Consider the following 57,671-nt stretch of genomic DNA (forward strand, 5'->3'; position numbering starts at 1 on the left):
TGCCCGTGAAGGCCGTGACCTGGCCATTGGCATCGATACGGATCCAGGAATCCAGATTGGGCGTTTTGGCCAGGCTGCCCGGCAACGCCGGGCCCTGCGCAGCCTTCTGCTCCTGCGCCACCGCATGGCGCAGCGAGAAGCTGACAATCAGCGCACCGCCGCCGGCCAGCACGCTGCGGCGATCGAGAATTACCGGCGCGGTCATCGGACGCTCCTGTCGCTTGCGGCGTCGGCCGTATCCATCAACCTGGCGGCGCGGTGCACCGCGCGCAGGATGCGCATATGGGTGCCGCAGCGGCAGAGATTGGGCTCCAGCTCGGCGCGGATCTGCGCATCCGATGGCTTCGGGTTGCGCATCAGCAGCGCCTGCGCGCGCATCATCATCCCGGCGATGCAGTAGCCACACTGCGCCGCCTGCTCCTCCATGAAGGCGCGCTGGATCGGCGCCGGCGCGGCCACGGTGCCGAGCCCTTCGAGCGTCGTCACCTGCTTGCCCTCGACCAGGACCAGCGGCGTGACGCAGGACAGCACCGCCTTGCCGTCGACGATCACCGTGCAGGAGCCACATTGCCCGAGCCCGCAGCCGAACTTGGCGGCATTGAGCGCCAGATCATTGCGCAGCACATAGAGCAACGGCGTATCCGGCTCCGCATCGACCTGATGATCCCTGCCATTGACCTTCAATGTCATCATGGCTTGCCTCGCTGTCTGGATTCCGCTGGCGTGTCGCGCGCCGCAAGCGACGTGGCCTGCACCGCCCGCGCATCGCGCACCGCCTTGTCGAGATTGGCCCACGCCGGCCGCTTGCCGAACCGTTCGCGCAGATAGGCCGTGAGCGCGACCATCTGCGTATCATCGATGCTGCTGGCGAAGCCCGGCATGATCGGGCTGCGCTCGCCTTCGACGGCGCCGACGCCCGACAGCACGATATTGAGGAGATTGCGCGGGTCGGGGCTTGCGATCGCCGTGCTGAGCGCGAGATTGACGCCGCCATAGGGCAGCGTCCGGCTACCCTCATGACAGGAGCCGCACGCCGCGGCATAGATCGCCGCGCCGGCCGCATGGGTCTGTGCCGCATCATCGGAAGACGATTGTGCGACGACGTCGGCCGGCCGCTTGCGATCCGGCGCCGGCGTGCCCGAGATATCGGCCATGTACACGGCGATGGCCCGCACGTCGCTGTCGGGCACCGTCGCCAGATTGCCGACCACTTCAGCCATCGGCCCGCGCGCGGTGCCATGATCGGCCTGCCAGCCGTGGCGCAAATAGGCGTAGAGCGCGTCGGCGGTCCACCGCACCGGGGCGTGCGAGGTGTCGTTCAGCGCGTAGGCGTGCCAATTGTCGACCTCGCCGCCGGCGAACTGCGCATTCAGCCGCTCGGCGCCGAGCGCGTTGCGCGGCGTGTGGCAGGCGCCGCAATGCGCGAGCCCCTCCACCAGATAGGCGCCGCGGTTCCATTCCGCGCCCTTCGCCGAGTCCTGAGGGGCATCGCCGCTGCGCAGATACAGCAGCTTCCACCCTGCAATCAGCGGTCGATAGTTGAGCGGGAACGAAAGCTGATTCGCCGGCGGCGACGCGTGGACCGGCTGCCGCGTCATCAGGAACGCATACAGTGCCCGGTCGTCCGCATCCGAGACGTTGGTGAAATGGTCATAAGGAAAGGTCGGGTAGAGATGCTGGCCATCGCGCGCCACGCCCGAGCGCATCGCGCGGACGAACGCCTCCTCCGGCCAGCGCCCGATGCCGGTTTCGGCATCCGGCGTGATGTTGGATGAGAAGACGATGCCGAACGGCGTTGGAACCGGGAGCCCGCCGGCATAAGTCGCGCCGCCCTGCACGGTGTGGCAGGTGTTGCAATTGCCGATCGCGGCGAGTTCGCGGCCGCGTTTGACCACATCAGGGTCGAAGGTATCGGCCCGCGGCGGCGCAATCGCGGCAATCTGCGGCCGCCAGGCGACGGCAAAGGCTGCCGCCGCGCCCGCGACCAGCACGATCGCGGCAATGCCTGTGATGATCCGCAGCTGACCAGTCATGCTGAATTGAGTTTGTTGTTGGGACGTGTATTAACACCTTTCATTCCGGTATCGTTCGGCCAGAAGACCTCGATCACCGCCTGTTGACCTCAAGGAATCCTGGAAAATCCCAAAGGGATCGCGCAAGGGATCATGACCGCCCAGCCCGCCCTCGATCGCGCCTCCGCCCCGTCTCGCGATGCGCTGTCCGTGCTCAGTTCCGTGTTCGGCCTGTCGGGCTTCCGCGGCGCGCAGGAAAACATCATCCGTCACGTCACCGATGGCGGCAATTGCCTGGTGCTGATGCCGACCGGCGGCGGCAAGTCGCTGTGCTACCAATTGCCGTCGCTGCTGCGCGACGGCTGCGGCATCGTGGTATCACCTTTGATTGCGCTGATGCGCGACCAGGTCGCGGGCCTCACTGAAGCCGGCGTCAACGCCGCGGTGCTGAACTCGACGCTGTCCTATGAGGAAGCCTCCGAGGTCGAGCGGCGGCTGCTCGCCGGCGATCTCGACCTGCTCTATGTGGCGCCGGAGCGGCTGCTGACGCCGCGCTGCCTCAATCTGCTCGGCCAGGCGCAGATCGCGCTGTTTGCGATCGACGAGGCGCATTGCGTCTCGCAATGGGGCCATGACTTCCGCCCGGAATATATCGGCCTGTCCGCACTCGCCGAGCGCTTCCCCAAGGTGCCGCGCATCGCGCTGACCGCGACCGCGGACGCGCTGACCCGAAGGGAGATCGCCGAGCGGCTGCAGCTTACCGACGCGCCGCAATTCGTCGCGAGCTTCGACCGGCCCAATATCCGCTACGAGATCGTCGACAAGCAGAATGCGACCACGCAGCTGAAGAATTTCATCAAGGAGCGGCATGCCGGCGACGCCGGCGTGGTCTATTGCCTGTCCCGCGCCAAGGTCGAGGACGTCGCGGCGGCGCTCAGCGAGGCCGGCATTCCGGCACTGCCCTATCATGCCGGGCTCGATGCCGGCGTGCGCGCCCGGCACCAGGACCGCTTCCTCAACGAGGACGGGCTCGTGATCGTCGCCACGATCGCCTTCGGCATGGGGATCGACAAGCCCGATGTGCGCTTCGTCGCGCATCTCGATCTGCCGAAGAGCATCGAAGCCTACTACCAGGAGACCGGGCGTGCCGGCCGCGACGGCAAGCCGTCGGCGGCATGGATGGCCTACGGCCTGTCCGACATCGTGCAGCAGCGCCGCATGATCGATGAATCGACCGGCTCCGACGCCTTCAAGCGCGTCTCGGTCGGCAAGCTCGACGCGCTGGTTGCGCTGGCTGAAACGGTGCATTGCCGCCGGCAGCGCTTGCTCGGCTATTTCGGCGAGACCCGCGCGGAGGATAGCTGCGGCAATTGCGACAACTGCCTGACGCCGCCGCGCGTCCGCGACGGCAAGGTGCTTGCACAAAAGCTGCTGTCCTGCGTCTACCGCACCGGCCAACGTTTCGGCGCCATGCACCTGATCGACGTGCTGGTCGGGCGGCTGACCGAACGGGTCAAGCAGTTCAACCACGACCAGCTGTCGGTGTTCGGCATCGGCCGCGAGCTCAACGAGAAGCAATGGCGCGCGGTGCTGCGCCAGCTGGTGGCGATGGGCCATCTGCGCGCCGACAGCGATGCCTTCGGCGCGCTTGTTCTGACCGACAGCGCCCGCGGCGTGCTGAAGGGCGAGACCGCGGTGATGCTGCGTGAGCAGCCGGAGGGCGCGCGCAACCGCGCGGTCCGCGGCAAGTCGCGCCGCGGCGAGCTTGTGCCCGCGGCCGACAGCCCGGGTGGCGCCGCAAATCCCGCGTTGCATGCGGCGTTGCGCGCCTGGCGCTCGGATGTCGCGCGCCAGCGCGGCGTGCCGGCCTATGTCGTGCTGCACGATTCCACCATCGACGGCATCGCCGCGATGCGGCCGGACACGCTCAGCGAGCTGCGCAAACATCGCAGGGATCGGCGACAAGAAGCTCGAGCACTACGGCGACGAGCTGATCCGGATCGTGAAGACGACAGGAGCGTGACCGGTCCTCTCTACGCCGAAGCGACGACAGTCGCTTTGGCCGGCGCTGAGACCGAGGGAGCCGCAGCTCAACGCTGGTCAGCGAGACAGCATTTCTTGTATTTCTTGCCGCTGCCGCACGGGCATGGGTCGTTGCGCCCGACATGGCGCAAGGGATTCCTCACGGGTTCGGTGTGGCTCCACAATGTATCGAGATCGTCGCCAAAGGGGGCATCCAGATCGTCGAAGGTCTCGTTGTAGCCGTAGTCGGTCCCTTCCATTTCCTGGACCGCATCCTTGATATAGCCGAGGCCAACTTCCTCGAATCGTGCGATTTCCTCGGGTCGCTGCTCGGCATCGACGAGCATTTCGTCGAACTCGCGGCGTTCTGTCATCCAATCGGGTATACGCCCGTCATCGAAAGCGCGATACGCCAAGGGCGCCAGCTCGCGCAACCCCAGGAGGGCAATTGCCTGCTGCCACGCGTACCAGGCATGGTTCTCGTCATCCGCCAGGTTTTGCTCGTGGAATGCTTTGAGCAGGCGCTGCATGCGCTCCCGCCCGATCATCCCATTCCATGTGAGGAAGGTGGCCGCGGCGAGAACCTGCTCGCGCGCAAATTGATCGACGGACTGATCCACGACCAGACTCAACAAGGTGTCGACATCCCCGTCAAAGACACCCGCGACAATGCGCGCCATGCTTTCGGTCAGGCAGTCACCCAACAGGTCATCAAGTTCGCTTTCGGGTCTGCGCAGCAGTCGCAGCAGGTCGCGGCAAACATCCGTGTCACGAGCTCCACCGAGGATGTAGACACCTCGGAACAGCAGCCTGGCCTCATCGTCGGACAGTTCCTCGCCGTTCCCTGCCCGGGCGACGATGGCGCGCAGCGCGGGGGCCGCTTCTTCCATTCTGATCAGGCACATTCCGACTGCGGCCGCAGGCAATTGTTTCTCGGTCGCGACGGCCTCAAGATAGTCTTCGATCGGCCCCAAATCGCCCCGCTCGAAGATAGCTTCTACTTCTTCCTTCTTCATGGGACCTCGATCTTTGCCGGCAGATGAACGGTCACGACAGAACAACTACCCGATCACCGCTTACCCTCATCCTCTCCCAGAGACAGCATAGGAGCTATTCGCTGGACGGCAATACGCTTGCTTGCGGGCCGCGCCGCCCTCGCCCTAATCTTTGCCTACCGCGTCCAACGAGGCGCGGACAAGACATAACGATATAGGGAAGAGACGGCCCATGGCTCAGGAGAGCACCGCGCGCAAAACTGTGCGCCCTGCCGAGACCGGAACGTTCGATGCCGTGGTGATCGGCGCTGGGTTCGCCGGCATGTACATGCTGCATCGGCTGCGCGGACTCGGCTTCACCGCGCGGGTCTATGAGGCCGGCGGCGGCGTCGGCGGCACCTGGTACTGGAATCGCTATCCCGGCGCGCGTTGCGACGTCGAGAGCCTGCAATATTCGTTCTCGTTCTCCGAGGAACTCGATCAGGACTGGAGCTGGTCGGAGAAATATTCTCCGCAGCCCGAAATTCTCGCTTACGCCAATCACGTCGCCGATCGCTTCGATCTGCGCAGCCAGATCGTGTTCGACACCCGCGTCACCGCGGCGACCTTCGACGAGCAGGCAGGCACCTGGCTGATCGAGACCGACCGCGGCGACAGGGTTACCGCAAAGTTCTGCATCATGGCGGTCGGCTGCCTGTCGGCGCCGAACCGGCCGGCTTTCCCGGGCATGGCGGATTTCCGCGGGCCGATCTATCACACCGGCGAATGGCCGCATGAGGGTGTCGACTTCAGCGGCCTGCGCGTCGGCGTGATCGGCACCGGCTCGTCGGCGATCCAGTCGATCCCGATCATCGCGCAGCAGGCCTCCGAGCTCACGGTGTTTCAGCGCACCGCGACCTGGTCGGTGCCGGCGTGGAACGAGCGGCTGTCGGCGGAATATCTGAGGGAAGCGAAGGCGCATTATCCGGAGCTGCGCGCCAAGGCCCGTGCGCGCCCGACCGGCTTCTATTTCCAGTTCAACGCCCAGCCCGCCTTGCAGGCGAGCGAGCGGGAGCGCGAGCAGCAATACGAAGAAGCGTGGCAGCGCGGCGGCCTGCCCTTCCTCGGCGCGTTCGGCGATCTCCTGTTCGAGAAGGCCGCCAACGACACCATCGCCGATTTCGCGCGCGAGAAGATCCGCGGCATCGTCAAGGATCCCGCCACCGCCGAATTGCTGTGCCCGCGAAACGTGTTCGGCTGCAAGCGGCTCTGCGTCGATACCAATTATTTCGAGACCTACAATCTGCCGCATGTGAAGCTGGTCGACGTGTCGACGACGCCGATCGATCGCTTCACGACGGAAGGCATTGTCGTCGACGGCACCGAATACAAGTTCGACGCGATCGTCTCCGCCACCGGCTTTGCCGCCATGACCGGCTCGTTCGACAAGATCGCGATCACCGGCCGCGGCGGGCAGACGCTGGCCGAGAAATGGCGGGCGGGCCCGCGTGCCTATCTCGGCCTTGCCTCCGAGGGCTTTCCGAACCTGTTCATGATCACCGGGCCCGGCAGCCCGTCGGTGCTCGCCAGCATGATCCAGGCGATCGAGCAGCATGTCGATTGGCTGGCGGATTGCATCAGTCATATGCGCGACATCGGCGCCGGCACGATCGAGGCGGTCCGCGACGACGAGGACGCCTGGGTCACCCATGTCAACGACGTATCAACGGTTTCGCTGCGCTCGACCTGCAGTTCCTGGTATGTCGGCGCCAACATCCCGGGCCGTCCCCGCGTGTTCATGCCCTATATCGGCGGCTTCCCGATCTATGTGCAGAAGTGCAATGAGGTGATGAACTCGGGTTACGACGGCTTCGTGCTGCAGGGTGGGCGCAACGGCAATGCACCGCCGCAGGTGCGCTTCACCGAGCGCTGGCAGGTACCGCTCGACATCGAGGTGATCTCGCCGGCCGCGGTCGCCGCGAAGCGGGTTCCCGTGGTCTGAGTGCCGGCGGTATCCCCGCCGGGATTGCGCATGATAGTGTCGCGCCGGTCCGCGCTTGGCATCGCGGAGCGCACGGGGGACGATGGCCGACACGGCATTGCAGGGACTGGTCGAGCGGATCGGCGCGGATCACGTCGTGCGCCGGCTTGGGATCGAGGCCGCGCATGAGAAGCAGGTGTTCGGCCAGGGCACGCTGCTGTTCAACGTCGAGAACTGGAAACTGGCGCCGCGGATCATCGAGACCGCGCTCAAGGTGACCGGCCTGCACGGCCGCGCGCGGCGTAATGCCGATAGGGTCGAAGTGCGGCACAATCTGGTGACGTCGGCGCGCCTGCCGGCGGCCTTCGACGGCTTCGCCATGCTTCAGCTCAGCGATCTCCACGCCGACATCAGCCAACGCGCGATGCGGCATCTGATGGACATCGTGAGCGATATCGCCTGCGATATCTGCGTTCTCACGGGCGACTACCGCGGCAAGACGTATGGGCCGTTTGAAACGAGCCTCGCGTTGATGCGGGATCTGTGCGCGCGGATCAAGCTGCCGCTCTACGGCATCCTCGGCAATCATGACAGCATCCGCATGACGCCGGCGCTGGAGGCGATGGGCATCAGGATGCTGTTCAATGAGCAGGAGTCGATCACGCGCGATGGCGCGACGATCCACCTCGCCGGGATCGACGACGCGCACTTCTACCGCACCGACGACATTGCAAGGGCTGCCACGGCGATCCCGCGCGATGCATTCTCGATCCTGCTGGCACATACGCCGGAATCCTACCGCGCGGCGGCGGCAGCCGGCTTCGACCTGATGCTGAGCGGCCATACCCATGGCGGCCAGCTCTGCCTGCCCGGCGGCATCGCGATCAAGCTCGAGGCGCGGCTGCCGCGCCGGATGGGCCGAGGCGTATGGCGGTTCGGTGAACTTGCCGGCTACACATCGGCCGGCGCCGGCACCAGCCTCGCGCCGGTGCGGCTGAACTGCCCGGCCGAGATCACGGTGCATACGCTGCGGCGGCTCGGTTGAGCATACTCCGCTCGTACGTCGCAGGCGCCCATTGCCAAAATATCGAAAACAACCCCATGCAAAGGAGTCGGCGGCTGCCCGGACGTCGCAAGGAAAGACGTGTGGCCGGTAGCCAGATGCAGTCGCCCTGCCGCAAGGACGGGAAGAGGGCGTAGCGGAGGTCTCAATTGCCCTTCTTCGCACTCGCGCTCTGCTCGTTCACCGTGCAGGTGATCAGCAGCGTGTAGCCGCGCGCATTCTTGGCAATCTCGGCGGTTTCCTTCTTCATCTCCTCGCGCCACTCGGCGGTCCGGTACGCCACCGCGCTGTTGTCGAGAAAGTCGCGCAGCGCGCCGGTCTTGATCGCGAAATTGATGTTCTCCGGGATGGTCCCCGTCGCCCGCGCCATCCTGACCGCGTCGAGCTTGGCAGCCACCACGCCGACCACCGCGCCGGTAAGGTCGAACAGCGGACCGCCGCTGTTGCCCGGCTGCACGGCGGCGCTGATCTGCAGATGACGGGTATCGTTGAGGATGCCACTCAGCGAAGAGACAATGCCCGTGGTGACCGTGAAATCGGATGTCAGCAATCTGTGATAGGGATAACCGATCGCCACTACGCCGTTGCCGACCAGGATGGGGTTTTGCCTGAGGCTGACGACATCCTTGAAAGGGGTCGGCGCCTGCAGCAACGCGAGATCATTGGTCTCGTCATCGGACACCAGGCGCAGCTTGACCGGCGCCTCGCCGCTCAGGTTGCCCGTGATCTCGCTGCAGCCGCCGACGACATGGTGATTGGTGACGACGTGGCCGCTGCTGCTGACCACAAAGCCGGTGCCGGTCCCCGATCTCGCCTGCTTCGCCGGCGCGGCGCGCTGGGTGCTGCAGCCTGCTGCGGCGGCGCCGCCGCAGGCTTTGTCGCGACCGCGAACTCGCCGGCATTGGAGACGCCGTTCTTCTTCACCGAGACGACGCAGTTGAGCAGAGCCGGCAACAGCTGCGCGGTCTGATTGAGGTTGAACTGAAACAATTGTCCCTGCGCGAATGCCGTCATCTGGCGCGCCTTGCGGAACTGGTTGATTAGACTGGAATTCACCGGCATCTCGACATTCACGAGCTGGGTGCCGAGCGGCATGCCGTAGACGTTGAACGCCGGCTGGCCGTCAAAGGTCAGCGCCAGCGGAAAGGCCTCGCCCGGCGTCAGACGCCAGCTGTCATGGGCAAAGCCGAGCCGCCAGCTGCCATTCTCGGCGATCGACACCATGAAGAAGATGCCGCTTTGATAGGTGGTGCCCGCCGAGCAATGGGTGAAGGCGCCATTCTTGTCGTTGGTGAAAGCGCCGCCCTTCCAGTTGCCGACCGTGATCGAGCCGTAGGGACCGCGGGCGCTCGACGGAGTTGCAGACGCAAACAGCCACGCGGCCGCAACGGCCGCCCAGATCGCAACTCTCATGACGCGCACTCCCCCCAGCCACAACCCATCATAGGAGGCGTCGAAATTCATCCGCAAGTGGTGCGCGGCTTGGTCTTTGGTCCTGCGGCCACGCAAGTCCGCCGCGGATGAGGCGATCGCCACGCCCTCAGGTTACAGAACCTATGTTCCTATTATGTTCCTATGTCAACCGAGGTACTGGCCGCATTTAAGCCCCGTGTCCCAAGTTGAATCTTGGAGTGTCTTAATTCCGATTAAGCGAACGAAAACCGTAACTTGGCCGATGTTCTCGGCAAGACTACTGAGTCGCACGCCAGATGTTCTGGCTTTTGCAATCCGCCAAGTGTTCTCGCTCCACAGGGCAGAAGTGTTACCGGGGTTCTCCGTGGGTGAACGGAGTTCCAGCCTCCGCTACCGTCCCCCTTAGCATTCCGATGGAATAAGCCCGCCATCGCAGGGGTTGGAAGCTGAGGGAGGTCGACCAAGCCATGGAAAGCGAAAGTGCGCCTTCAGGGCCGGGTGAAGCCGCGTGGGAAGCGTTGACATTCGATGAGCCCGTCATCGTCGCGCTTGCTATTTGGGCCGCGCTATTGGTGGCCCACGTCATCGCGGCGTCGGTGTATTGGCGGGAGCAGCGCAGCCCGGAATGGTTGGCCGTTCTTGCGATCTTGGCCTACTGGCCAATCCTGGTGTCGATCATAGGTCTCGGCCTTGTTCTAAAATATCTGATCCGACCGCTGATCGGACAAATAAAACTGTTCCGGCGAAGGTCCGATATCAAAGGCGTCGTTGAGTAACGCCGCCTCAGTTGGCGGCCTCTCCGTTTATGATCTCGATCCATCGGCGCAAGCTCGATTCAAATCGCTCGCGCACTTCTGCTTCCGAGTTAGCCGTCACGCCAAATGAGAGCGGCGCCTCCCTTCCTGTGGTTGCGATCCATCCTCCGCAAGCTCGCGGCTGAATCTCCGGCACAATCCCCGGCTTGGGGCTGAAACATAGGCAAATGCAGGCCCGGTCGAAGCGCCCTCTAATACGACACCATGACGTCGGAAGAGATGCGAGCGATGGCAGCACAGTGCGATGATGTGGCCGTGAAGCTACTCGCTCCCGAGCGCGCCATCGTCCGGAACGTCGCAGCCCAATCGCGTATGCTGGCACACCAATCCGAGATGCTACGTAGAGAGTGGCGATCAATCAGGCCTTCCAGCGAGACTGTTCCCCGTGACGCCCTCAAGGAAACGGCCCCAGCGCGTTGGAACGAACGCTGAAGCCGCCTTGCCGCGCCGCTGAGAATAAGGCGGCCCCGGCACGTAGCTAGCGCCGGGGCCAGAGGGATTGTCATTCCCATGAGAACTCGACCCTGCGCCCAATAGGTCTGTTCCCGCATTTGCATAGGAAAGTCAGCATGCGTTTCATCGCAGATGCGATGCGGCACTCAAGCAAACGGCCCCAGCACTCGGGCAAGGAGGCTGAGGCCGAGGAGCGCCCGTGGGGTAGGGAAAGATTATGGACACCCCCGCGTGAGCTAGAACCTCGATGGTACGGAAGGGCATTTGCATATGTGAATGAGTGTCCTGATTTCCCCAAGCGAATGTCCTAACTGGGACAGCATCTCAACCGGGGTGCTGTCCGCATTTAGGCCCCCGTGTCCCAAGTTGACTTTGGAAGTGTCCTGATTAGAAAACGGCCCCAGCGCCGGGAGAGCGCTAAGGCCAAGTTGACGTTTCCAATGAGCTACGGCAGTTCAGCCGATCAGAAGCCAGCCTAAGCTGATGATGAACGCGACGAGCGATATCCCCGCCAAGCCTATGAGGCTGAACTCGACGCCATCTAAATCGGTCCTGAACATAATGTTCAAAGCATTACACGTCGGATCGGCGGGCGCTTTAGCGTATGTCAGTCAGCGGCTGTGTCCAATTTCCAGATTCCACCGGGCATCAGATGTCCTAATTCCCCTGTACGAGTGCCCTAACCAGGACAGCACCTCAACCGGAGCATTGCCGCCAAGGCGGACGCTACTGCGGCTCCCCGACCGAGGAGCGCGCCGGCGGATTTGGATCGCTGAACCAGTACCAGGATGCGAGGGCATGGACGCCGACGCCGATCAGGAAGATGCCGGCGTAGAGCTCGACCGCATGATTCATCGCCAGCAGGCGGGGATGCGGCGCGGCACCCTGGCCCTGGTAGGTCCAGACCCAGTGCCCCACGGCGACGATGCCAACGCCGAGCGCGGCGATGGCTCGGCCGGCCGCATTCATCATCCTCACGCGATGGTCTCCCAACTCGCCCGGCCAGGCAAAAATACCGGGCGAAGCTGACGCGGACCTGACGTGGGACATCGAACGTAGCCCGGATGGAGCCAACGGGTCGCGCGAACGCGTGCCCGACGACAGGCTCCGCGAAATCCGGGACTTTCTATCCGCGCTGCTGAAGCCTGCCGGACTACGCTTTGCTTCATCCGGGCTTCTGTAACGGGCCTTGGTTAGTCAATCCCTTTTCGCGTCATCCACTCGCCGGGCACTTGCTTCTGTACGGGATCGGCGCGAAGGCCGTCGCCTGATGGGGTGCATTGAGGAGCCGGCCGGCCAATCTACGGATTGCGTGGTCGTGAGCCACTTCCCGGATGGCGGCCTGACCGGATCCATCGTCCCAGCGGAGGGACTTCGCTCGGGGAGAGCCTGGTGTCGTGGCCCGCCCGGAACCGATTGCTGCTCCTGGCTAGATGGCCTTGGTCATCGGGTTGAACGGTTTGGTGTCGGCGAGCATGCGATGCAGGATCACGGCGAGCTTGCGAGCCAGCGCTACCTTGGCCTTGCGCATGCCTGCGCGCCGGGCGATCCGCATCGCCCAGCTCTTCAATGCCGAGCAATTCTTGACCGGCTTGGTCAGCATGACGTGAGCTGCCTGGTAGAGTGCCTCGCGCACGGAGGCATCCCCGATCTTGCTGATGCGGCCGGTGTAGTCGGTCTCACCGGACTGGTACTTCTTCGGGGTGAGCCCAAAGTGGGCTCCCGTGGCCTTCGAGGAGCGGAAGCGCTTCGGGTCGTCGATCGCCGCGGCATAGGTGAGCGCCACGATCGGACCAACGGACGGCGTTGTCATCAGGAGCTTGGCGGATGGATGCGTCCTGGCGAGCTTCTGGGTGTGCTTGTCCAGGCTCTTGAACTCCCGCAGCAGCACCGCATGGGCTTGGAGCAGCGCCGCCGCGACCAACTCCAGTCCGGGATGGCCGGTCACGAGCTCGCGGATGCGTCCGGCGAACGTGCGCTCGGTGGTCGCACCGACCTTCAGGCCAAAACCGCGAAGTATGCCGCGCAGGCTGTTCTCGACATCGCGAAGCTTGGATTGCAGCAGCTTGCGCGCCGTCAGGATGGCGCGGGTCTCCTGCGCCGCGACCGACTTGCAGTGCACCGGCCGGAACCAGCCGAGCCGCATCAACTGCGCGATCCGGCGGGCATCGTTGCGGTCCGTCTTCACCGGCATCGACTTGAAGGCTTCGCGAACGTGCCGCGTTTCCAGCAGCTCGACCGCAAGCCCTGCGTCTCGCAGACCCGCATACAGCCATTGCGACAAGGGGCCTGCCTCCAGCCCGATCCGTTCCAGTACCAGACCCAGCGACCGGAACCAGGCGATCAGCGCCGCCGGCTCGCTCGCAACCTTCGTCTCGCGCAAAATCTTGCCTGTCCCATCGACAAGGCAAACGCTCGAGCATTCCAAAGACACGTCAATTCCTGCATAGTGGTACATGGTCGTCCCTTAATGATGCTTGGAGCGGGCTTGCCCGACTCCGTTGAACACCATCAGTTTGAGGGACGACCGCCTTCCAACCAACAGGCCGCTCGCGAGCGCGCTTCCAAATTGCGCCGTAGCGAGCGGGCGGCCGGCCCGTTACCCCATCTACGGACTTCTCTTCCCCTTCCCCCTGAAAGGGGGAAGGTCGGGATGGGGGTCAGCTACAGGCGACGCTGCAAGCGGAGAGAGCAGATCCCCACCCGCTTTGCTCTGCGAGCAAAGCGACTTCCCCTTTTCAAGGGGAGGTAAGAATGCATAGCCCGGATGGAGCCAACGGGTCGCGCGAACGCGCGCCCGATGACAGGCTCCGCGAAATCCGGGGATCGTGCCGCCGAGAGACCTTACCGGATTGCGCTTCGCTTCATTCGGGCTACGAAGCCACGAAATTAGAAGCCCGCTCGCCTCAGCCGTTCCTGAACGCGTAGGCGTAGCCGTTGAGCGCCGGTGCGCCGCCGAGATGGGCGTAGAGCACCTTCGATCCGGCCGGGAAATAGCCCTTCTGCACCAGATCGATCATGCCCTGCATCGACTTGCCCTCGTAGACGGGGTCGGTGATCATGCCTTCCAGCCGCGCGCTGAGCCGGATCGCCTCCTTGGTCTCCTCCGACGGCACGCCGTAGGCGGGATAGGCGTAGTCCTCGATCAGCACGACATCATCCTCGACGATGTCGCGGCCGAGCTCGACGAGCTTTGCGGTGTTCTGCGCGATCGACAGCACCTGCGCCTTGGTCTGCGCGGGCGTGAACGAACCGTCGATGCCGATCACGTTGCGCGCGCGCCCATCGGCGGCGAAGCCGACCAGCATGCCGGCATGGGTCGAGCCGGTCACCGTGCAGACGATGATGTAGTCGAACTTGACGCCGAGCTGGCGCTCCTGCGCGCGCACCTCCTCGGCGAACCCGACATAGCCGAGCCCGCCAAATTTGTGCACGGAGGCGCCGGCCGGAATCGCGTAGGGCTTGCCGCCCGCCGCCTTCACTTCCTCGATCGCCTGCTCCCAGCTCTTGCGGATACCGATGTCGAAGCCTTCGTCGACCAGCCGCACATCGGCGCCCATGACGCGCGAAAGCAGGATGTTGCCGACGCGATCATAGACCGCGTCCTCATGCGGCACCCAGCTTTCCTGCACCAGCCGGCACTTCATGCCGATCTTGGCCGCGACCGCCGCGACCATGCGGGTGTGATTCGACTGCACGCCGCCGATCGAGACCAGCGTGTCGGCATTGGAGGCGATCGCATCGGGGATGATGTATTCGAGCTTGCGCAGCTTGTTGCCGCCATAGGCGAGCCCGGAATTGCAATCCTCGCGCTTGGCATAGAGCTCGACCTTGCCGCCGAGATGCTTTGACAGCCGATCGAGCTTCTCGATGGCAGTCGGCCCGAATGTGAGTGGATAGCGCGCGAACTTCTCCAGCATGCTGGCATCCTCTTTGGTGGTCTGAAACGGCGGCCACAGCTATCACCCCTGGCGCGAAAGGTGCTCTCTAACTCAGCCCGCACAATTGCCGAAGATTGCCGGATCTGGCCCTGATGGTATATTTTCTCTCATGAAATCGACCAATAGTGAGAGATTCTTCCATGTCCGCCCGACTCGACCGCATCGACCTCAAGATGTTGAGATTGCTGCAAAAGAACGGCCGGCTCAGCAATGCCGAGCTGGCCGATCAGGTCGGCGTCAGCCCCGCCACCTGCCATCGCCGGACGCAAGCGCTGTTCGACGAGGGTTATCTCAGCGGCGTCCGCGCCATGGTGGCGCCGCGCAAGCTCGGCAAGGGCACGCTGGTGATGGTCGGCGTCGTGCTCGACCGCTCGACACCGGAAAGCTTTGCGAGCTTCGAGCAGGCGGTGGCGAAGCTCAAATGCGTGCTCGACTGCCACCTCGTCGCCGGCGATTTCGATTACTTCCTCAAGATCCGCGCCGGCGACGTCGACGACTTCAAGCGCATCCATGGCGACCAGCTGATCGCGCTGCCCGGCGTGCGGCAGACCCGCACCTTCTTCGTCATGAAGGAGGTGGTGGACAATGCGGCGCTGGAGTTTTGAACCTGACGTCATCCCGGCACGGGCCGGGCGCCGCGAGCCGCCAGATCGGCCGGCCTGCCCGAGAGAAGTAATCCCTTCATCCGACTTGATGGCCGGCGCAAACCGGCGCAGTCTCTCACTAAATCCCCGCGGGGGGCGGGGGTCGCGCGCGGATGCGCGGGGGACATCATCCGCGGATGACAATCATGAACGCCACGGCGATCCGACTGGTCATTCCGTTGCTGGCACTTGCCGCCGGCGGCACGGCGGCGCTCGTCTTCGGCATCCGCCAAACCCAGCAAATCCTGGGCGGGAGCACGCCTTTGACGGCGACAGCACCATCCGCGCCAGCGGCTCCGGCGCGAGACCAAAACAAGACCGCGCTGGCAAAGGCGCAAACCGAGACCGCGGCCTTGGCCGACGTGCTGGCGGGACCGGCGCCGGCACCAGGCGGCGACGCGGTGCCGGAGTTCGACGTCGTCAACATCGAGCCGACCGGCGAGACCGTTGTTGCCGGCCGGGCGCTACCGGGCACGACGGTGGAACTGCTGCGCAATGGCGAGGTGCACGATCGCGTCGTGGCGGACAAGTCCGGCCAGTTCGTCATGGTCCCGCGCCCGCTTCCGCCGGGAAACTATGACCTCACCCTGCGCATGACGCGCGACGGCAAGCAGGTGACCTCCAAGCAAAGCGTGGCGGTGGCGCTCGAGGCTGCGACGCGGGAGCGGCCGATGGTGGCGCTGATGACACCGGACAAACCGGTCCGCGTGCTGTCGCAACCTGCGGCCACGGCGCCGGCGGCTGGGAAAGTGGCCATCGAGGCCGTCGAGACCGAACCGGACGGCAAGCTCCATGTGAGCGGTCAGGCAGCTCCCGGCGCGACCGTCAGGCTCTATCTCAACGGCAGCTTGATCACGTCCGCGACGGCCGACGAGGCGGGGCACCTCTCGGTCACGATCAACAAGGGCGTGACGGCCGGCAACTATCAGGTGCGGCTTGACGACGTCGACCCCACTTCCGGCAAGGTCCGCGCGCGTGCCGAGGTGCCATTCAACGTTCCGGACACGATGACGACCGCATCGATCCCGGCATCGCCAACCTCGTCCGGCCGTGCGGATATCGCCAAACCACAGCTCGCCGCGGCGGCAACCGCCACCGCATCCGATGTGAAGTCCGCCTCCGCTGTGATCGTGCCGAAGATCACCACGACCACCGTCGCCCGCGGCGACAGCCTGTGGCGGATCAGCCAGCGCGCATTCGGCGCCGGACAGCGCTACGCCGTGATCTATCGGGCCAATTCGCAGCAGATCCGCAATCCCAATTTGATCTATCCCGGCCAGGTCTTCGTCGTGCCGGCAAAGTGAGACCGGCCTACCGCCAACGGTCACTTGCCGGGGGATTTCAGGAACGCCACGATCCTGGCGCGATCCTCCGCCGAGCGCACGCCGGTATACGGCTTCATGCCGTTGCCCGACACCACGGCCTCGGGATCTTCGATGAAGCGCAGCAGCGTGCTCTCATCCCAGACGATGTCGGATGATTTCATCGCCTCCGAATAAGGAAAGTTCGCAACCGATCCGGCCTTGCGGCCGACTACATTGTGCAGGTTCGGGCCAACGCGGTTGTCGCCGTCCTTGACCGTGTGGCAGGTGCGGCAGGAATTGTTGAACGCCTGCTCGCCGGACACGCCCGCATCCTGACCATGGGACGGCGATGACGCCAACGACATCAGCCCGCAAACGACGACGATGAATCCCGGCCGCATCGATCACTCCGTCGGCAATTGCGCCAGGCAAACAGGCGCGCGCAGCACCACGCCTCGGGTGCCATGCCGTCAACGCAGAGGCGGCGTGAAAGGTCCGCTCGCGGCAGGCCCCACATCTGGCGCAGATACGCACGCCGCACTAGATGTGCTGCCATGCCACACCCCGCCCTCGAGGATTTCGTCGCCGGCCACCAGCGCCTGTTTGTCCTGACCGGGGCCGGCTGCAGCACCAATTCCGGCATTCCTGACTATCGCGACAGCGACGGCAACTGGAAGCGGACCCGCCCGGTCACCATCCAGGCGTTCTTGGGCGAGGCGGCGACGCGGCAGCGCTACTGGGCGCGCAGCATGGTGGGCTGGCGACGGTTCGGCCGCGCCGCGCCGAACGGCGCGCATCGCGCGCTGGCCAAGCTCGAACAGCAGGGGCGCTGCGAGCTGCTGCTGACCCAGAATGTCGACCGCCTGCACCAGGCCGCCGGCAGCCGGCGGGTGATCGACCTGCACGGCCGATTAGACGTGGTGCGCTGCCTCGGCTGCGGCGCGACGATGCCGCGCGAACAATTCCAGCACGAGCTCGCGCAACGAAACCCCGCCTGGCTCACGCTCGATGCCGCCGACGCTCCCGACGGCGACGCCGATCTCGAGCAAGATTTTTCGTCGTTCGTGGTGCCGGCCTGCGAAGCCTGCGGCGGCGTGCTGAAACCCGATGTGGTGTTCTTCGGCGAGAACGTGCCGCGCGATACGGTCGCGTCGGCGCAGGCGCATCTCGAGCAGGCCGACGCCGTGCTGGTGGTCGGCTCCTCGCTGATGGTCTATTCCGGCTTTCGCTTCGTCCGGATGGCAGAGCAGCACGGCCTGCCGATTGCCGCCGTCAATCTCGGCCGCACCCGCGCCGACGAACTGCTCACCCTCAAAGTCGAGGATAGTTGCGAGAGCGCGCTGGCGTTCTTGCTGTAGGTCGCCTGTCTCTTCCCGTCATTGCGAGGAGCGATAGCGACGAAGCAATCCATCGAGCCGCCTATGCGGAAAAATGGATTGCTTCGCGGAGCCTGTCATCCGGCGGCGCCTTGCGCCGACCGGGTGGCTCGCAATGACGATGGGAGAATCATCGCACTACGCGCGGTGGCGCGGCGCCTTGGCCATCGGCATGTTGGCGTTCCAGTGCGTCCAGCTGACGCTGGCGAGGCTGCCGAGGTCCGTCGCCAGTGGGCGACGGGTCCGGCGCTCGTACTCCGCGATGCAGCGGCCCGACTCGCCGATCTTGCGCTGCAATTCGTCGATCGTCATCTGCGTCGCACGGCCGCAATTGGCCTTGCCGAGCTGATCGGCCTCGATCGCCCTCAACGCCGCCCGCAGCTTCTTGAGCTGCGCGCGCTGCCAGGCAATGTGACTATCGCTGTCTGCCGTCATGTGGCCGCCACCATCTTCGATCGTTGCACGCCATTGGGAACCTCGATGTCGACCTCGAGCATCGAGACGAACTTGCCACGGTCCATCCGGACCACGACCTTGTCGGGGTCGACGTCGATATGCTTGGAAACCACGCTCAGGATTTCCGAGCGAAGTGTCTCCAGGAGATCTGGCGCGCCGGTCCGGCCACGCTCATGCGAAAGCAGGATCTGCAACCGCTCCCGCGCGACGGGCGCCGATGCGGCGCGGCCGCCGAACAGCCGCATTACGTTCATCATGCCGCCCTCCGTCGCAGTAGCCGATCCATCAACCCCTTGCGTTGAACCGGCACGGTCATCTCCACCGCCTCGCCCATCAGGCGGCGTACCGCGTCGGTATAGGCCCGCGCCGGCGCGCTGCTTGCTGCGTTCAGCGTGACCGGACAGCCGACATTGGAGGCGCGCAGCACGTCCTGGCTTTCCGGGACGATGCCGAGCAAGGGGGTCGCAAGGATTTCCAGGATATCGTCGATCGACAGCATCTCGCCGCGCGCCGCGCGGCCGGCATCATAGCGGGTGACCAGAAGATGCTTCTCGACGCGCTCGCCGCGCTCGGCGCGGACCGTCTTGGAATCGAGCATGCCGATGATGCGGTCGGAGTCGCGAACCGACGACACTTCCGGATTGGTGACGATAACGGCCTCGTCGGCGTAGCGCATCGCGAGCGTCGCGCCGCGCTCGATGCCGGCCGGGCTGTCGCACAGGATCCAGTCGAACTTGGTCTTGAGGTCGGCGATCACGTGCTTAACGCCCTCTTCGCTCAGCGCGTCCTTGTCGCGGGTCTGCGACGCCGGCAGCAGCCAGAGATTCTCCAGCCGCTTGTCGCGGATCAGCGCCTGCGGCAGCTTAGCGACGCCCTGCACCACGTTGATGAGGTCGAACACCACCCGACGCTCCGCGCCCATCACCAGATCGAGGTTACGCAGGCCGACGTCGAAATCGATGACGACGACGTTCTGACCCATTTGCGCGAGCGCCGCGCCGAGCGCGGCGGTTGAGGTCGTTTTGCCGACCCCGCCCTTCCCAGACGTCACGACCAATACCTTGGCCATTCTCTCTCTCCTTGTGGTCGGTCAGTTCAATGGTGTAATGCGCAGCATTTCGCCCTCGAGCCACGCCTGGGCGGGCCGGTTGCGCAAGCTGTCGGCGATTTCTTCCGCAGTCTGGTAGTAGCCATCGATCGCGAGCAGCTCGGCCTCGATCCTCTGGCAGAAGATGCGGGCCGCCGAATTGCCGTTGATGCCGGCCATCGCCCGGCCGCGCAGCGTGCCGTAGACATGGATCGAGCCGCCGGCGACGATCTCGGCGCCGGAGCCGACCGAGCCGAGCACGGTGACGTCGCCCTCGGCAAACACGATCGACTGGCCGGAACGGACCGGGCTCTCCAGCAGCAGCGACGGCAGCTTGGTCTTGTCCTTGTCCTTGTTTTTTTCCTGCACCTGCGGCTTCTGCGGCTCGACATGGGTGATCGCGCAGGCCCGGCCGCCGGTCAGAAGCGGCGGCATGTTGGCGCCGAGCTTCGATTCGTCGACGCCCTCGATGCCGAGGATGCGGATGTTGCGCTCACCGAGGCTGCCGATCAGATGCGCGATCGCGGTCTGGCTGAGATCGACCGCCGAGAGGTCGAGCACGATGGGCTTGCCGGTGAAGAAGCCCGGCGACTTCGCCAGCGTCGCGTCGATCTCGGCCAGCCAGGACACGACAGGCACGACCGGCGAGAAAACGAACGCAACGTAGGAACGGCCGCGCATGCGGACCTGCTGACGTGCGACCTGTTGAGTTGCGTCCATCGCCCCTGACTCGGTTGTCTTGTCGAATGGTTAACAATCGGACCGCATGGTTAATCAAAGGTTAACGCGGTCAGAGTTTTCACCGATTTGAGCAGCGCTCGCCCCGGGGGCTCGAAACGCGCTTTGGCGTTTGAACAGGTGCGGAATTGGAGGAGATGCGGCCGCGTTTTTGAGCTGGATCAATTTTCTTCGCGCCAGACGGGGTTATCATTGCGCGAGCGTTTGCAGACGACGTCATGACCCAAACCTACTGGATTGAGATCCTGCGGTGCCCGAAATGCCGACGCACGGGCCACGCTGAGCTTTCCGAGGTCGCCCCGCTTCGCAACCGAATTGTTCGGGTTTCGGAGGAATTCGAAGTTCGCGCCGACGAGCGCGGCGACGATTTCCAGTGCCGAGCCTGCAAGCTGCCAGCCCTGCCATGACAGCGGATGCCTTAACGCGCATCTGCCGATCACGCCGAAAATCATCGTTGCAGCTATTCCGCCTTGATATTCGCCGACTTGACGATCGGCCACCATTTCTCGACCTCGGCGACTGCCTCAGGTCGATCACCCGGACGAGGTCGACGCCGCAATCAAACTCCACCTGCGGGAGTTCGCGCCAACGGCGTGAGGCGCCACTTGGCGGCGGCGAGCGGCGCGAGCTTGCGTCGGACGCAGCTGAGCGCGCGATGCATTTGCTCTACGCCCGCCGAAGACCCGCGACGTCGTCGCGGGCCTTCCGGGAACGGCTATGCCGATCAGTGGACCGAGCGGTCGGTGCGGGCAGCGGCCCGCGCGGTCGTCATCTTGTTGCGGGGCGTCAGAACGCTGAGCTGATGCGGCGTCGCCGATGTGGTCGCAACAGGCGCCTGCTCGCGGGCGTTGGCGGCGCCAATCACGCCGGCCTGCACCGCCGAGATCGGCAGGCCCGCAGCCTCATAGGTCGGAAGCTCCGCAGCGGACGCGGCGGTTGCGATCGCGAGAGCGGCGGCAAGGGTGGAGAGGGAAATCTTGATCACGGAAGGCTCCTCAGTGGCACGTGAGAAGCAGAGTTAGTCAGCTATTATTGCAATGCAATATCAATATTGCCGCACCGCACAAATAATTGATCGCCGACGCGCCTGGCGAGTACCGGGGGCCGTCGCGAAATACTGCTTGCCGGCTTCGGGTGTCAGGTATTGCCGCACGCTTCCCTGACCATCCGAGAGATCTCGGCGCGTCCGTGGTCCGCAGCCGTTTCCTGCTGGTCGGCCGCCTGCCTCAGTTTCCGTAACGGCGTGATTGTATTCGCGTTGACGAGCGGCGTTCTCTGCTTGCCGCCGGCCGCTTGCCATAGTCTCGAAATCACGGTGACCGAATCGCTGGCTCATTGCCGACAAGCCCGCACGAATTCGGCTGGTCTCCTCTCGACCCGATGCGTCGCTCGACCTTCCGAACCGATGATGGTGCAGGTCCACGTCGGGGTACCCAACAATGATGATCCGCCCTCCTAGAATAGCGGCTTGCCGTCCGCCTCACCGTGGTGCGATGACACCACTTTGATGCGTCGAGCTCGTCGCAGTCGTCGGAATGTTCGCCTCATCCGGAGACACCAATGCCGCGGTATTTTTTTCATATCCACGGCGGCCATTCAGTGCTCGATGATGTCGGCCTGGATCTTCCCGACATTTTCGCCGCACGGACGACGGCGATTGAACTGAGCGGCGAGATACTCAAGCACGACGTGACGGAGCCATTCTTGCGTCATCTTCGCTGGCATGTCGAAATCAGCGACAGCCCCGAGCCGGGCGGCCAGTCACTGTTCGTCCTTCAGTTTTCCATTGCGGCATGAATAGCAGCGAACGCAGCGCTCGCCTGCGGCGCCTCGTGGCCATCTTCAAACTTCGCGATGGAACGAAGCGTGCAAGCTTGATGTCCAGGAGGAGTACTCTGAAAGCCCCGGCGACACGCTGAGCGAAAGCTGCAATTCCCGTCCATTGCGGACGGACCAATCGCCGGCTTGCTTTGGCTCGCAGAAACCAATCACGACTACACAATGGAGAAGAAGCTTTCTGCCGATCAGCTTTCAGATATCACCGCCTGGTGTCTCGAATTTGTATTCGCGCCTAGACCTGACCTCGGAGGTCCCGCATGACAGCAAGGCACATCTGGTACGTCTCCTTCATTGATCAACGCGATGCTCCGCCCGACAGGCACGCACGAAGGACTGCGACATTCGTATCCGAACAGGATGCGAAGCAGTTCACAAGGAAACTGGCGGAGGACCAGCGCATCGAGAGACTTTCAGCTGGAACGATCAACCCGTACCGGCCCAAACGGGTCATCGGATCCAGAGACATTGGCCAGTGGCTTGGCAAAACCTAGCCCGCCATGGTGATCCGCAGTTGAGCTTGCCCCCATCGTGCAACGACGATCCATCTCTTTAAAACGGCCGCGCCTGAAGAGTAGTTGCGAATGCGAATGATGAAACCAGGTTACTGCGCTCTTGCTGAACCACAAGGGATGACGCAAACCGTATTCCGATGCTTGGCTTGGGGTTTGATCCTAGGCCTCTTCATCGTCACCGATACACCGCTGGCATTCCGTCCGCACACGTTGATATCGGCGAACATCGATCGTTTTGCAGCTCTGTTCATTATCGGGGTCGCCTTTTCGCTCGCCTATCCGAAGCACGTGCTGCCAATCCTGCTCGTCCTTCTCGCTATCGTCGTCGGCTTCGAACTCATCCAAAGACTGCTCCCCGACAGACATGGATACGTAAAGGACATGTTCGTCAAAGGCGCCGGCTGTTGTGCAGGCGTTTTCATCGCAACTGCCTTGAGACGCTCGTTTTCCGCAATCTCCAGGCGGACAGACAGCCCGTTGGCCTAGCGGGGATGATCATCGCGCATGAAGCTCGATGAAAAACGCCGGTCCGTCGCCGCTATTCGACGGATGGAGACCCGGTCGGCCCGGAATATGAGACGGCAAGCGTAGCAAGGACGGTCCTGTTGCTGATCTCGAGCTTGCGGAAGATGTGGTGCAGATGAACCTTGATGGTACCGTCGGCCACCTTCAGACGGCGGCCAATCTCCTTGTTCGACAAGCCCTCCGACACCAAACGCATGATCTGACGCTCGCGGTCCGTCAGCACCGCAAGATATTTCTCCGGGATCGTCGTTTGCGCATAAGGGATGGCTTCTTCGTACGAGGGCGGAGGCAATGTCTTCTGGCCGTCGGCGACTTGCCGCAACGTCTGCAAGAGCGTTTCGGGCTCCTCCTCGCTCAGAAGAACACCGCAAGCTCCCGCTGCTGCGAGCATGGCGAGATCGCGATCCTCAACCGAGGCGGCAAGAAACACGAGCCGCACACCAAGCGCCCCGGAGTTTGCGACCTCGAGCATGGCCTGCCCAGAAATGTCAGGCATCGACATGTCCAAAATGGCGATGTCGGGCGCGAGGCTCTGTATTGCCTTGAAGCAGCTCGCAATATCATTGCAGCGAGCAACAACTTTGAAATCACGCTCTGCTTCGAGCAGGCAGTTCAGACCCAATAAAACGACTGGATATCTACTGGCAATGACTACACGACTGAAATGCATTTCCGATCAACCCTCAATCCCCCTCAGTTCAGATCGGCGCCCATGACATTAATAAGCTACTCCAATATGAGGCATTTCAGTAAGGTTTTGTTGTCGTTTGGTCCCGTGAATCTACCGCCTGGAGCGCGCCGATAACCAGATTCCACAACGCGTAATCGCAGCGACGATCCGAGGCACCCTCAGCGAGTGCCTGTCGACGAGGATCGAGAGACCACCCTCGTCAGTTTGGCGGCCCCAAATGCCTATAACCAACGGTATATAGGGATATTGGGGATTAGCATCTAACATTCTTAAATATTTTCGGAGTGGGTTAAGCGCTTTTCGTCCCAGGTTTGTTCTATCGACCGAATCTGAGGAAGCTTGTTTTTACGTCGTTCTTTTCAGCTGGGCGGGCCACCAAAAATGAATCGGGTTCAACCCTTCAACCGCTTGTATCATTGTAGCGTCCGGGAGAGTTTCCATGAGACGACGATATCCTTTTGCCATTGCACTGGTTGGTGAAAATAGTCTTCGCAAAGAAGGCCTTGCAAGAATTCTAAATTCGGAGAATTTCGTCCTAACCTCGATATACGACGCGGATGATTGGCCCAGCGATGAGGCGCTTCAGAAAGCCCCCGCGAGTCCGTCATTGTTCCTCATCGTTCATAGTGGCGATGATTTTCGCCCGACAGTCGAGCAAATCGACTCGTTCAAGCGCCGTCACGCGGATGCACGTGTCGCAGTTGTCGCGGATCACTTTCATCTGAATGATCTGGTTGCCGCATTCCGAGCCGGCGCCACCGGATATTTCATCGACGTGATGAACTGCGACGCGTTCATCAAGTCCATCGAACTCGTCATGATGGGTGGGACGGTATTCCCGCCGGCATTCTTGGAGTCCGCTCTCGAGACCGAGAAACGCGAGGTGGACGATGCTCCTGTACCCAACGATGACGATCATGCCGTCGCAACGGCAGATGACACGCTGGCTCAGCAACTTTCGCCGCGGGAAGTTTCAATTGTGCAGTGCCTGATTGAAGGCGATTCCAACAAGTGCATTGCGCGCAAGATCAAGATTGCCGAAGCCACGGTGAAGGTTCACATCAAGGCGATCCTTCGCAAGATTCGGGTTCAAAACAGAACGCAGGCAGCAATCTGGGGATTGAACCATCGATCTGCGGCTTGGTCGAGAAACAGCAGTTCGGCGCATCAGATCGTTGACGTAACCGAGCGGCTCCTCCCACCTGGCCGGGAAATTCCCAAGATTGCGAGAGCGGGCCGGCCGGCGCCACTTGGCGCGATCGACCATGCGGAGAACTACTTCGAAGTCTCCCTCGCCAACGGCCATACCCGCAAGGACATGAGCTCAAAAGCCGACGGGGCGATCCGACTGCGGAAATAGCTGAGACTCGTCCGGTCTGGCGCATCGGCATCACCGCGCGGGATGATTTCCCGCGCGCGGCGAGCATTGACCACGCAGACGCGAAACGGAAGCGGAAATGATCTTGTTGACCGGCGGTGCCGGCTATATCGGATCCCACATCGCTGTCGCCCTACTCGACGCCGGGCTCGATGTCGTCGCGGTCGACAATCTTTCCAACAGCAACAGCGCCTCTCTCGAACGGATACGAGCCATCTGCGGGCGATCGGTCATTTTCCGGCATGCCGATATTCGCAATGAAGAGGCGATCTACCAGATCCTGCGCGCCCACGACGTGACTGCGGTCATTCATCTCGCCGGCCTCAAGGCGGTGGGCGAGTCCAGCGCTCAACCCATCACCTATTACGACAACAACGTCGTGGGAACGATGCGGCTCGTGTCGGCCATGACGCGAGCATCCGTCAAGACGCTGGTCTTCAGTTCATCCGCAACCGTTTACGGGACACCCGCGTACCTGCCGCTGGACGAGAAGCATCCCGTCGCACCGATCAATCCGTACGGCCGCACAAAATACTTCATCGAAGAAATACTGAAGGACCTTCATGAGTCCGACAAGGATTGGCGGATTGCCATCTTGCGCTACTTCAATCCGGTTGGCGCCCACGAAAGCGGACTGATCGGAGAAGATCCCCTGGATGTGCCGAACAATCTGTTGCCTATTGTGGCACAAGTGGCGATCGGACGACGTCCGACGGTGCATGTTTGGGGAAACGACTATGATACTCCGGACGGCACCGGGATCCGCGACTTCATTCACGTTGTCGATCTTGCATCCGGACATCTGAGCGCCCTTAGCCAACTGAGACAGCCCGGCCTTCTGACGGTCAATCTCGGAACAGGAAGCGGCAGTAGCGTCATGGACGTGATCCGGACATTCAAGGAAGTGAGTGGCCGGCCCGTGCCGTATGTGATCGACCAACGCAGGGTCGGTGACGTCGCAATCTGCTATGCCGATCCAACTCTCGCGAAGAACCTGTTGGGCTGGACATCAGCGCGATCGCTGACACAGATGTGTGCCGACCATTGGCATTTCCAGATGAAGAACCCGAATGGCTATCGCGGCACGTAGTCGGCGAGAGCCATTTGCGTCTTCGAGAATTTCTGTCTTGTTCGAGGCCTGCTCAATCCCGCGCGAGCCAGACGACTGCTCTCATCGGCAAGCTCAAGTCGCGCCGCTGCCTGGTTACGCCACCACTCAGCAATGGTCGCAATCGGCAGGATGGCAGGATGACGCACCGAATATTGGCTAATCCTTAATTGCTAGCTTCACTTGCTGTACGGCAAGGCATCTTCGGGAGCGGCGGGCTATGGTTGTGCGAGCCGACTTACGTTGTTCAAGGTAGGACGGAATGCTTCTGGACAACGAGACGCCTGCCGCCACCATGTGTTCCGAGAGCTTCCACGCTCGCGACCATGGGGAGTCGGAAGCCCGGCTCACAATAAGCCAGGTCATAGGTCGAACTGCCAGTCGGTTTCCGAACCAGCCGGCGATCGTCTCGAGCGCTTTCGAGCCCCTGACATACAACGGTCTTGAACGCCAGTTGAACGCAATCCGCCGGCGGCTGCGCTTGGCCGGTTTCGATTGTAATACCCGGATCGGGGTCTTGATGCCGAACGGCCCGGAGGCGGTTCTCGCCATCGTGGCAGTCGCCTGCTGTAGCGTCGCGGTTCCTCTCGACCCACGCCTTTCCCAGCCTGAAATCGAGCAGCGTCTCGACATGCTGAACTTGAGCGCCCTCGTTGTGCTGCAGGGCAGTGCCCCTGAAGCTCGCCAGGCCGCAGCCCGCAGAACGCTTGCCGTCATAGAAGCCGCTCCGGTCGGACAGGGCCAGCTTGGGCTCGAGATCGCCGTGCAAGTTGCCGGCTCCCCTGCCATCGACGCCGAGCCGGATCCGCGCTCCCCCGCCTTCATTTTGCAGACGTCGGGCACGACCGCGCAGCCGAAGCTCATTCCGTTCAGCCATGACAATATGCTGGCGGCGGCCGAACGCCTTCAGGCCTGGTTCGGCCTCACGTCCCGGGACCGATGCCTGAGCGTGTCGCCCCCCTACTATTCCCATGGGCTCAAAGTGACGGTCTTCACGCCGTTGCTGACGGGAGGCAGCATTGCCATCCCGGCGAACAGTGCCGTCGTCGCACTCGATGAGTGGTTCGATGTCTTGCGGCCGACCTGGTACTCGGCAGGCCCGACGCTTCACACCACGGTGCTGGACAAGGCACGAAGCCTCGAGAATGCACAGCCGGCGCACACTTTGCGGTTCGCCATGTCGGGCGGCGCGCCGCTCGCGAGGGCCGTGCAGGACGACCTGCAACACGCTCTCGGCGTGCCGGTGCTGGAGCATTACGGTTCCAGCGAGGCGGCCCAGATCGCCGCCAACCAGCTGCCGCCCGGTCCGAACAGGCCGGGCACCTGCGGAAGACCCTGGCCCGATACCGTGGCCATCGTTGGCGAGGATGGACATCCCCTGGCAGCCGGCGAGCGCGGAGAGATCTGGATTCGTGGACCGACCGTGACGTCGGGCTATCTCGATGCGCCGGAACTCAATCAAGCCGCTTTCACGAAGGGTTGGTTTCGCACCGGCGATATCGGCAGCCTCGACGAAGACGGCTTCCTTTCGCTGCACGGCCGCCTGAGCGAGCTGATCAATCGCGGTGGTGAGAAGATTTCTCCCGCCGAGATCGAGGCCGCGCTATTGCGACATTCGGCCATCGCCGAAGCTGCGGCCTTCGCGATCTCGCATCCGCGCCTGGGCGAGGACGTCGCAGTCGCCATCGTCCCTCATCGCGGCGCGCAGGCGAGCGCTGCGGAGCTTCGCCTGTTCCTTCAACGCGAGCTGGCCTCGTTCAAGATTCCGAGACGCATTCTGACGCTCGACCATCTGCCGAAGGGGGTGACGGGAAAGGTTCAGCGGCGACGTCTGCGCGAGCTGGTCGACCGGCCACGGGGGCACGAGGCGACGACGCCGGCGCCCGTCGCGAACGGGCCGTTGGATTTGGAAGCCGAGTTGCTGACCCTCTGGCGCAGGCTGCTCAAGAACGAGGCCGTGACCGTTGACGATGATTTTTTTGCCAGCGGCGGAGACTCCCTTCTCGCGATGGAGATGCTGATCGAGGTCGAGCGGCTCGTCGGCTATCCCGTGCCGGAAACCATCATGTTCGGGGCAGAAACCGTCCGGCAATTTGCCGCAAGGGTTTCCGCACCAACGGACACGTGGACGACGCCGTTCTTCCAGCCCCATGCGCCTGGCACGCGGTCTCCGCTGTACTTCTTCAACGGCGATCTTGTCAGCGGCCACGCGAGCGTGCGGCGGGTGGTAGAGCTTCTGGGGCCGGATTATCCGATCATCTCGATCAATCCCCACGGGCTTCATGGCGAGCCGATTCCGGGCTCGATCGAGGCGATGGCCGCCGACCGCCTGCCGTTCATCCTGGCAAGGCAAGCGAGCGGTCCCTTTCTTCTGGGCGGCAAGTGCAATGGCGCCATGGTGGCGTTCGAAGTGGCCCGCCAGCTGATGGCTGCCGGCCACACGGTTGATTTGGTTACGATGGTAGACCCGCCGACCGTCAGTGCCCGTCCAATGCCGCGGGCGATCCTGGGGCTGCTGAAGCCGCTGGTTTCGCCTTATCTCCTGCGTTGGACCTTCGAGCAAATGGTGAGACTGGAGCGATACCTGAAGCTTCCGGCGAACGAACAGCCTGCGACCGCGAAGGTCGAAATTCCAACGGCGTTGTGGGACGCTCATTCAATCGCTATGGCGCGGTATTGTCCGGCGCCGCTCGAGATCCCGGTAGCCTTTTACGCGGCCGACCACGATGGCCGAGCGTGGCGGCATCTCAGCTCTCAACTGGAATTGATACAGGTGCCTGGCGGACATCCGGGCTGCCTGTTGATCGGTGCGGAACTGCTCGTGGATCACCTGCGGCGGAGATTTGAAAAACTCGCCTCGGGATCGAGCGCCACGTGAGAAATCGGACGTCAGCCATGACACGCCCCGATGAGCGGGCGGAGCATCGAGGCCGTCGGACGCCGAAGGCCGGACCGCGCTGCACCCGCCTCGAACCCGGTCGATCACAGCTTCACCTCGGCACAGTTGCTGCGCTGGCACAAGCAGCTACCGTGGGTAACCAGAAAGGGTCCGCACCTCGATCGAATTCCGGATATAGTTGCCGTGATCGGCCTTCGCCGAGACAACGGTCAGAGACGCCAGGACGTGTCTGCCAGAGGGATATCCGCGCGTGACGAGCCATCCATCATCGGATCTTGCGCGAACATTGCAGCTCGATCCTTCGGTATTCCCGTCACATCGCGCGTTCAGCCCTCTGGCGTTGGAACGGGAAAGCATGCCTGAGACGGTTACCGATGTCAGCCTGGATGCCCTGGAGAGCATTGCGTGGCTTGAATCCTCATGGAAGGAGCTCGAAGCGCGAGTGACTCACTCGTTCTTCCTGTCCTGGCTCTGGATCGGCACTTGGGTGCGGCATATCCCGGATGGCGCGCGACCACACGTCCTCGTGGCCCGGTCATCAGGCAAGATCGTTGGCCTGGCGATTATTTGCCGGCGGAGGGCGTGGAGTCTCGGGCCGCATGCGCGGACGCGCTGGCTGCTCAATGAAACGGGAGATACTCGCTTCGACCGATTGTTCATCGAGTACAACGGTATTCTTGCAGAGCAATCCGATGCCATCATATCCGCAGGCCTCAATGCGTTGACGTCCCGCTTGCACCGCTCGGATCAGCTGGTGCTCTCCGGAATTGATCCGGACCTTGAGGCGACTGCCAGTCGCGCCGCAGGCCGGGCCGGGCTCGTGACCGAGGTGAAAAAAGCTGATGCGGCATTGTGGGTCGATTTTGCCCCGGTCCGCCAGCGCGGGGGGGATTATCGCGCCACATTGGGCCGCAGTACGCGCCAGGCCGTAAACCGCGCCATGCGGCTGTATGCCGAACGCGGCCCCGTTGAACTCCGGATCATGGAAACGACGACGGAGGCCCTCGCCGCATTCGAATTGCTGGGCGACTTTCATCGGTCGCGATGGGGACGCAGGGGAGCCTTCGCCAATCCCGGCTTCCGTCCGTTTCACGAGGAGCTGATTGCGCGCGGAGTCCCGACGGGGGCCGTTCGTATCTCACGGACGCTGGTTGGGAACGAGACAATTGGGGTCGTGTACAATTTCGTGCATGACGGCCGTGTCCTGAACTACCAGAGCGGCTTTCTCTATGAGAGCGATAGCCGGCTCAAGCCCGGGCTCGTCAGCCATGTGCTGGCTATTGAGGACAGCATTGCACGCGGGGAAAGCGGCTACGACTTCCTGGCCGGTGGCGGCGGGCACAAGTCCCATCTGGCCAACAGGGAGCAGGCCATGGCGTGGATCGCTGTCGGCAGAGACAGTCCAGAGCGCCACATCGAGGCCAAGCTCCGCAGTGCCAAGCGGATGCTACGGACCATTGCCACGAATCTTCCAAAAAAGACCGCGGCTCTGTATTCCGTATTCGGGGCTGGCTCCTAGTCGATCGGTTTGGGCTCCTTGGCGAGAACCAATGTCCAGGTCAGCGATGTGGCCATGTCGGTGCTTCTCCCCCTCTGACTGCCGGCCGGGGCAGGCGCTGACGCCTGGACTGCATCCATTGACCGTCTAGCGGTCCGATTCCCCCAGGAATATTCCCCCGCTTGCGCTTTTGGCGGAAGGACGCGGCACTTTGCCACCAGGTCACTCAACTCAAGCAGTCCGATCCGTGGCACCGGACGGGAACTGGCAAAAAATGGGTAATTACGATGGTCCATTGAGCCATGGCGGTGCGCGATTAAAATTTCAATCAGCAGTCCGCTCGAATGCCCATCGCAATACCGTTCGCAACCTACCGGCGGCAATCCGGATCGAGGCTAATAGAAAGCAAGTTGTGATGGCTTTTCGCACGGGTGCCTGTGAACAGAGCGAGTGGGAAAATAGTCGTTCCTTTGACGGGCGAGGCTATCGCAAACTTGAATGTGGGGCTCGCGGAGCCGGCACCGCCCCTTTGAGCTTTTTGGACAAAGCAGTTGAGCTGAGACCCGGGGTCATCACGCCGGTTCTCGAGCATGATGGTCTGGAGGTCCTGGCATTCATGCTCCATGTGGAGCAGGACGTCATCCGGGAGCTAAGCGCTTGCCTCAACGAGGAAGAACATCGGCGCGCCGCGGGATTGAGATTGGAGCGCGATCGCCGCCGCTTCATTGTTAGCCGCGGGCAGCTGCGCCAGGTCCTCGCTTCCAGACTGAGAATTTCGCCTTCAGAGATCGAGCTGGAATATGGACGGCTGGGCAAACCCCACCTCTCCCGCCGCATGCCCGCCCGCGACGTGCGCTTCAGCGCCTCGCGATCTGGAGAAGTAGCGGTCATCGCCCTCTCGATCAGGCAAGAGGTCGGCGTGGACATCGAGGCAATCCTCCCTGTGCCCGAAGCGGACGAGATCGCAGCGCTCTGCCTTTCCACCTCCGAATACGAGTCCTACGCCGCCCTCGATCCGGAAGACCGGCTGGAAGGCTTCCTCCAGCGTTGGACCCGGCTGGAGGCTGTCTCCAAGGCGCTGGGGTGTGGCTTGGGACAGCCGATTTCCTGGGATGAAAGGGATTGGGCTGTCCGAAGCTTCGTACCGCAACCTGGATATGTTGGGAGCGTGGTCGTCCGGAAATAAACTGTCATCCGGAGTCGAAGTCACCGCGATGGCGCACGGAACAGGAAATGTCAGCTTCATCGATGAAAAGCCCGATGTCAGCGCACGTGATGCAGTTTTCGGAGCTGCTCGCAGACCTCGCGGTCAAGGACATCAAGGTCTGGGTGGATGGCGACCGGCTGCGCTGCAACGCCCCGGCCGGCGCGCTGACGGCGGAGCTTCGCGATCAGTTGCAGGGGCGGAAGGGCGAGATCATCGCGTTTCTGAACATGGCCACGGCCGCGGCCAAGCAACCGTCTGCAATCGTTCCGTTGCAGTCTCGCGGCACACGCATACCCATTTACGCAGTCCCCGGTCATGTCGGGGCACCGTCCTCATTCCTGGACCTCTCGAAGCACCTGGGCGTCGATCAACCGTTCTACGCCCTCCAACCGCCTGGCTTCGATGGGCAGAGCGAGCCGATGGATCGCGTCGAAGATATCGCCGAGTACTTCGCCCGCCAGATCGTCGAATATCAGCCGACCGGTCCGTACATCATCGTCGGCTATTGCTCGGGCGCTCCAACAGCTTTTGAACTGGCGAGAATCCTGGGACAGCGCGAGTCCGAGGTCTCATGCGTTGCGCTGTTTGGCCCGCTTCACCCCACCACCTATGGGGAATGGCCGCGCCGGCTGTATTTCATTGCCAGGGGCAAGGCGGAATCGTTCCTGCATGAGACAGCGAAGCTGCCGACATTCGGCGCCCGTCTCCGATATTTCGGCAGTCGCCTGCGCGAGCACGTCCGCGCCCTCGTACCCCTCGTTGGCAAGAGCAATGAGCCTGTCGCGACAGACCCGGTATTGGCGAGCAGGGCTCTGCTCAAATCCACGGCGATCGCGGCTTTTCAGCGCTACACTCCCACTCCGTATTCCGGTCGGGTTTGCATCATCCTTCCCAACAAAGCCTGGCTGCGATCGGGCGCCGCGCCACACCGATGGCTACAAGTAGTGCCGCATGCCGAATTTTACTTCGGGCCCGATGACTGCAACGAAGCCTCGATGCTGATGGAACCTGACGCACCTGCCATCGCAGACCTCTATCGCCAGGCAACCCAGAAGCAGAACACGTGATTTTCGTTTTTAGTTTTCCCGACGGGAGCGTATTTCATGAACGAAGTCCTACCTATCGCGCCGGAGGGCGTAGCGCTTCCCCTGCTGAAGGATTCCGATCATCAGGCGCTGGTTGTCGATTACAACGCCACGGCGGCACGCTATCCGTCGGACAAGACGATCATCGATCTCTTCCGCGACCAGACGACGCGTAGTCCTGACGCTGAAGCGATCCGCTTTGGCGATGCAACGCTGACCTACCGGCAGCTCGACGAACGCTCCAACCAGATGGCCGCGTATTTGAGCTCGACCGGCGTGGGCCCGGGCCGGATTGCCGTTGTCTTCATGGAGCACTCCATTGAAGTCGTCGTTGCGATCCTGGGGGTGCTGAAGTCCGGCGCGGCCTATGTGCCGGTGGATGCGGCAACGCCGAAGGGGCGTATCGCAACAATCCTGCAGGACATTTCCAACGGGACCGACGGGCGGGCGCCCGTGGCGATCACCCAGTCGCGCCTGCGTTCCGGCATTCCCCCGAACCTTGCCGACATTCTCGTACTCGACGCCGATCTCGCGTCGATCTCGAATCAGCCGGCCTCGGCTCGACCGTCCGCTGCCACGCCGGACGGCGCCGCCTATATCATCTTCACCTCCGGCTCGACCGGCACTCCCAAGGGCGTCGAGATCGAGCACCGAAGCCTGGTGAACTACATCTGGTGGGCCGCCCGGGTGTACAGTTCCGGCGAAAGTCTCGCATGGCCCCTTTTCTCATCTCTCGCATTTGACCTGACCGTCACAACGCTCTTTACGCCACTCATCACCGGCGGCCGCATCACGGTCTATCTTGGCGATCCCGGAGTGCAGAGCATGGTCGTGCTGAAGGTGATCGACGACAATGCAGTGGATATCATCAAGCTGACGCCGGCTCATCTCGCGATGATCCGCGACCGCAATCTTGAGACCACAAGACTGCGCAAGTTCATCGTGGGCGGTGAGGACTTCAAGGCCGCGCTGGCTCGCGATATCACCAGCGCTATTCCCCATCCTATCGAGATCTACAACGAGTATGGACCCACCGAAGCCACGGTGGGCTGCATGATTCACCGTTTCGACACCGATCGGGATCAATCCGCATCGGTGCCGATCGGCGTTCCGGCCGCGAATGCGGGCATCTACGTCCTCAGCATAGAATATCAGCCCACCGGCCCCGGGATTATCGGTGAGATGTTCATTGCCGGCGACGGTCTCGCGAGAGGTTATTTCAATCGCCCCGATCTGACCGACGAGCGTTTCCGTACGGTCACCGATCCCCGAGATGGGCGCTCGAAGCTGCGGCTCTATAAAACGGGCGATCTCGCCCGCTGGAACTCGGAAGGACGCCTGGAATTTCTCGGCCGCGCCGATCATCAGGTGAAGGTCGGCGGCACCCGTATCGAACTCGGCGAGATCGAAGCACGGCTTCTCAAGTACCCGGACGTTCACGAATGCGCCGTCGTCACCTCGATGACGAAAGGAGCGACACAAAAAACGGCCCAAATCGGCCATGGCGAACCGTCGACGCCCGAAGACGGCATCGCACGACTTGTGGCCTACTATGTTGCGTCGAAACCCCTGACCGTGGCGGACCTGCGCGCGCACCTCGCCGAAGAACTGCTGGAGTCCATGATTCCGACGCACTACGTTCGCCTCGAGCGGATGCCGCTCACGCCCAACGGCAAGATCGACCGCTCATCGCTTCCCGAGCCGACGGCGGAAAACATCCAGCCGGCGCAGGTCTTCGCCGCCCCCTCGACAGAGACCGAGAAGGCGCTGGCCGCTCTATGGTGTCAACTCCTGAAGCTCGAGTCGATCGGACGCCACGACAACTTCTTCGAACTGGGCGGGGAGTCGCTCCTGGTGGTGCGGGCGGTGTCGCGCATGCGAAAGATCTTCGGCGTCGACGTGCAGCTTCGCAACCTCTTTGAGCGGCCGACACTGGCCGAACTGGCGGAAGTCATCGACGGAATGCGCTGGGTGGCCGATTCCAATGCCCCTTCCCTCTCGGAGGGACCGAGAGAGGAGGTCGAACTCTAGCCGAAAGGTCTCCGCCTGGTCTTGGGCGGGACAGGAGCCTTTGAGTCAGGCTCGCAGCAGATCGGATGAAGATGATGGACAAAGCTTGGAACGCGGCACGAGAGCCGGAGCTGCCCTGGATGGCGGCGGAGTATGAGCTCTTGCGGGACCAGGTCCGCCGGTTCGTCAAGGAGGAAATCAAGCCCTGCGCGGATCAATGGGAAGAGAACGGGTTCATTCCCCGTTCGATCCTGCGCCGCATGGGCGAACTCGGCTTCTTCGGCATCCGCTACCCGGCTGAGTATGGTGGCGCCGAAATGGACTCTGTCGCGTCAACGGTCTTCGCCGAGGAGCTCGGGCGCTCGACCTATGGCGGCGCCGCCGACGCGATGCTCGTCCATGCCGACATGGCTTCCTCGTACGTCTTTCACGACGGGACCAAAGCCCAGCGGGCGCGCTGGATGCCGGGCATTATCAGCGGCGAGGTGATCACCGCGATCGCGATCACGGAGCCGGATGCAGGCTCGGACGTGAAAGCCATCCGCACGCGCGCGGTGCGGGACGGCGACTCTTTCGTGCTCGACGGCACCAAGCTCTATATCACAAACGGCGTCCACGCGGATCTCTACTGCGTCGCGGCCAAGACTGATCCCTCGGCCGGGAGCAACGGGATCACGATGTTCCTCGTCGAGAAGGGAACGCCAGGCTTCAGCGTCGCGCGCGAGCTGGACAAGCTCGGCTGGCGCTCCTCCGACACGGCGGAACTTGTCTTCGACGGCTGCCGCATCCCCGCCGACAACGTGCTCGGCGCGGAGGGACAAGGCTTCTACTCAATCATGCGCAACTTGCAGAACGAACGCCTTGTCCTCGCCGCCATGGCGATAGGGATGGCCGAGGCAGCGATCGACATGACCCTCACCTACGTGAAAACCCGCCGGGCATTCGGGGGCGTCCTTTGGGACATGCAGGCGATCCGTCAACGGCTCGCGATGCTTTCTGCGAAAGTGGAGGCAAGCCGCGGGTTTCTCTATGCCACCGCTTGGCGCATGGCGGCCGATGACGATTGCCTGCGCGAGATCTCGATGTTGAAGGCCATCTGCGGCGAGCTCGTCAACGAGGTCGCGTATGATTGCGTGCAGTTCCACGGCGCCATGGGCGTCATGCGCGAGAGCGCGATCGAGCGCGTCGCGCGTGACGCCCGCGTCCTCTCCATCGCCGGCGGCGCGACCGAAGTGATGCTTGAGGTGGTCGCATCGATGTCATGATCCTGACGCGGCGTTGAGGCGTCGCTCTGGCGTTGCTTGCAGAAAGGCCAAGTGCCGGCGCTTCGCGCGGCGGGCCGGGCTTTGAATGGTCTCGGCATCCGCGCCGGGTCGCGGCGACCGACGCAGCATATGGCGCGCCGGATTCACCCACGAAATCCGGCAGGCGTCATTCCGCCGAACACCGGGCGACGCTGTGTGGAATCTGAAATTCACTTGAAGGACGATTTCACTCCGCCGCTGCAACCCGTTCGCCCGATGGGGCCTTCGAACTGTTGAGGTTTTCAACTGACCGAACATGATCAATGGCCTGAACGTGGATCCCCTTCACGGCCCTTCCGGATGGGTCATTCATGCTCGCAAATTGCTGAGACCAAAGAAACGCGGTCGGCGTGGAGCATGCGATCGAAGGACCGACGGGCACAGTCAGGCAGGCTGTCGGGTTGTTGAAAATGCCATCAAAGATGGTCCTGTAGAAATATCCCTCTTTGGACGTCGGCGTTTGCCGCGGAAAGCGCTTGCTAGCCTCTGCGAGCATCTGATCCGAGACTTTATTCTCGGCTTGATGCTTCAAGCTTTCAATCCAGCTGTACCCTACCCCGTCGGAAAACTGCTCCTTTTGACGCCACAAGATCGCTTGCGGCAACAGATCGGTAAATGCTTCCCGCAATATGCCCTTCTCGATTTTCTCGCCAGGGCACATCTTCTCGGCGGGGTTTATCGACATTGCGTAGTCCAGGAATTCCTTGTCCAGGAAGGGCACACGGGCTTCGACCCCCCACGCCGCCATTGCCTTGTTCGCGCGACAGCAATCATACTTGCTGAGCGCAAAGATCTTTCGGACAGTCTCGTCGTGGAATTCTTCTGCTGACGGCGCCATGTGGAAGTAGAGATAGCCGCCGAATACCTCGTCAGCGCCTTCTCCGGACAACACCATTTTGATGCCCATTGATTTGATTTTGCGCGCCATGAGATACATCGGCGTGCCGGCACGAATGGTGGTGACGTCAAAGGTCTCCAGGTGCCGGATCACGTCCGGCAATGCGTCCAATCCTTCCTGCACGGTAAAAACAATCTCGTGATGGACCGTGCCGATGTGAGCTGCGACGTCTCGCGCATGCTTCATGTCAGGTGAGTTTTCGAGGCCGACCGAGAACGAGTGCAGCCTCGGCCACCATGCCTCTTCGGTTTCTCCCGACTCGATCCGCTTGAAGCGGTGGCGCGCCGCGAGCGCCGCGATAAGCGACGAGTCGAGCCCGCCGGAAATAAGCACCCCGTAAGGCACATCGCACATCATCTGCTGCTTGACCGCAGCTTCGAGCGAAGATCGGAGCTCCTGCAGCGACACCTTCCTGCTTGGAAGAGTATGTGCCCACTGTGGATCATACCACTTGACGAACTTTCCGGCCTTGGCGCTGTAATGATGTCCCGGAGGAAACTCCCGGATCGTCTCGCATACGCCATCGAGGGCTTTCATTTCGCTCGCGACGTAAGTCGTGCCGTCGCTGCCCCATCCGATGTAAAGCGGAACAATGCCGATGTGGTCTCGGGCGACGAAGAAATCGCCACTGCGCTCATCGAAGAGGGCAAATGCAAAGATTCCACTCAGCATATTGCACACGGCAGGGCCGTACTCGTCGTAGAGATACAGGATGATTTCGCAGTCGGACTTCGTTTTCCATGCGTGCGGCAGCTTCAGCGCCGCGCGCAAACCGACATGATTGTAGATCTCTCCGTTCACGGCCAAAGCGCGACCCGCGGTCACGTCGAGAAGGGGTTGAGCGCCGTGCTCCACGTCGACGATGGAAAGGCGCTCGTGCGCGAGCACTGCGCCGTCGCTGGAATAAATGCCGCTCCAGTCTGGCCCGCGGTGCCTGACCGTTTTGGCCATCTCGAGCGCCCGGCCGCGCGCCGTCTCGAGCGATTCTTTAAATCCAAAGATGCCAACGAAGCCGCACAAGGAGGTTGCCCCTTCTGTAAGTTCAGATCGCAGCGAAGCGGAACAGCGGATCGAGAACGGCAAAAGTCACAAAATATTCAAGGTTCAGATCAAGCGGAATTACCCTATGCCTATGCCTAAGCGGCGACACCGTCGCATAGGCTAAAAATATACGGACAAGCGGCATCAAACTCCGTGGCTGCTCGTGTCTTCTCGACGTGCCAATCCCGATCACTCTGCCGCTTCCGGCTTTGTCACCTGCTGTCACGCCGCGAGTCTGCCGCGGTCACGTCGGTCCGGCCTATCACGACCGGAACGTTTGAACTGCTCAGCTTTCGGGGTGCCGCGTCGGGACCATCCTGGTATCGCAGCGAGACCTCGATGGTATCACCCGGCTGCAACTCGGCATCCTCGTTCACGACAATCCGTTCCGGCCCTTTCTCGCTCTTTCTGATAATAGCAATATCCGGCTTACTGCCGGCTCCCCGTGCGAGCTGCGATCGAACCATCGAAGTGTATTGAAGCTTCTCACCGACGCTCTGCAGTTTCTCGCGAATCTGATTGAGCTTTAAGCTGGTCTCTTGCAGCTCACGGAACAGATCAAGCTTCCGCTGATCGTCGAGCTTTGCCAACCGTCTGGCGTACTCGTCTTGCAACTTCTTGACCTGGAGCAATTGCGCAGAGGTTTGCAGCCTCCGGGTCGCCGACAGCAGAACCGCGCGACGCGCATCCGTCACGCGAGGGCTGATCAACGATCCCTTGCCGAACAGGTCGGTCGCTTTCTGAAGGTCCTCGACGTCGGACTGAAGTCCTTCTTCATCTTTCTTTTGCTGCTCCGACAGCACGCGGACCTCGTCGTCTCCCTGCCGAACGCTGCGCTGCAAGTACGCCTTTTCCTGCTGATAGTCACTCTGCTTCGTCTTCAGATATTCGGCTTCCGCATTGACGATTTCCGAAACCGCCGACCGGGCTATCGGCAGGTCGGCAAGAGAAGCGCTTGGATTGATCTGCGTCCCTTCCCCGAGCTCGCTCTTGATGCGCCACATACGCGCCTGTTCCTTGGCGAGTTCTGTCCAAAGCGAACCATACTCGCTTCTCAGGTCGGCCGACTCGAGATACGGGTTGTTCATCCTGATATGCATGATGTCGTAGCCACCCGCCATGGCGATGAGCTGGCGCGCGGTGCTCGCGGGACGATAAGGATACTCCCCTGGCTTCGACACGTCCCCGTTGACGTAAACAGGCCTGTACTCCGCAACGATCGCCGTGACCTGATCTGCATCTATCACGACCACGACCTCGCGGCCGTCCACGGTCCTCTGTCGAAAGACCTTGCTCGTCATTGCGGCCCCGACCTTGGCCCGAATCTCTTGCAACGGCAGGCCGGCGACCGGGACCATCCCGACCAGCGGCAAAGAGATATTGCCATCGACTTGGACGGGCGCGCGCTGCCGCAGTTCCGGCACGCCGGCTACCGCGACCTCCAGAACATCTCCGACGCTCACTCGATATTCGGCTTTCGCCTGCGCGGAAATCGTCAGGCCAACAGCCACCAGGCCCCACCTGACACAATGGCCTGGTTGACCGCGACGGTTGTCAAGGCGGAGGAAATTACGCAGCTTGGCGTGCGGCATGGCGTGCTCGATGGCTCGGTCTCACGGATTGATCGACAATCTAATCCCGCAGCGCCTCGGCTCAACTGACCATCGTAGTTACTCCCGGCTACCCATTTATTGCCAATCCGCCTCCTGACCCGAATGCTATGTTTTTGTCAGGGGGACGGACTGCGTGACGGACTGCTTGGGAGTAACCGGTGAGTTATGCGTTTTTCACCAATTCGCCGGCCCCTACCGAGCGTTCGGCGCATTCGGTCACTGGCCGCAAGGCGATTGCGGCTGACCTTGGCAAGAACAGATTGGCCGCCTTGCTGGTACTGGCGGCAGGCGCCGAGTTCCTCCTCGTAGCCGTCGGGGCTTTTGCCGCTGCCGTCCTCTATTATCGGCTGGTCCTTGCGCTCGACTATCCGGACACTCCCAAATACATCCTGGAATCTCTTCTGATTGCCACGTTGCAACTGCTCGTATCCGTTGGGCTCCGGCAGTATTCGCGGATCCAGACGCAGCCCCGCCACATCTTCCTATGGAGCGGCGTCAGCGCCGTCTTCTTCGTATTCTCCTTCTTCATCTCAACGATATTTCTTCTCAAGATCTCGGACGGCTACTCGCGCGCGACCGTGATGGCCCAGGCGGCAAGCGTTATCGTCATGGTGCTCTTCGCGCGGGCAATATGCTTCTCGTTGCTGCAGCCTGCCATCGCATCCGGACTGATCGACGCCAGGCGCGTCATCCTCATAGGTGAACCGAGCCACTGCCTGGATTTTTCCGCACGAGTAAGCGCCACCGGAATCCGGACCATTCGCTCGTTCGAGTTGCCGACCTTTCGCAAGGGCTCTTCGGCATCGGAGCACTTCGGGGCGGTCGAAGTGCTATCCCATGTCCGCGAACTGATCGCAGAGTGCCGGCCCCTGCGAGCGGATGACATTGTCATTCTGACTTCGGAATCGGATGTTCGGGCGGCCCTCGCGCTCGCCGGCGCCCTGTCAGAGCTCCCGGTCGACGTTCACGTCGTCCCGGTCGGTGCAATCGACCTCATGGCCGTGTCGCGCATCACGCAATTCGGCAACATGGTGACGATGCGCATCTTCCAGTCTCCCCTGACGCCGTTCCACCGGGCGATCAAACGAGCCTTCGACATCGCGGCCGCAATTGCCGGACTTGTCATCATCAGTCCCCTCTTCGTCATCATTCCAATCGCAATCAAGCTCGATTCGCCCGGGCCGGTGCTATTTCGTCAGACGCGGCACGGCTACAACAACGAGACTATTCGCGTGTTGAAATTCAGATCGATGACCGTGACGGAGGACGGCGACAATTTCAAGCAGGTGACCAGACACGATCCACGTGTGACCCGGTTGGGACGCTTCATGCGCCACACCAATATCGATGAGCTTCCACAGCTCTTCAACGTGCTGGTCGGCGATATGTCACTCGTCGGGCCTCGTCCGCACGCGACCTCGCAGAACGAGAGCTTCGCCCGGCTGATTTCGTCATTCTCCCGCCGTCACAACGTCAAGCCCGGCATTACCGGCTGGGCACAGGTCAACGGTTATCGTGGCGAAACCGACACCCTGGAGAAGATGCAACGTCGTATCGAGCATGACCTCTATTACATCGACAATTGGTCATTCCTTCTCGATCTCAAGATCATCGTCATGACCCTCTTCTCCAGAAAGGTCTATTGGAATGCCTTCTAGCGCGATGACGATTGCTGCATGCAGTCCGTACAGCAAGATCGCAAGGGCATTGCAGTCGATCCCGTTCCCGTTTGATCGGCGGAGGCTTCGGTAGGCCACCAGTAACTGCAGGTTCGAGACAATGCTGCAATCTCACAGAACTGACAATTCGGCACCTCAGGACACGATGCCGCCTGAATTTGGTTCGCCGGCCGAATTCGTGGCGGAGGGTCTCGCCTTCTTGCGCCGCCGCCTCTCGATCATACTGCTGACGTGCTTCTTGATGTTTGGCGCCGGCTTGCTCTATCTCGTTGTCGCAGTTCCGACGTTTACGGCAACCGCGCAACTCATCGTCGACGCCAAGACGACTTCTTCCAACGACACGGCGTCGGCAACGACGGCCGTCGAGAGTCAGGTCGCAATCCTGAGGTCCGAGAGCGTCGCTCGCGCGGCGATCGCGAAGCTCGGTTTGGCGGGGGATCCGGAATTCTCAGGCGGCGTCCTGCACCGACTCGGTCGGTCGACGTCCCGGCTGCTCGGATGGAGCAGACCGGACACGGACGTCGTCACGCGTGATGCGATGGAAGCATTCGCGCGCAAGCTCTCGGTGAAGCGCGCCGGCCTCACCTACATAGTCGATCTCGCCTTCAGCTCCGCCGATCCCGATCGGGCAGCGCAGGTCCTGGACACCGTCGTAGAGACCTACATCACGACGCAAATGGACGCGAAATACAAATGGGGTCTGCAAAACGAGAAATGGGTCAAGGAACGTGTCAACGAACTGAGCAGCCAGGCGTCGACTGCCAAAAAGGCCGTAGCGGATTACAACAGGGCCAGGAATGGCGTCGCGGCTCCCGCGAACACCGCTGGGGCAGGTCCACCCTCGTCGCAATCGACCGGAGCGACGCAAGACGAACTCCGCGAACTGGAAGCCACGGCGGACGCCGCCACCAGAACGTATGACAATTTCCTCCGGATGCTGCGTTACATGGACGCCATGCAGCAGCAATCCGCGCCGGTGTTCGAGGCTCGTCTGCTCACGGGGGTGTCTCACCCCTACACGGCCAGCTCGCCAAACGCCCGCTTGATACTTGGATCAGCGATCCTCGGCGGCATGCTCCTGGGGATCGGAATAGGATTGCTGCGCGACAGGTCGGACCGGGAACGCGCGCCCGCGCGCAGGTCTGCAGCCACCGCATCCGGAGGAACTGCAGTCGTCCAGGGGCTCAAGGCGAACGGCGTCAAGCCCCATTTCGATGGTTCGTTCAAGGTCGAGAAGCAACACACCTACAAGGAGGCCAATCCTGACTTATAGTCGCATGAATTGGCTCCGATCGCGATACCGCAAGCTCGATTGAAACGCCCCGTACATCACCCGTCGAACAATGCTCGTCGGCGAACCGCCTTCATCGCGATGAAGGCAGCATGTTTCTCGTTACGGCCACCGGAGTAGGTAGTCCGGAAGGGCCGAATGCCCTCCGCATCCACGAAGTTACATTCGGCCTCTATCATGCGACAATCCGCCACACGATGGAAAATTGGCTCTTGAACCTTCAGTCAGTGCGCAACCCACCATCCGCCCGCGAAGAGCTCGATTACAATCGCTGGGCGTCGCGTAGCGTTAGCCAACGTTGGAATGCGCAATGACGAGCTTTTTTCAGGCGTCCGGCGGATCGGTGACCATGCTCAGCAATATCCTCCGGCAGTCATGGCTGGCTATGGTCTATCGCTGCTCGGGCGCCGCCGTGTCCTTCCTCTTCGGCGTGAGTTTTGCGCGGATGATGACCATAGAGGAATACGGGGCGCTCATGTCGCTGATGACATTCGCGGTCGTCGCCTCCACGGTCGGCCTCTTCGGCCAGCAGTTTCGCGTGCTGCGGGAAATACCAAGCATCGCCGTCCGGAAATGTTTCCCAGAGATCGGTTCGATTGTTGCAAAGCAGGTTCGTTTGGCGTGTCTCGGCAGCATTGCCGTTACTCTGGTCTCTCTCCTCTTGTTCGTCGTCGCGCACGGCCGCGATGGTATATTCGGACGGTGGCAATACTGCACGAGCGTGCTGCTGATCTTGCCATTGGCCTTGATCGAAATGCAGGGCTCGTTGGGGCGCGCGCTCGGTTCCGTCAACCTCGCGCTTATGACCAAGGATGTTTTGTGGCGGTTGCTCATCATTCTGTTGAGCGGCGTTCTCTTCTCGACGTTTGGCCGCCCGCTGCAGGCGGGAGACGTTCTGATGATTGCGACCGGCATCCTGGTCGCGCTGATCCCCGCTCAGAACGGTTACCTACGACGCCTCGCAGAGGGCTATAACGTATTCACCGTGGCGGTGAAGCGATCGAATGATCGGATTGGCGACATCCTTTCCACTTCGGGACCGTTCTGGGTAACCAGCATCACCAGCGTGATGGGCGGCACGATAGATGTCATCATCGTCTCGGTGATGGTCGGCCCGGAAGCCGGCGGATATTACTACGCTGCCACCCGGATCGCGTTCCTGCTTGATTTCTTTCTGGCAACTTTCTGCGTACCCGCAGCGCCCCTCATGGCACGCTTGTTCGATGAAAATCGTCATGCGGAAATCACACGCATCACATCAGGAGCGTCACTGGCTGCGTTCGTCGCCGTCCTCGGCTGCGTTGCAACATTGGCGGCCGCCGGCGACCTCGCGCTGATGACGTTCGGAGCCGACTTCACCCGCGCCTACAGCGTCCTGATGGTCTTGGCAATCGGCCTGTTAATCTCGACATACTTCGGCATCGGCCCTATCGCACTGAATATGACCGGACACCAGCGGGCCGCGATGCAAATCGTGGTAGCAACCTGGGCCGTGGGACTCCTGGCCATGATCAGCGCGACCTGGGCCTTTGGGGCTCTAGGAGCGGCAGTTGCTGGCTCCTGCGCAGGCGTGGCAACCAGGGTATGGACAGCGGCCTACATGTACGCCGCGGAGGGGATCGATATCACGGCCACCACGACGCTCATTGCGCTAGTAAGGCGCACAATGCGGCGAGGCCCATCCGAACCGCTCATGGACGCGGTGCGGCCGGAAACCGGCGCGACCATTCTCGACTTGCGGCCGCGCGTGCGGCGGTCGGGACACGACGTGCGTGATTCGGGGAGATAGTTGAATGCGTTCGTTGCCATACGAGGACGCGACTGCTGTAATCGGAATTGGGCGCGAGAGACGGCACCTCATGGACCAGGATACATTCGATTACGAAGTGTCGGGAAACCCGATTTCGATCGGGCTGGTGAAGCTTCTGCACACGATTGTTGCGCGGAGTACGGGGCGTGGAATGGGACTAGCAATGCGAGCGGTCCGTCCGTTCATCCATTCCCAGACGCCTTGCGTCCATTTCGCGGACGGTAGCCGCCTGTACTTTGAGCTGGACGACGCCTACTGGAATGCGTTTTTTGTCGGTCAGCCCCATCGTACCTACGAATCAGACATAGCGATGCTTCTGCTGCGGCTGAAGGATGTCGACTACACGTTCTTCGATTGCGGCGCCAACATCGGGTACTGGTCCGTTCTCGTCACGTCGGAAATGCTGGGTCGCAAGCGCGCAATAGCTGTCGAGGCATCGCGGCAAACGCTCGCGATTCTCGAGCAGAACCGTAGCGCCAACGATCGGCGCTTCGAGATCTGCCGCAAGGCCTTGTTCGAGACTGACGGACAGATGTTGTCCTTCTCCGACGACGGATCTCATGACGCCCGACACATCGTTACGTCGCAAGGTATGCGCTCAAAGCACGTCGAACCGGTCGTATCGATCACGCTTGATTCGCTGGCACGGCAGCTGCAGATGACCGACCGCGATCGGCTCGTCGTCAAGCTTGACGTCGAGGGTGCGGAAATCTCGGCCTTCAAAGGGGCGCGCGAAGTGCTAAAGCGCGATACGCTGATCATCTACGAGGATCACGGCAACGACCGGAGCCACACGACCACGAGGTACATGCTCGATACCGAAGGATTTCCGGTCTTCTCCATCGCTATGGACGGGGCAATTACGAAGGTCGAGGAACTCGGCCTTCTGGACAGGGTCAAGACGAACCCGAAAATTGGCTACAATTTCGTAACCTGCCCACCAGGGAGCGGCTTCCACCAGTGGATGGAACGGGCTGCCGGTCGCGCATAAGCGCGCCGGGCGTCGCTACGGATGATCTTGGCGGAGCGCCTCATAGATTGAGAGCCCGAGCGATCTGATTTCGTGCCTCACGCACGAGCGGCTCACCGCCATCACCAGAGTGTAAGATTGCTAGCTAAGACCCAGCAGTCCGTGCATCGCCGACTGGATACCGTTCATTCGGGCCTCGAACGCAAGCTTTGTGTCGAATTGTCCACCCACGCCGATACGAGGCAGTGCCAGTGGATTTGGCTTGCGATCGGACACCTGCCCATGCCGCGTAGTCACCGCGGTCGAAAAACCGACTTCCTCCGCAAGACGTTCCTCCCGAGTGTCACACGCTCCGGGGGTGCCGTAAGGATAGGCGAAATGCCGGACGGGATTCTGAAGCAAATTCTCCAGATAGCTGCGGTTGCCCGCCATTTCGGCTCGCGCAGAGGCTGCATCCAGACAGGCCAGTGCCGGGTGGGAATCCGTGTGGCCGCCAATTGAAGCGAGAGGATGCTGCGCCAAGCCTTGAAGCTCGCGTTCATCCAGGAAATAGACGTCGTTCAAGGCCGATAGAGATACACCCGCATTGCGGAACGTCGGGGCGAGCAATTCGGCCCGGTTATAATCTTCGTGAACCCACTTCGCTACCTTGCTCATGGCCGACGCCTTGCTGTTCAGATCGGGACAGGAAAACCGGATGTCCATCGCGTCAATGGTAACGGTGTCTCGCGAGCGAAGAACTTCGCGCAAGCCGAGCCACCATGACTGCAGCGTCCGCGTCGGAGCGCCCGTAGGAACGTAGACCGTGAACGGGGCGTTGTTGCGCTCGAGGATCGGAAGCGCCGTCGAAACGTTGTCTCGATAACCGTCATCGAAGGTAACCACAGCATAGCGGCGCGGCTGCGAATCATTTGCCAACCGCTCAAGACATGTTTCCAGGCTGACGATCTCCCACCCTTCGTGGCGCAGCCACTTGAGCGAATACTCAAACAAGTCCTCTGACGTTCCGGTCATCAGTTCTGAGCGGAAATCCCGCTGAACCTCGTGGAACATCAGAATAGCGGCTCTGCCTGCAAAAATCTTGCGCAGAGCTGGCGTCAGTCCGGACCAACGCACCGCCTGGAATACGGCTGCCTTGAAACTCTGCCTCACGGCGCCCCCTCGTCACCGCTGGTCAGAGAATTCACCACATGAATCTGAGGCCGGCTTAATTCCACGCGCGGCGCGCTGCCGATATTCATCTTCAAATTGTCCATCGTGAGAACAGTGAGCGTCTCGTAGGCACTGGCAGGCATTGCCTATTTATCGTGGAACCGCTGCATCTACGCAACTGCGACACCGGTACTCACTCATAGGTACCCCTCAATTCGCCCATCCCACCCTGAATGCGCCACCTGCCTCGGATAGCTTTCAAGGTAGCCTTTTTCTGTCGAGCACAAAAAGCACCAGGCGCGGGTGGCTGTTGTGATCTGCGCATCGATGGAACGGCTCCTTAATGAAGGTACTCCTCGCTAACAAATACCTCTTCAACAATGGTGGCGCAGAGACCGTTCTGTTTCAGGAACGAGCATTCCTGACGGGCAGCGGGGTGGAAGTCATTGACTTCGCAATGCAGCACGAGCGGAATATCGAGTCACCCTACTCGACTCATTTTGTGTCTCGCCAGGATTATCGCAACGGCGGCTACCTTGCCAGGATAAGGGGCGCCCTCGCGCTGATCCACTCGCGCGAGGCCGTAAGCAAGCTCGCATCGCTGATCGACGAGACGCGACCAGACTTGATGCACTGTCACAACGTCTATCATCAGTTGACGCCATCGATCGTCGGCGTCGCCAAGTCGCGCGGAATCCCGGTTGTCCTGACGCTGCATGATACGAAGCCGGTCTGTCCGGTACACACGCGAGCGCTCGGAAACCAATTGTGCTCGCTGTGCCTCACCGGCGGCTTCCATCACGTGCTGACGCATCGTTGTTCCGACGGCTCGTTGGCGCAGAGTGCCACGCTTTACCTCGAAGCGGTCACGCAACAGTGGCTCGGAAGCTACGAGAAAGTGGATCGCTTTATCGCACCAAGTCTCTTCATGCAGGATTCGGTATCCCGCCGCTTCTCCCCAGACCGAACGGTGCTGCTCTACAACGGCGTGGATGTCAGGAACATTTCGCCGCGCGGCCGGGACAACGGATACGTTCTTTACTGCGGCCGGCTCGCACCGGGCAAGGGTGCTGAGACGCTGTTGCGTGCCCATCAGGCGGCGGGATGTTCGTGGCCACTTGTCATTGCGGGCACGGGCCCGCTGACTGATGACTTGAAGTCGCAGTTTGCACGAAACGTGCAGTTTGCGGGTCACCTCTCCGGAGACACGCTGAGCACAACAATAGCCGAAGCATCCGTAGTGGTTGTGCCTTCGGAGTGGTGCGAGAATTGCCCGATGTCGGTCCTGGAGGCGATGGCGCAGGGCAAGGCCATCATTGCGACCCGCATTGGCGGCATTCCTGAGCTCGTGAACGACCGGGAGACCGGATTTCTGTTCGAGCCCGGCAATGTCGACGAGCTTCGAACCCATCTCGAGTGCCTCATGGGCAGCGGCGAGCTCCGCGCACAGATGGGGGCCGCCGGACGGGTTCGTGTAGAGAAGCACTTCTCCCTCGACAAGCACAACGCCGAGCTGATTGCCGTCTACCGATCACTGCTGCCGGGGCGAACCTCGGTGGTGGCGGCAGCGGTAAATGGCGCAAGGAGTCCATGAATAGTTTGTAGATTTTAGGAGGAATTTGTAGTGAGTGCGGATCATCTCGTACTGAGGGTAATCATGCTTGGCCTGCGTGGATTCCCCAATGTGCAGGGAGGGGTTGAAACTCACGCGGAGCATCTGTGTCCCCATCTCAAGAAGTTGGGGTGCGATGTCAAAGTGATCGTCCGCTCCTCGTATATGCCGCCCAGTCGTGGCGACGAGTGGCACGGAGTGCGCTACCAGCGGGTATGGTGCCCGAAAGCGTCCGGCCTCGAGACGATTGTGCATTCGTTTCTCGGCGTGCTGGTCGCCGCATGGCAACGACCGGACGTATTGCACATCCAGGCCATCGGGCCGGCTTTGATGGCGCCGCTCGCGCGATTGCTGGGACTGCATGTTGTCGTGACGCATCATGGCCCGGATTACGACCGCGAGAAGTGGGGCCGACTGGCCAAGGCGGTTCTGCACGCTGGCGAAGCCTGGGGCATGCGGTTCTCCGACGGCCGCATCGTGATCTCGCAGACCATTCGGAAGCTGGTGCGGGACAAGTACGGCTTGAACTCAGACCTTATTCCAAACGGCATCACCCTGCCCGACGTACCAAGTAGCACCTCAGCGCTCGAGAAGTTCGGGCTTACGCCGGGACGATATGTGCTGACGGTGGGCCGGCTGGTTCCGGAGAAACGGCACCTCGACTTGATTCAGGCCTTTGCCGCTGCCAGGCTCGACGAATGGAAGCTCGTGCTGGTCGGGACATCCGAACATCCCAATGCCTATACCGCGGAGGTGACAGCGCGCGCCGAGGCGACCTCTGGGACAGTCGTGGCAGGCTTTCAGTACGGCATCGCGCTACAGGAGCTGTACGCCCATGCCGGCATTTTCGTCCTCCCTTCTTCGCACGAGGGCTTGCCGATCGCGCTGCTGGAGGCCTTGAGTTTCGGCCTGCCAGTCGTCGCCAGTGACATTCCCGCTCTTCTGGAGATCGGATTAGACGACTCGCACTATTTCCATTTGGGAGACGTATCAGCGCTCGCGGGTCGCCTGGCGTTCTTTGCAAGCAGTCCGTGGCCGCCCGAACTCCGCGAGAAAACGCGCCGCTGGTTGGCAGAGCGAGAGGACTGGCACTCTGTCGCCGAACGAACGCTCGGATGCTATCGCAGAGCCATCGAGCCACACCAGGACGTGCGGCGCCGGACCGCCCCTCCCCATGCAGCCTAGCGCGTTGCTCGGGTGGCGTGGCGGCAAGCACGTGCTGGCCGCCTTGCGCTGGAAGCGTCCCCAGCCGGCGCGACGCCGCGCCGATATTCGGGCTGTCTTTCGACCCCTGACTGAGCCGGAGTTGCGCTCAAGATGAATGCCCTCCTGACATTCTTTCTTTTCTTTGTTTTTGTGAGATCGTTCTCCAACGGAATTGATCGTCTGTACGGCACCGGCATTTCATCGACTCTTTCGTTGATCATCGTCGCGGTCGGCCTCGTGGCAGCCTGGAACATGCGCGATGTCAGGATACACCGGAGACTCTTCACGCTGTTAATATGCTTGTCGGTCTTCACGGCCACTGCCGTACTGTCGCTTGTCGTCAATACGAGGAGCATCATCGATCAATACGCCGCGTGGTACGAAATCATCAGGTACGTCTACCTGTTCATGCTTGTGATATTGGTCTCTTCCATTTATCAATCTCCCGGCTTTTGCCCGAACATCCATCGTGTTTTTATGGTTCTGCTGTTTCTGATGTCGGCGATCGCATTGTTCCAATACCTGGCCGGATATACCGAGCTCGCATCGCCATACGACAAGCATGCACGAGCGGCGGGGCCCTCGGCGCACCCGGTATCCTTCAGTCTCGAATTGGTGCTGGTCTTCTTCCTTTGCGAGCTGTCGCGTCGCAAACTACGCCTCTCCATGGGATACAATGACATTGTCGTTTATCTGTTCTTTCTCGTCGCCCTCGCCCTCGCTGCGTCAAGGACTGGGGTCGCGCTACTCGGGGTAACCTTCGCCATATATATCTTTGCTCAGCGGCCTGCCCTCTTGCCGGCGTTCGCTGCAGCATTCGTTGTCGTCATATGGACATCTCCATTTGGAGCATCGTTTTCGGAGCTAAGCTCGATTCCGGATTATATCTTGAGCGGAAACTACACGGTTTGGGATTGGCGCACGGCTCCGAGCTCCGTCCATTGGCGCATTTACCATTGGTACTATCTGTCCACGCTTGCACTCGAACAACCGCTGATTGGATACGGCCCCGGTCAAACGGCGCTCTACAGCCCATTCGTCCTGCTTGCGCATAGTGCGTTCGTAGAAATGTTCTTCGAAACCGGCGTGGTCGGCCTGATCTCCTTTACCGTGTTCTGGTTCAGCCTTCCGCTGGCCGCAATGTCGGACCGGCAGAAGCTTGTTGCTTGCTATGGAAGGAGGTCGGCGCAAATCCAACCTCTGAACCTCTGGATTGCCATGTTCATTGGCGTAACGCTGGTGGCGTTGTTCGATGACAGCTTCAACAGGGAAACGGTGGCGTTGTCGTACCTGATACTCGGCATTTTCCTGGTGCTGGCCCAACCTGAAGCTGCTGTTGAACGCGCCCCCGGATCGCGTGAATCGCCGACCCCAATGATCGCCGGTTCGCGGACTGAAGCATTGGGGAGCCCTGGAGCCATCTGAGCCGAACTTCGCTGCTGTTCTACTGGCCCCTGCTAGGAATTCTTGCGTGAAGACATACCTTGCCATTTCCCTCACCGCGCTCATGGTCCTCGAAGCTCTCGTCCCGTCACCGGGTGCCGGGGGCAAGCGTGCTCATCAGCCCATTTGCGTGTCCTTATCTATCGAATGCGTCGTATCGCAAAATTCCGGGCAGGACGCCGGCATCTATCCCCACGGTGTCAGAACCTCCTACTCGTGGTATGCCGGAGGCGCTGCTGCCACCGGAAACGGGGCTCCGCCTTCTGATTTCACTTCACTGACGGGTTGGGGGCAGATCTATCCGCAAGCTGGTGCTCCGAACGTTGCTGCCAATATCTATCTGAAGGACTATCGCGTCTATGTACACTTGACGAGTGGCGGCTGGAGGCTCGTGCAGGATCAGGCAACGAATTCGGTCGATGGCGGGCACTACGTGGCGGATTTCTCCGACAACTCCTCTACAACGATGGATCTTATTCTTGAGCCCGACCGAAGCATCAGGATGAGCTCGCCGTCGCCCGGCTACAATGATCATTTCTGGATGGAGCCGAGGGGCTCGTATGCTCCTGAAACGGTCGACGGAGTGTTCTCGTTGGCAGAACTGCGCACCGATAGCGCGAACGCAAATCTGATTGCAAACTTCGGCGGAGACTGGTGGAGAGACACCTCGGCTCCGTACCTCTACCGTGATGGAGTGTTTGTGAACAATCCTGGCATCGGCATGGGTGCGTGGGTCAGATTGACGACGACCTACCAGTACTTTTTCTTCACAACCATGACCAGATCGCAGCTGCAGACCGATCCACCGCCGCCCTTGCGATAGCCGATCTGAACTCTGGCTCCCGATGGAATTCCGACTAGCTGGCGAGGACCATCAACGAGGCTCCGCCAAGGACGCGCACCGAAAGGTCCTCTCCGGCAATGCTCCGAACCAATTGCCGCCCAGCCATGGCGAGGGTTGATTTCGCGGTTCGCCATTCGGGATGAACATGGAGGAAATCCTCCATCCGGGTGTACTGGTTGTCGATAATCTCAAAACCGGTATCGCGCAGCGTCGCCAGAGCGGTCGTCTGGTCGAAATAATGCAGGTGACCGACCTCCTTGCGCCGCTGGAGGGGCAGACCTCGCAGAACGCCGAGGATGGTCATGTCGAGCGGGATGTGAAACACGTAGTATTTCGCGCGCCCTCTGATCCTTCGCAGAAAGCCCATATAGTCATCGATGTGCTCGAAGACATCGATGCACAATAGAAGATCGTAATTTTCGCTGGTATGCGAGAAGTCTCCGCAGTGGAATCGCAAATTGTCCCGCTCGCGCAGTTTGGCGGCGGTGATGGCATACGGAGCGATATCGTAGCCGACGGCGGTCGAGTCACGGAAGATGTCGTGCTCGAGCAGAGCGTTCAGAACGCCTCCCACTCCGCAACCGATGTCGACGATCGTCCGGCAGGTGACGTTGTTGTCACGCACGATCTTGGCGATCTTCGCGGCCTTGGTTCCTGCATCTTCGTCATGCCAGCCTGGATGGGCTTCAGCATAACCTTTCCCGGTATAGAGATCGTTGGACCCGAACTCTGCCTCTCTGACGACAGCCATCGTTCTCTCCCTCAATTGAATTGCGCTCGCCTCAGCCTGCGGACCACAGCCGCGCCGAGGGCGTGCGTTCGAGTTCGTCGTACGCGATCAGGCGACCGCGCGTCCTTCCAGCGCTGTTGGATCGCCAAATTGTCGGGCTTCAGATTCGCCAATCCACGAGCCGCCATTCAAAGAGAACCGATCCATCTCCACCGGCGAGTGTGTTCTTGATCTTGAGGTTGTCGCAATAATCCTTGCGGGCTACCCCGGCGCAGAACTCGATCCGCGCTTGCATCGACAAGCATCCGTCGCCGCGACACACGTGGTCGAGAACAAGGGATTTGCGCCCCATATACGTGTGTATAAATCACGATTTGAAGGTTTTTTCGCCATTTTTGCTCATTAACCAAACGGCGCAGCAGTCGGGGGGGCAAATTCATTAAACCCGCTGCTTTGAAATCTCCTCGCGGTTCGAGGCCTGCAGTGCATTGAAATCTGTTCGTGGTCGCAAGACCTTACGAGCATGCAGTATGTCGCGCGTCCCCCATGCGCGGCAGTGGAATTCTTCGTCCTCAATTTGGTCTGCAATGGAGAATTAGCTTGGCCGCTCTAGACGATGTCATCACTCAAAATACCACAGGCAATAGCGAAGGATTCCCGCTGGGCGTTCCTTCATCCTACTCTTGGTATTCCGGCAGAAACGGTGGCGGAGGCACCCCTCCTGCCGGCTTCTCGGCCATCACCGGATGGGGTCAGATCTATCCCGAGGTCGGGCAGACGGTTAATCCGGGCAGCGTCGACATAGCAAATTTCGAGACCTGGGTGCATCTCACGAGCGGCGGCTGGGTCAAGGTGCAGGACCAGGACACGAGCTCCCTCGGAGGCGCCCACTTCACCGCTGACTTCGTCGGGAACGCGAACATTGCATGGAATCAAACCACAAACGCGGATGGCAGCGTATCCGTCGATGCACCGACCAGCGGATACAACGACCATTTCTGGCCGGGCGGATCCCGCGGCACCTACACGCCCGGAACGATCGACGGCGTTTTCGTCACGGCGAGCATGAAGGTCGACAATCCGAACGAACACTACGTTGCCAATATCGGTGCCGACTGGTGGAGAGACGCCACCGCCGGGTACGTCTACCAGAATGGCGTATTCGTGAATAATCCCGGCGTCGGGATGAGCAACTGGGTCGATCTGACAACCAGCTATAAGCAACTCTATTTCACAACGATGAATGCGACGCAGTTGCAGGGCGATCTGCCGCCTCCGCTGCAGGGCGCCTCTTCGCCGGCGACACCGACGCAGCCGACGACACCGACGACACCGACGACGCCGACCGATCCGACGATACCGGCGCAGCCGACGACGCCGACCGACCCCACGACGCCGACAACCCCCACGACTCCAAGCGTGACCGCACCGGTGCTCGACGTCGCGGACAAGTCGCTCTGGGTGGCCGGCAGAGGCGGTCAGGTCGACCTGGGGACGACCATTACGACGACCGACCCCAACGATAACCTCACCCTCAGTATCATGGGATTGCCGCGATACGAGACGATCACGACCGGCGACGGCACGACGCTCAGGGGCAACAACATCACCCTGACGTCCGCGCAGGTCGACAGCGGACTGACGCTGACATCGTACTACAAGGGCAATGCTCATCCGGTCGCGAACCTCACGCTGACCGCGAGCGCTATGGATCCGACCACCGGCGCTGTGATGTCGTCGGACCCGCAGACGATCCGCGTGACGGATCCCCGGCCGTCCAGCTGGACTGGCGGAAACGCAGGGAGCTGGGCAAACCACGGCTTTGCGCAGTTGCAGCAGCAGATGGGCGACACCAGCACCCTGGCGAACACAGCATCGCAGACGACCGGTTGGGCCGATCAAGGCGCGCGAGCGTCCCAGGCAAGCCAGGGCTTTGCGCTGCTGAACCAGTATCTGGCCGGCAGCTCCGGTCGGGTCGACGCTGGTCAGATCGCGGCGGCCATGTCGAATGCGAACAGCTGGACGCACAACTCGTTCCTGAGCAAACCTCAGGGTTGATCCGGCTACTGCACCCGGGGGCTCTGCGCCCGGGTGCAGTACCATCAACGTGTTGGGAGTCGGAAACGGGCGGTCGATCGCGGACGGTAACGGCGAAGGGACTGCCACGCGCGGGTCCTGGTCTCGGTTGGCTTCATCGCTCGCATCTGTTTCCAAGCGATCAAAATGCGTGCTGGCGCAACAGCTTCGGGTATGCGGCAAATTTGCGCGCAACATAACGGTGCAAAAATCAAGATTTGAAACTTTTTTCGCCATTTTTGCGCATTAACGAACCGGTTCAGCAGTCGGGGGGGCAGGTCTAAAATCCCACTGCTTTGAAATCCCCTCGCGGTTCGAGGCCCTAGTGCTTTGATGTTGCTTGCACCTTTTTGGCTGCGAGCAAGCGGTATGTCGCATGCTCTGTCGATGCGCGGCATTGGAATTCCCAGTCTTTGGAAATGCATGAGAAGGAACACTAACGCGGCCGGGTAGCCGCGAAGGGTTGAGTAAGAATGGCGATCCAGAACGGAAATGCCCCCGCCGCAGATCTAGGGCTTCGCGCGCTAGCTCTGTTCCTGCGCCTCCATGGCGTGAATACTGTGCCGGACCAGCTCCGCGATCGTTGCGGGAGCGACGAGATCGGCGTCCGCGCGATGCTTCGCTGCGCGCGCGAATTCGGAGTCAAGGTCCGCTCGCGGACAATGGATTGGACCCGCCTTGCGGGTATCCAGCTGCCCGGAATCGCCTCGCTGCGTGACGGTGGATTTCTGCTGCTGGGCAAGATCGACGACCAGGTGGCGCTTGTGCTGCACCCGACCTCGCCGCATCCGAGCCGGATGACGCGCGCGGAATTCGAAGCGATCTGGGATGGCGGTTTGATCTGTGCTGGATCACAGAGCCTCGCGCAGCGCGCACGTCATGCATTTGCCGGCATCCGCACGCGCTCGTTTGACCTGGGCGCCGGCCTGATGCACCGCGCCGGCGAGGGCCTGATGCGGGCTCGTGACGGTCTCACGAAGAGCTTCTTGGCGATGAGACCTGGCATCCTGATGCGCGGGCCTCGCGACGAGGCCGCAATCCATCCGGCGAACACAAACACCGAATCCCCGGCCGCCGGCGTCGAATCCGAACATGACGATGAATCCGGGCTCATTGCGCTGGCGATCTTGCTGCGTTGCCATGGCATCGCTGCCGACCCCGGCCAAATTCGTCACCGGATCGGCGCGGCGCGCCTCGGCGTTACTGAAATCCTGCGCTGCGCCAAGGATTTCGGACTCAAGGCAAAGGTGCAGAGGACGAGCTGGAACAGGCTTGCCGTCACCCCGCTGCCGGGAATTGCGGTGCTGCGCGACGGCAGCTTCCTGATCCTCGGCAAGGTTATCGACGACAAGCTTCTCGTTCAGCGCCCGCTGTCTCCGCGGCCCGAAGCAATCACCCAGGCCCAACTCGAGGCGATCTGGGACGGCGGCATCATCCTGATGGCCCGGCGCGCCAGCCTGACCGACCTCGCGCGGCGCTTCGATATCTCCTGGTTCGTCGGCGCCATGCAAAAGTATCGTCGCCTGCTCGGCGAGGTGCTGGCGGCGTCGTTCTTCCTTCAGATCTTCGCCGTTGTCTCACCGCTGTTCTTCCAGGTGGTGATCGACAAGGTGCTCGTGCATCGAAGCATGAGCACGCTCGACGTGCTGGTCGTCGGGCTTGTCGTACTGACCGTGTTCGAGGCCGTTCTCGAGACGCTGCGCGTCTATCAGTTCGCGCATACGACAAACCGTATCGACGTCGAGCTCGGCGCCAGGCTGTTCCGTCACCTGCTGGCGCTGCCGATCGCCTATTTCCAGACCCGCCGCGTCGGCGATTCGGTGGCGCGCGTCCGCGAGCTCGAGAACATCCGCCAGTTCCTGACCAGCTCGGCGCTCACGCTGGTGATCGATCTGCTGTTCACCGTCGTCTTCCTTGCAGTGATGTTCTATTACTCGACGACGTTGACGTGGATCGTGCTGGCGTCCTTCCCGCTCTACATCGGCATCTCCGCGGGAGCCGCGCCGCTGTTCCGTCGGCGCCTCGACGAGAAATTCAATCGCGGCTCCGAGAACCAGGCCTTCCTGGTCGAGAGCGTCACCGGTATCGAGACGCTGAAGGCCATGGCGGTCGAGCCGCAGATGCAGCGCCGCTGGGAGGAGCAGCTCGCCGGCTATGTGTCCGCAAGCTTCCGCGTGCTCAGCCTGAACAACACGGCGAGCCAGGCGGTCCAGATGATCAACAAGCTGGTCATCGCCGCGACCCTTTACTTCGGCGCCCGCCTGGTGGTCAGCGGGGACCTGACTGTCGGTGAGCTCGTCGCGTTCAACATGCTGGCCGCGCGTGTCAGCGCGCCGGTTCTGCGACTCGCGCAGATCTGGCAGGACTTCCATCAGGCCCGCCTGTCGATCGATCGTCTCGGCGACATCCTCAACACCATTCCCGAGCCGAGCTTCACGCCGGCCCGCGCGGCGCTGCCACCGATCCGCGGTCAGGTCACATTCGAGCACGCGACTTTCCGCTACCGCATCGACGGCCCCGAGGTGCTGCACGACGTGTCCTTCAGCGTCGAGCCAGGCCAGGTCATCGGCATCGTGGGTTCGTCGGGCTCGGGCAAGAGCACCATCACCAAGCTGATCCAGCGTCTCTATGTCCCGGAAAGCGGGCGCGTGCTCGTCGACGGCGTCGACCTCGCGATGGTCGATCTGAGCTGGCTGCGGCGCCAGATCGGCGTCGTGTTGCAGGAGAACGTACTGTTCAACTGCACGGTTCGCGACAACATCGCGCTGGCCGATCCGGCGATGCCGATGGAGCGCGTCATCGAAGCGGCGGAGCTAGCCGGCGCCCACGACTTCATCCTCGAACTGCCGGAGGGTTACGACACCGTCGTGGGTGAGCGCGGCAGCAGCCTGTCCGGCGGGCAGCGCCAGCGAATCGCAATCGCGCGTGCACTCATCACCGATCCACGCATCCTGATCCTGGACGAGGCGAC

49 protein-coding genes and 1 pseudogene (2 of these 50 running past the window's edge) are annotated in these 57,671 nt (G+C 61.7%); 27 read left to right on the plus strand and 23 right to left on the minus strand.

Annotated features, from left to right (window positions below):
• The 3 genes in view from ACVMDN_RS35495 to ACVMDN_RS35505 are tightly spaced (each overlapping or abutting the next) and all read right to left on the minus strand, a layout consistent with a single transcriptional unit that may run on beyond the window.
• Positions 1-205: the 5' portion of a xanthine dehydrogenase family protein molybdopterin-binding subunit gene (locus tag ACVMDN_RS35495; protein ID WP_076834855.1), read on the minus strand. 2,021 nt of this gene lie to the left of the window's left edge; 205 of the gene's 2,226 nt are visible here — the first part of the coding sequence; it begins with the start codon at positions 203-205; its stop codon lies off the left edge, out of view.
• Entirely contained in the window at positions 202-693 is a 492-nt protein-coding gene (locus tag ACVMDN_RS35500; RefSeq protein ID WP_076834854.1) for a (2Fe-2S)-binding protein, read from the minus strand. The genes ACVMDN_RS35495 and ACVMDN_RS35500 overlap by 4 nt, the downstream gene beginning before the upstream one ends.
• On the minus strand, positions 690-2,033 hold the full coding sequence (locus ACVMDN_RS35505; protein WP_076834853.1) for a cytochrome c: 1,344 nt from the start codon (positions 2,031-2,033) through the stop codon (positions 690-692). The genes ACVMDN_RS35500 and ACVMDN_RS35505 overlap by 4 nt, the downstream gene beginning before the upstream one ends.
• A 132-nt stretch (positions 2,034-2,165) precedes the next feature.
• Here ACVMDN_RS35505 and recQ point away from each other — a divergent pair.
• Positions 2,166-4,035, plus strand: a pseudogene (gene recQ / locus ACVMDN_RS35510) (DNA helicase RecQ).
• A gap of 67 nt (positions 4,036-4,102) precedes the next feature.
• On the opposite strand, the gene ACVMDN_RS35515 reads toward recQ, so the two are convergent.
• On the minus strand, positions 4,103-5,050 hold the full coding sequence (locus ACVMDN_RS35515; RefSeq protein WP_076834851.1) for a DUF1186 domain-containing protein: 948 nt from the start codon (positions 5,048-5,050) through the stop codon (positions 4,103-4,105).
• A gap of 211 nt (positions 5,051-5,261) precedes the next feature.
• Here ACVMDN_RS35515 and ACVMDN_RS35520 point away from each other — a divergent pair, with 211 nt between their 5' ends.
• Together ACVMDN_RS35520 and ACVMDN_RS35525 are read left to right on the plus strand one after the other, a co-directional pair.
• Positions 5,262-7,010, plus strand: coding sequence for a flavin-containing monooxygenase (locus tag ACVMDN_RS35520; RefSeq protein ID WP_076834849.1), 1,749 nt, complete (start codon positions 5,262-5,264; stop codon positions 7,008-7,010).
• Positions 7,011-7,092: 82 nt separating this feature from the next.
• Positions 7,093-8,034: a metallophosphoesterase gene (locus tag ACVMDN_RS35525; RefSeq protein WP_076827103.1), complete on the plus strand. Its 942-nt coding sequence runs from the start codon at positions 7,093-7,095 to the stop codon at positions 8,032-8,034.
• A gap of 163 nt (positions 8,035-8,197) precedes the next feature.
• On the opposite strand, the gene ACVMDN_RS35530 is transcribed toward ACVMDN_RS35525, so the two are convergent.
• Positions 8,198-8,839, minus strand: a complete 642-nt coding sequence (locus tag ACVMDN_RS35530; RefSeq protein ID WP_307720389.1) for a S1C family serine protease — start codon at positions 8,837-8,839, stop codon at positions 8,198-8,200.
• Positions 8,764-9,465 (minus strand): hypothetical protein, encoded by a 702-nt coding sequence (locus ACVMDN_RS35535; RefSeq protein WP_307720390.1) that lies wholly within the window; start codon positions 9,463-9,465, stop codon positions 8,764-8,766. The genes ACVMDN_RS35530 and ACVMDN_RS35535 overlap by 76 nt, the downstream gene beginning before the upstream one ends.
• A gap of 467 nt (positions 9,466-9,932) precedes the next feature.
• Here ACVMDN_RS35535 and ACVMDN_RS35540 point away from each other — a divergent pair, with 467 nt between their 5' ends.
• On the plus strand, positions 9,933-10,241 hold the full coding sequence (locus tag ACVMDN_RS35540) for a hypothetical protein (RefSeq protein ID WP_229193518.1): 309 nt from the start codon (positions 9,933-9,935) through the stop codon (positions 10,239-10,241).
• A 1,218-nt stretch (positions 10,242-11,459) separates the two neighbouring features.
• Here ACVMDN_RS35540 and ACVMDN_RS35545 read toward each other — a convergent pair.
• The 3 genes from ACVMDN_RS35545 to ACVMDN_RS35555 all read right to left on the minus strand — a co-directional run bounded on the left by ACVMDN_RS35545 (position 11,460) and on the right by ACVMDN_RS35555 (position 14,653).
• A complete protein-coding gene (locus ACVMDN_RS35545) occupies positions 11,460-11,705 on the minus strand; it encodes a hypothetical protein (RefSeq protein WP_233475642.1) in 246 nt (81 codons plus the stop codon).
• Positions 11,706-12,162: 457 nt separating this feature from the next.
• Positions 12,163-13,191 carry an IS110 family RNA-guided transposase gene (locus ACVMDN_RS35550; protein WP_057016162.1) on the minus strand — a complete coding sequence of 343 codons (1,029 nt, stop codon included), beginning with the start codon at positions 13,189-13,191 and terminating at the stop codon, positions 12,163-12,165.
• A 448-nt stretch (positions 13,192-13,639) separates the two neighbouring features.
• Complete coding sequence (locus ACVMDN_RS35555) at positions 13,640-14,653, minus strand: 1-aminocyclopropane-1-carboxylate deaminase (protein ID WP_057021182.1); 1,014 nt, start codon at positions 14,651-14,653, stop codon at positions 13,640-13,642.
• Positions 14,654-14,814: 161 nt separating this feature from the next.
• Between ACVMDN_RS35555 and ACVMDN_RS35560 the strand changes: the two genes are divergently transcribed.
• Positions 14,815-15,279, plus strand: coding sequence for an Lrp/AsnC family transcriptional regulator (locus tag ACVMDN_RS35560; RefSeq protein WP_057021181.1), 465 nt, complete (start codon positions 14,815-14,817; stop codon positions 15,277-15,279).
• Between the two features lie 185 nt (positions 15,280-15,464).
• Positions 15,465-16,622, plus strand: coding sequence for an Ig-like domain-containing protein (locus ACVMDN_RS35565; RefSeq protein WP_244559025.1), 1,158 nt, complete (start codon positions 15,465-15,467; stop codon positions 16,620-16,622).
• 20 nt (positions 16,623-16,642) lie between these two features.
• On the opposite strand, the gene ACVMDN_RS35570 is transcribed toward ACVMDN_RS35565, so the two are convergent.
• On the minus strand, positions 16,643-17,023 hold the full coding sequence (locus ACVMDN_RS35570; protein ID WP_246786683.1) for a c-type cytochrome: 381 nt from the start codon (positions 17,021-17,023) through the stop codon (positions 16,643-16,645).
• A gap of 153 nt (positions 17,024-17,176) precedes the next feature.
• On the opposite strand from ACVMDN_RS35570, the gene ACVMDN_RS35575 reads away from it, so the two are divergent.
• On the plus strand, positions 17,177-17,980 hold the full coding sequence (locus ACVMDN_RS35575) for an NAD-dependent protein deacetylase (protein ID WP_076834846.1): 804 nt from the start codon (positions 17,177-17,179) through the stop codon (positions 17,978-17,980).
• Between the two features lie 156 nt (positions 17,981-18,136).
• On the opposite strand, the gene ACVMDN_RS35580 is transcribed toward ACVMDN_RS35575, so the two are convergent.
• The 6 genes from ACVMDN_RS35580 to ACVMDN_RS35605 all read right to left on the minus strand — a co-directional run bounded on the left by ACVMDN_RS35580 (position 18,137) and on the right by ACVMDN_RS35605 (position 21,264).
• Entirely contained in the window at positions 18,137-18,433 is a 297-nt protein-coding gene (locus tag ACVMDN_RS35580; RefSeq protein ID WP_057021179.1) for a hypothetical protein, read from the minus strand.
• Entirely contained in the window at positions 18,430-18,708 is a 279-nt protein-coding gene (minE, locus tag ACVMDN_RS35585) for a cell division topological specificity factor MinE (RefSeq protein WP_026192121.1), read from the minus strand. Before minE ends, ACVMDN_RS35580 begins: the two co-directional genes overlap by 4 nt.
• Positions 18,708-19,523 carry a septum site-determining protein MinD gene (gene minD / locus ACVMDN_RS35590; protein WP_057021178.1) on the minus strand — a complete coding sequence of 272 codons (816 nt, stop codon included), beginning with the start codon at positions 19,521-19,523 and terminating at the stop codon, positions 18,708-18,710. The genes minE and minD overlap by 1 nt, the downstream gene beginning before the upstream one ends.
• Positions 19,524-19,544: 21 nt before the next feature.
• Positions 19,545-20,261: a septum site-determining protein MinC gene (minC, locus tag ACVMDN_RS35595; RefSeq protein WP_028335249.1), complete on the minus strand. Its 717-nt coding sequence runs from the start codon at positions 20,259-20,261 to the stop codon at positions 19,545-19,547.
• A gap of 179 nt (positions 20,262-20,440) precedes the next feature.
• Positions 20,441-20,782 carry a hypothetical protein gene (locus ACVMDN_RS35600; protein ID WP_057021177.1) on the minus strand — a complete coding sequence of 114 codons (342 nt, stop codon included), beginning with the start codon at positions 20,780-20,782 and terminating at the stop codon, positions 20,441-20,443.
• Positions 20,783-21,003: 221 nt separating this feature from the next.
• Positions 21,004-21,264 (minus strand): hypothetical protein, encoded by a 261-nt coding sequence (locus ACVMDN_RS35605; protein WP_076834843.1) that lies wholly within the window; start codon positions 21,262-21,264, stop codon positions 21,004-21,006.
• Positions 21,265-21,839: 575 nt separating this feature from the next.
• Here ACVMDN_RS35605 and ACVMDN_RS35610 point away from each other — a divergent pair.
• Together ACVMDN_RS35610 and ACVMDN_RS35615 are read left to right on the plus strand one after the other, a co-directional pair.
• Positions 21,840-22,076, plus strand: coding sequence for a DUF6894 family protein (locus ACVMDN_RS35610; protein ID WP_028335246.1), 237 nt, complete (start codon positions 21,840-21,842; stop codon positions 22,074-22,076).
• A 623-nt stretch (positions 22,077-22,699) separates the two neighbouring features.
• Positions 22,700-23,116 carry a VanZ family protein gene (locus ACVMDN_RS35615; protein ID WP_083715236.1) on the plus strand — a complete coding sequence of 139 codons (417 nt, stop codon included), beginning with the start codon at positions 22,700-22,702 and terminating at the stop codon, positions 23,114-23,116.
• A 52-nt stretch (positions 23,117-23,168) separates the two neighbouring features.
• Here the strand turns inward: ACVMDN_RS35615 and ACVMDN_RS35620 are convergent, their stop codons facing one another.
• Complete coding sequence (locus ACVMDN_RS35620; protein WP_225162391.1) at positions 23,169-23,825, minus strand: LuxR C-terminal-related transcriptional regulator; 657 nt, start codon at positions 23,823-23,825, stop codon at positions 23,169-23,171.
• 460 nt (positions 23,826-24,285) lie between these two features.
• On the opposite strand from ACVMDN_RS35620, the gene ACVMDN_RS35625 reads away from it, so the two are divergent.
• From ACVMDN_RS35625 to ACVMDN_RS35660, 8 genes are all read left to right on the plus strand, one after another.
• Complete coding sequence (locus ACVMDN_RS35625; protein ID WP_076834840.1) at positions 24,286-25,206, plus strand: LuxR C-terminal-related transcriptional regulator; 921 nt, start codon at positions 24,286-24,288, stop codon at positions 25,204-25,206.
• Positions 25,207-25,303: 97 nt separating this feature from the next.
• Complete coding sequence (gene galE, locus ACVMDN_RS35630; protein ID WP_076834838.1) at positions 25,304-26,314, plus strand: UDP-glucose 4-epimerase GalE; 1,011 nt, start codon at positions 25,304-25,306, stop codon at positions 26,312-26,314.
• 280 nt (positions 26,315-26,594) lie between these two features.
• Positions 26,595-29,210, plus strand: a complete 2,616-nt coding sequence (locus ACVMDN_RS35635) for an AMP-binding protein (RefSeq protein ID WP_076834836.1) — start codon at positions 26,595-26,597, stop codon at positions 29,208-29,210.
• A 271-nt stretch (positions 29,211-29,481) separates the two neighbouring features.
• Positions 29,482-30,750: a GNAT family N-acetyltransferase gene (locus ACVMDN_RS35640; protein WP_244559023.1), complete on the plus strand. Its 1,269-nt coding sequence runs from the start codon at positions 29,482-29,484 to the stop codon at positions 30,748-30,750.
• A 253-nt stretch (positions 30,751-31,003) separates the two neighbouring features.
• Positions 31,004-31,915, plus strand: a complete 912-nt coding sequence (locus ACVMDN_RS35645; protein ID WP_244559022.1) for a 4'-phosphopantetheinyl transferase family protein — start codon at positions 31,004-31,006, stop codon at positions 31,913-31,915.
• Positions 31,916-31,962: 47 nt separating this feature from the next.
• Positions 31,963-33,003, plus strand: coding sequence for a thioesterase domain-containing protein (locus ACVMDN_RS35650; protein WP_244559021.1), 1,041 nt, complete (start codon positions 31,963-31,965; stop codon positions 33,001-33,003).
• A 36-nt stretch (positions 33,004-33,039) separates the two neighbouring features.
• Positions 33,040-35,052 (plus strand): non-ribosomal peptide synthetase, encoded by a 2,013-nt coding sequence (locus ACVMDN_RS35655; protein ID WP_076834831.1) that lies wholly within the window; start codon positions 33,040-33,042, stop codon positions 35,050-35,052.
• A gap of 65 nt (positions 35,053-35,117) precedes the next feature.
• Complete coding sequence (locus tag ACVMDN_RS35660) at positions 35,118-36,296, plus strand: acyl-CoA dehydrogenase family protein (protein ID WP_141341229.1); 1,179 nt, start codon at positions 35,118-35,120, stop codon at positions 36,294-36,296.
• A 226-nt stretch (positions 36,297-36,522) separates the two neighbouring features.
• Here ACVMDN_RS35660 and asnB read toward each other — a convergent pair whose 3' ends face one another.
• Together asnB and ACVMDN_RS35670 are read right to left on the minus strand one after the other, a co-directional pair.
• Positions 36,523-38,316, minus strand: coding sequence for an asparagine synthase B (gene asnB / locus ACVMDN_RS35665; protein ID WP_456843667.1), 1,794 nt, complete (start codon positions 38,314-38,316; stop codon positions 36,523-36,525).
• Between the two features lie 170 nt (positions 38,317-38,486).
• Positions 38,487-39,866 carry a polysaccharide biosynthesis/export family protein gene (locus ACVMDN_RS35670; RefSeq protein ID WP_057021167.1) on the minus strand — a complete coding sequence of 460 codons (1,380 nt, stop codon included), beginning with the start codon at positions 39,864-39,866 and terminating at the stop codon, positions 38,487-38,489.
• Positions 39,867-40,045: 179 nt separating this feature from the next.
• Here ACVMDN_RS35670 and ACVMDN_RS35675 point away from each other — a divergent pair, with 179 nt between their 5' ends.
• The 4 genes from ACVMDN_RS35675 to ACVMDN_RS35690 all read left to right on the plus strand — a co-directional run bounded on the left by ACVMDN_RS35675 (position 40,046) and on the right by ACVMDN_RS35690 (position 45,658).
• Positions 40,046-41,545, plus strand: a complete 1,500-nt coding sequence (locus ACVMDN_RS35675) for an undecaprenyl-phosphate glucose phosphotransferase (protein ID WP_057021166.1) — start codon at positions 40,046-40,048, stop codon at positions 41,543-41,545.
• 166 nt (positions 41,546-41,711) lie between these two features.
• Entirely contained in the window at positions 41,712-42,839 is a 1,128-nt protein-coding gene (locus tag ACVMDN_RS35680) for a GumC family protein (RefSeq protein ID WP_076834827.1), read from the plus strand.
• A 328-nt stretch (positions 42,840-43,167) separates the two neighbouring features.
• Positions 43,168-44,646, plus strand: coding sequence for an oligosaccharide flippase family protein (locus tag ACVMDN_RS35685; RefSeq protein ID WP_244559020.1), 1,479 nt, complete (start codon positions 43,168-43,170; stop codon positions 44,644-44,646).
• Positions 44,647-44,716: 70 nt separating this feature from the next.
• Complete coding sequence (locus ACVMDN_RS35690) at positions 44,717-45,658, plus strand: FkbM family methyltransferase (RefSeq protein ID WP_244559019.1); 942 nt, start codon at positions 44,717-44,719, stop codon at positions 45,656-45,658.
• A gap of 120 nt (positions 45,659-45,778) precedes the next feature.
• Here the strand turns inward: ACVMDN_RS35690 and ACVMDN_RS35695 are convergent, their stop codons facing one another.
• Both ACVMDN_RS35695 and ACVMDN_RS35700 read right to left on the minus strand, forming a co-directional pair.
• Positions 45,779-46,789 (minus strand): polysaccharide deacetylase family protein, encoded by a 1,011-nt coding sequence (locus ACVMDN_RS35695; protein ID WP_244559018.1) that lies wholly within the window; start codon positions 46,787-46,789, stop codon positions 45,779-45,781.
• Positions 46,786-46,932 carry a hypothetical protein gene (locus ACVMDN_RS35700; protein WP_158074249.1) on the minus strand — a complete coding sequence of 49 codons (147 nt, stop codon included), beginning with the start codon at positions 46,930-46,932 and terminating at the stop codon, positions 46,786-46,788. The genes ACVMDN_RS35695 and ACVMDN_RS35700 overlap by 4 nt, the downstream gene beginning before the upstream one ends.
• Before the next feature lie 200 nt (positions 46,933-47,132).
• On the opposite strand from ACVMDN_RS35700, the gene ACVMDN_RS35705 reads away from it, so the two are divergent.
• The 4 genes from ACVMDN_RS35705 (at position 47,133) to ACVMDN_RS35720 (ending at position 51,873) form a co-directional block, all read left to right on the plus strand.
• Positions 47,133-48,383, plus strand: a complete 1,251-nt coding sequence (locus ACVMDN_RS35705; RefSeq protein WP_057021164.1) for a glycosyltransferase family 4 protein — start codon at positions 47,133-47,135, stop codon at positions 48,381-48,383.
• Between the two features lie 63 nt (positions 48,384-48,446).
• The gene (locus ACVMDN_RS35710; protein WP_076834944.1) at positions 48,447-49,586 is read left to right on the plus strand and encodes a glycosyltransferase family 4 protein; all 1,140 of its coding nucleotides are present in this window, start codon (positions 48,447-48,449) and stop codon (positions 49,584-49,586) included.
• 132 nt (positions 49,587-49,718) lie between these two features.
• Positions 49,719-51,032: an O-antigen ligase family protein gene (locus ACVMDN_RS35715; protein ID WP_076834826.1), complete on the plus strand. Its 1,314-nt coding sequence runs from the start codon at positions 49,719-49,721 to the stop codon at positions 51,030-51,032.
• A gap of 46 nt (positions 51,033-51,078) precedes the next feature.
• Positions 51,079-51,873 carry a hypothetical protein gene (locus tag ACVMDN_RS35720; protein ID WP_057021162.1) on the plus strand — a complete coding sequence of 265 codons (795 nt, stop codon included), beginning with the start codon at positions 51,079-51,081 and terminating at the stop codon, positions 51,871-51,873.
• A gap of 34 nt (positions 51,874-51,907) precedes the next feature.
• On the opposite strand, the gene ACVMDN_RS35725 is transcribed toward ACVMDN_RS35720, so the two are convergent.
• Together ACVMDN_RS35725 and ACVMDN_RS35730 are read right to left on the minus strand one after the other, a co-directional pair.
• Positions 51,908-52,645, minus strand: coding sequence for a class I SAM-dependent methyltransferase (locus tag ACVMDN_RS35725; RefSeq protein ID WP_076834824.1), 738 nt, complete (start codon positions 52,643-52,645; stop codon positions 51,908-51,910).
• Positions 52,646-52,784: 139 nt separating this feature from the next.
• A complete protein-coding gene (locus ACVMDN_RS35730; RefSeq protein WP_256521260.1) occupies positions 52,785-52,919 on the minus strand; it encodes a hypothetical protein in 135 nt (44 codons plus the stop codon).
• A gap of 305 nt (positions 52,920-53,224) precedes the next feature.
• On the opposite strand from ACVMDN_RS35730, the gene ACVMDN_RS35735 reads away from it, so the two are divergent.
• Both ACVMDN_RS35735 and ACVMDN_RS35740 read left to right on the plus strand, forming a co-directional pair.
• Positions 53,225-54,682 carry a hypothetical protein gene (locus ACVMDN_RS35735; protein ID WP_244559017.1) on the plus strand — a complete coding sequence of 486 codons (1,458 nt, stop codon included), beginning with the start codon at positions 53,225-53,227 and terminating at the stop codon, positions 54,680-54,682.
• 578 nt (positions 54,683-55,260) lie between these two features.
• Positions 55,261-57,671, plus strand: the 5' portion of a protein-coding gene (locus ACVMDN_RS35740) for a type I secretion system permease/ATPase (RefSeq protein ID WP_244559016.1). The gene runs 238 nt beyond the window's last position; the window shows 2,411 of its 2,649 coding nt (coding positions 1-2,411); the start codon lies at positions 55,261-55,263; its stop codon lies beyond the right edge, outside the window.

The sequence above is a fragment of the Bradyrhizobium sp. USDA 4510 genome (assembly GCF_054059095.1).

What these genes read in the sequence shown, in the direction of transcription:
- ACVMDN_RS35725 (WP_076834824.1), bottom strand. Translation starts at nt 52,645, where the DNA reads ATGGCTGTCGTCAGAGAGGCAGAGTTCGGGTCCAACGATCTCTATACC.
- ACVMDN_RS35535 (WP_307720390.1), bottom strand. Translation starts at nt 9,465, where the DNA reads ATGAGAGTTGCGATCTGGGCGGCCGTTGCGGCCGCGTGGCTGTTTGCG.
- galE (WP_076834838.1), top strand. Translation starts at nt 25,304, where the DNA reads ATGATCTTGTTGACCGGCGGTGCCGGCTATATCGGATCCCACATCGCT.
- ACVMDN_RS35565 (WP_244559025.1), top strand. Translation starts at nt 15,465, where the DNA reads ATGAACGCCACGGCGATCCGACTGGTCATTCCGTTGCTGGCACTTGCC.
- ACVMDN_RS35625 (WP_076834840.1), top strand. Translation starts at nt 24,286, where the DNA reads ATGAGACGACGATATCCTTTTGCCATTGCACTGGTTGGTGAAAATAGT.
- ACVMDN_RS35500 (WP_076834854.1), bottom strand. Translation starts at nt 693, where the DNA reads ATGATGACATTGAAGGTCAATGGCAGGGATCATCAGGTCGATGCGGAG.
- ACVMDN_RS35645 (WP_244559022.1), top strand. Translation starts at nt 31,004, where the DNA reads ATGGGTAATTACGATGGTCCATTGAGCCATGGCGGTGCGCGATTAAAA.
- ACVMDN_RS35575 (WP_076834846.1), top strand. Translation starts at nt 17,177, where the DNA reads ATGCCACACCCCGCCCTCGAGGATTTCGTCGCCGGCCACCAGCGCCTG.
- ACVMDN_RS35635 (WP_076834836.1), top strand. Translation starts at nt 26,595, where the DNA reads ATGCTTCTGGACAACGAGACGCCTGCCGCCACCATGTGTTCCGAGAGC.
- ACVMDN_RS35540 (WP_229193518.1), top strand. Translation starts at nt 9,933, where the DNA reads ATGGAAAGCGAAAGTGCGCCTTCAGGGCCGGGTGAAGCCGCGTGGGAA.
- ACVMDN_RS35555 (WP_057021182.1), bottom strand. Translation starts at nt 14,653, where the DNA reads ATGCTGGAGAAGTTCGCGCGCTATCCACTCACATTCGGGCCGACTGCC.
- ACVMDN_RS35550 (WP_057016162.1), bottom strand. Translation starts at nt 13,191, where the DNA reads ATGTACCACTATGCAGGAATTGACGTGTCTTTGGAATGCTCGAGCGTT.
- ACVMDN_RS35620 (WP_225162391.1), bottom strand. Translation starts at nt 23,825, where the DNA reads ATGCATTTCAGTCGTGTAGTCATTGCCAGTAGATATCCAGTCGTTTTA.
- ACVMDN_RS35670 (WP_057021167.1), bottom strand. Translation starts at nt 39,866, where the DNA reads ATGCCGCACGCCAAGCTGCGTAATTTCCTCCGCCTTGACAACCGTCGC.
- ACVMDN_RS35560 (WP_057021181.1), top strand. Translation starts at nt 14,815, where the DNA reads ATGTCCGCCCGACTCGACCGCATCGACCTCAAGATGTTGAGATTGCTG.
- minE (WP_026192121.1), bottom strand. Translation starts at nt 18,708, where the DNA reads ATGAACGTAATGCGGCTGTTCGGCGGCCGCGCCGCATCGGCGCCCGTC.
- ACVMDN_RS35710 (WP_076834944.1), top strand. Translation starts at nt 48,447, where the DNA reads ATGCTTGGCCTGCGTGGATTCCCCAATGTGCAGGGAGGGGTTGAAACT.
- ACVMDN_RS35580 (WP_057021179.1), bottom strand. Translation starts at nt 18,433, where the DNA reads ATGACGGCAGACAGCGATAGTCACATTGCCTGGCAGCGCGCGCAGCTC.
- ACVMDN_RS35610 (WP_028335246.1), top strand. Translation starts at nt 21,840, where the DNA reads ATGCCGCGGTATTTTTTTCATATCCACGGCGGCCATTCAGTGCTCGAT.
- ACVMDN_RS35525 (WP_076827103.1), top strand. Translation starts at nt 7,093, where the DNA reads ATGGCCGACACGGCATTGCAGGGACTGGTCGAGCGGATCGGCGCGGAT.
- minC (WP_028335249.1), bottom strand. Translation starts at nt 20,261, where the DNA reads ATGGACGCAACTCAACAGGTCGCACGTCAGCAGGTCCGCATGCGCGGC.
- ACVMDN_RS35600 (WP_057021177.1), bottom strand. Translation starts at nt 20,782, where the DNA reads ATGGTGGCCGATCGTCAAGTCGGCGAATATCAAGGCGGAATAGCTGCA.
- ACVMDN_RS35680 (WP_076834827.1), top strand. Translation starts at nt 41,712, where the DNA reads ATGCCGCCTGAATTTGGTTCGCCGGCCGAATTCGTGGCGGAGGGTCTC.
- ACVMDN_RS35715 (WP_076834826.1), top strand. Translation starts at nt 49,719, where the DNA reads ATGAATGCCCTCCTGACATTCTTTCTTTTCTTTGTTTTTGTGAGATCG.
- ACVMDN_RS35705 (WP_057021164.1), top strand. Translation starts at nt 47,133, where the DNA reads ATGAAGGTACTCCTCGCTAACAAATACCTCTTCAACAATGGTGGCGCA.
- ACVMDN_RS35690 (WP_244559019.1), top strand. Translation starts at nt 44,717, where the DNA reads ATGGACCAGGATACATTCGATTACGAAGTGTCGGGAAACCCGATTTCG.
- ACVMDN_RS35520 (WP_076834849.1), top strand. Translation starts at nt 5,262, where the DNA reads ATGGCTCAGGAGAGCACCGCGCGCAAAACTGTGCGCCCTGCCGAGACC.
- ACVMDN_RS35685 (WP_244559020.1), top strand. Translation starts at nt 43,168, where the DNA reads ATGACGAGCTTTTTTCAGGCGTCCGGCGGATCGGTGACCATGCTCAGC.
- ACVMDN_RS35570 (WP_246786683.1), bottom strand. Translation starts at nt 17,023, where the DNA reads ATGCGGCCGGGATTCATCGTCGTCGTTTGCGGGCTGATGTCGTTGGCG.
- minD (WP_057021178.1), bottom strand. Translation starts at nt 19,523, where the DNA reads ATGGCCAAGGTATTGGTCGTGACGTCTGGGAAGGGCGGGGTCGGCAAA.
- ACVMDN_RS35515 (WP_076834851.1), bottom strand. Translation starts at nt 5,050, where the DNA reads ATGAAGAAGGAAGAAGTAGAAGCTATCTTCGAGCGGGGCGATTTGGGG.
- ACVMDN_RS35730 (WP_256521260.1), bottom strand. Translation starts at nt 52,919, where the DNA reads ATGCAAGCGCGGATCGAGTTCTGCGCCGGGGTAGCCCGCAAGGATTAT.
- ACVMDN_RS35650 (WP_244559021.1), top strand. Translation starts at nt 31,963, where the DNA reads ATGTCAGCTTCATCGATGAAAAGCCCGATGTCAGCGCACGTGATGCAG.
- ACVMDN_RS35615 (WP_083715236.1), top strand. Translation starts at nt 22,700, where the DNA reads ATGCGAATGATGAAACCAGGTTACTGCGCTCTTGCTGAACCACAAGGG.
- ACVMDN_RS35660 (WP_141341229.1), top strand. Translation starts at nt 35,118, where the DNA reads ATGAAGATGATGGACAAAGCTTGGAACGCGGCACGAGAGCCGGAGCTG.
- ACVMDN_RS35700 (WP_158074249.1), bottom strand. Translation starts at nt 46,932, where the DNA reads ATGCCTGCCAGTGCCTACGAGACGCTCACTGTTCTCACGATGGACAAT.
- ACVMDN_RS35545 (WP_233475642.1), bottom strand. Translation starts at nt 11,705, where the DNA reads ATGATGAATGCGGCCGGCCGAGCCATCGCCGCGCTCGGCGTTGGCATC.
- ACVMDN_RS35655 (WP_076834831.1), top strand. Translation starts at nt 33,040, where the DNA reads ATGAACGAAGTCCTACCTATCGCGCCGGAGGGCGTAGCGCTTCCCCTG.
- ACVMDN_RS35505 (WP_076834853.1), bottom strand. Translation starts at nt 2,033, where the DNA reads ATGACTGGTCAGCTGCGGATCATCACAGGCATTGCCGCGATCGTGCTG.